The 57,671-nt window shown below is 72.3% G+C and carries 43 protein-coding genes and 1 pseudogene (2 of these 44 only partly in view); 26 read left to right on the top strand and 18 right to left on the bottom strand.

The window, feature by feature from the left end; all coding sequences use genetic code 11:
* The 6 genes and pseudogenes from ACF08W_RS07215 to ACF08W_RS07190 all read right to left on the bottom strand — a co-directional run.
* A protein-coding gene (locus ACF08W_RS07215) for an RHS repeat domain-containing protein (RefSeq protein WP_392278712.1) crosses the window boundary here: on the bottom strand, nucleotides 1-1,295 show its start. 2,926 nt of this gene lie to the left of the window's left edge; the window shows 1,295 of its 4,221 coding nt (coding positions 1-1,295); the start codon lies at nucleotides 1,293-1,295; its stop codon lies beyond the left edge, outside the window.
* The gene (locus ACF08W_RS07210) at nucleotides 1,292-3,592 is read right to left on the bottom strand and encodes a hypothetical protein (RefSeq protein ID WP_392278711.1); all 2,301 of its coding nucleotides are present in this window, start codon (nucleotides 3,590-3,592) and stop codon (nucleotides 1,292-1,294) included. Before ACF08W_RS07210 ends, ACF08W_RS07215 begins: the two co-directional genes overlap by 4 nt.
* 167 nt (nucleotides 3,593-3,759) lie before the next feature.
* Nucleotides 3,760-7,319 (bottom strand): annotated as a pseudogene (locus ACF08W_RS07205) (LamG-like jellyroll fold domain-containing protein).
* 625 nt (nucleotides 7,320-7,944) lie between these two features.
* The gene (locus tag ACF08W_RS07200) at nucleotides 7,945-8,973 is read right to left on the bottom strand and encodes an endonuclease/exonuclease/phosphatase family protein (RefSeq protein ID WP_352277672.1); all 1,029 of its coding nucleotides are present in this window, start codon (nucleotides 8,971-8,973) and stop codon (nucleotides 7,945-7,947) included.
* A gap of 202 nt (nucleotides 8,974-9,175) precedes the next feature.
* Nucleotides 9,176-9,826 (bottom strand): TetR/AcrR family transcriptional regulator, encoded by a 651-nt coding sequence (locus tag ACF08W_RS07195; protein WP_392278857.1) that lies wholly within the window; start codon nucleotides 9,824-9,826, stop codon nucleotides 9,176-9,178.
* A gap of 67 nt (nucleotides 9,827-9,893) precedes the next feature.
* Nucleotides 9,894-11,522 carry an MFS transporter gene (locus tag ACF08W_RS07190; protein ID WP_392278710.1) on the bottom strand — a complete coding sequence of 543 codons (1,629 nt, stop codon included), beginning with the start codon at nucleotides 11,520-11,522 and terminating at the stop codon, nucleotides 9,894-9,896.
* A gap of 193 nt (nucleotides 11,523-11,715) precedes the next feature.
* Here ACF08W_RS07190 and panB point away from each other — a divergent pair, with 193 nt between their 5' ends.
* From panB to ACF08W_RS07175, 3 genes are all read left to right on the top strand, one after another.
* Nucleotides 11,716-12,603 carry a 3-methyl-2-oxobutanoate hydroxymethyltransferase gene (gene panB / locus ACF08W_RS07185; RefSeq protein ID WP_352277674.1) on the top strand — a complete coding sequence of 296 codons (888 nt, stop codon included), beginning with the start codon at nucleotides 11,716-11,718 and terminating at the stop codon, nucleotides 12,601-12,603.
* A 156-nt stretch (nucleotides 12,604-12,759) separates the two neighbouring features.
* Nucleotides 12,760-13,782, top strand: a complete 1,023-nt coding sequence (locus tag ACF08W_RS07180) for an ATP-binding cassette domain-containing protein (RefSeq protein WP_385204970.1) — start codon at nucleotides 12,760-12,762, stop codon at nucleotides 13,780-13,782.
* Nucleotides 13,779-14,633 (top strand): ABC transporter permease, encoded by an 855-nt coding sequence (locus tag ACF08W_RS07175; protein WP_392278709.1) that lies wholly within the window; start codon nucleotides 13,779-13,781, stop codon nucleotides 14,631-14,633. Before ACF08W_RS07180 ends, ACF08W_RS07175 begins: the two co-directional genes overlap by 4 nt.
* Nucleotides 14,634-14,716: 83 nt before the next feature.
* Here ACF08W_RS07175 and ACF08W_RS07170 read toward each other — a convergent pair whose 3' ends face one another.
* Nucleotides 14,717-18,034 carry a BTAD domain-containing putative transcriptional regulator gene (locus tag ACF08W_RS07170; RefSeq protein WP_392278708.1) on the bottom strand — a complete coding sequence of 1,106 codons (3,318 nt, stop codon included), beginning with the start codon at nucleotides 18,032-18,034 and terminating at the stop codon, nucleotides 14,717-14,719.
* A gap of 205 nt (nucleotides 18,035-18,239) precedes the next feature.
* Between ACF08W_RS07170 and ACF08W_RS07165 the strand changes: the two genes are divergently transcribed.
* A complete protein-coding gene (locus ACF08W_RS07165) occupies nucleotides 18,240-19,046 on the top strand; it encodes a site-2 protease family protein (protein ID WP_392278707.1) in 807 nt (268 codons plus the stop codon).
* A 29-nt stretch (nucleotides 19,047-19,075) separates the two neighbouring features.
* On the opposite strand, the gene ACF08W_RS07160 is transcribed toward ACF08W_RS07165, so the two are convergent.
* The gene (locus tag ACF08W_RS07160; RefSeq protein ID WP_352277680.1) at nucleotides 19,076-19,249 is read right to left on the bottom strand and encodes a hypothetical protein; all 174 of its coding nucleotides are present in this window, start codon (nucleotides 19,247-19,249) and stop codon (nucleotides 19,076-19,078) included.
* Nucleotides 19,250-19,391: 142 nt separating this feature from the next.
* On the bottom strand, nucleotides 19,392-20,102 hold the full coding sequence (npdG, locus tag ACF08W_RS07155; protein WP_366297916.1) for an NADPH-dependent F420 reductase: 711 nt from the start codon (nucleotides 20,100-20,102) through the stop codon (nucleotides 19,392-19,394).
* 119 nt (nucleotides 20,103-20,221) lie between these two features.
* On the opposite strand from npdG, the gene ACF08W_RS07150 reads away from it, so the two are divergent.
* Both ACF08W_RS07150 and ACF08W_RS07145 read left to right on the top strand, forming a co-directional pair.
* Entirely contained in the window at nucleotides 20,222-20,824 is a 603-nt protein-coding gene (locus ACF08W_RS07150) for a hypothetical protein (RefSeq protein ID WP_385204958.1), read from the top strand.
* A 58-nt stretch (nucleotides 20,825-20,882) separates the two neighbouring features.
* A complete protein-coding gene (locus ACF08W_RS07145) occupies nucleotides 20,883-22,226 on the top strand; it encodes an MFS transporter (RefSeq protein WP_392278706.1) in 1,344 nt (447 codons plus the stop codon).
* A 10-nt stretch (nucleotides 22,227-22,236) separates the two neighbouring features.
* On the opposite strand, the gene ACF08W_RS07140 is transcribed toward ACF08W_RS07145, so the two are convergent.
* The gene (locus tag ACF08W_RS07140; RefSeq protein WP_385204952.1) at nucleotides 22,237-22,473 is read right to left on the bottom strand and encodes a hypothetical protein; all 237 of its coding nucleotides are present in this window, start codon (nucleotides 22,471-22,473) and stop codon (nucleotides 22,237-22,239) included.
* A gap of 58 nt (nucleotides 22,474-22,531) precedes the next feature.
* On the opposite strand from ACF08W_RS07140, the gene map reads away from it, so the two are divergent.
* The gene (map, locus tag ACF08W_RS07135; protein WP_385204949.1) at nucleotides 22,532-23,389 is read left to right on the top strand and encodes a type I methionyl aminopeptidase; all 858 of its coding nucleotides are present in this window, start codon (nucleotides 22,532-22,534) and stop codon (nucleotides 23,387-23,389) included.
* Between the two features lie 244 nt (nucleotides 23,390-23,633).
* Nucleotides 23,634-24,296 (top strand): heme oxygenase (biliverdin-producing), encoded by a 663-nt coding sequence (locus ACF08W_RS07130; protein WP_385204945.1) that lies wholly within the window; start codon nucleotides 23,634-23,636, stop codon nucleotides 24,294-24,296.
* 76 nt (nucleotides 24,297-24,372) lie between these two features.
* Here the strand turns inward: ACF08W_RS07130 and ACF08W_RS07125 are convergent, their stop codons facing one another.
* Together ACF08W_RS07125 and ACF08W_RS07120 are read right to left on the bottom strand one after the other, a co-directional pair.
* The gene (locus ACF08W_RS07125; protein ID WP_392278705.1) at nucleotides 24,373-25,950 is read right to left on the bottom strand and encodes an HtaA domain-containing protein; all 1,578 of its coding nucleotides are present in this window, start codon (nucleotides 25,948-25,950) and stop codon (nucleotides 24,373-24,375) included.
* A gap of 62 nt (nucleotides 25,951-26,012) precedes the next feature.
* On the bottom strand, nucleotides 26,013-27,437 hold the full coding sequence (locus ACF08W_RS07120; protein ID WP_392278856.1) for an HtaA domain-containing protein: 1,425 nt from the start codon (nucleotides 27,435-27,437) through the stop codon (nucleotides 26,013-26,015).
* Between the two features lie 132 nt (nucleotides 27,438-27,569).
* Between ACF08W_RS07120 and ACF08W_RS07115 the strand changes: the two genes are divergently transcribed.
* The 7 genes from ACF08W_RS07115 to ACF08W_RS07085 all read left to right on the top strand — a co-directional run bounded on the left by ACF08W_RS07115 (nucleotide 27,570) and on the right by ACF08W_RS07085 (nucleotide 35,123).
* A complete protein-coding gene (locus ACF08W_RS07115; protein ID WP_392278704.1) occupies nucleotides 27,570-28,649 on the top strand; it encodes a hemin ABC transporter substrate-binding protein in 1,080 nt (359 codons plus the stop codon).
* Entirely contained in the window at nucleotides 28,646-29,749 is a 1,104-nt protein-coding gene (locus ACF08W_RS07110; protein ID WP_392278703.1) for a FecCD family ABC transporter permease, read from the top strand. Before ACF08W_RS07115 ends, ACF08W_RS07110 begins: the two co-directional genes overlap by 4 nt.
* A complete protein-coding gene (locus tag ACF08W_RS07105; RefSeq protein ID WP_392278702.1) occupies nucleotides 29,746-30,603 on the top strand; it encodes a heme ABC transporter ATP-binding protein in 858 nt (285 codons plus the stop codon). The genes ACF08W_RS07110 and ACF08W_RS07105 overlap by 4 nt, the downstream gene beginning before the upstream one ends.
* Before the next feature lie 189 nt (nucleotides 30,604-30,792).
* Nucleotides 30,793-31,929, top strand: coding sequence for an iron uptake system protein EfeO (gene efeO / locus ACF08W_RS07100; RefSeq protein ID WP_385204930.1), 1,137 nt, complete (start codon nucleotides 30,793-30,795; stop codon nucleotides 31,927-31,929).
* A 22-nt stretch (nucleotides 31,930-31,951) separates the two neighbouring features.
* Nucleotides 31,952-33,238 carry an iron uptake transporter deferrochelatase/peroxidase subunit gene (efeB, locus tag ACF08W_RS07095; RefSeq protein WP_392278701.1) on the top strand — a complete coding sequence of 429 codons (1,287 nt, stop codon included), beginning with the start codon at nucleotides 31,952-31,954 and terminating at the stop codon, nucleotides 33,236-33,238.
* Nucleotides 33,239-33,268: 30 nt separating this feature from the next.
* Nucleotides 33,269-34,252 (top strand): iron uptake transporter permease EfeU, encoded by a 984-nt coding sequence (gene efeU, locus ACF08W_RS07090; RefSeq protein ID WP_392278700.1) that lies wholly within the window; start codon nucleotides 33,269-33,271, stop codon nucleotides 34,250-34,252.
* Nucleotides 34,185-35,123: a hypothetical protein gene (locus ACF08W_RS07085; RefSeq protein ID WP_392278855.1), complete on the top strand. Its 939-nt coding sequence runs from the start codon at nucleotides 34,185-34,187 to the stop codon at nucleotides 35,121-35,123. The genes efeU and ACF08W_RS07085 overlap by 68 nt, the downstream gene beginning before the upstream one ends.
* Nucleotides 35,124-35,277: 154 nt before the next feature.
* Here the strand turns inward: ACF08W_RS07085 and ACF08W_RS07080 are convergent, their stop codons facing one another.
* Complete coding sequence (locus tag ACF08W_RS07080) at nucleotides 35,278-36,024, bottom strand: bifunctional DNA primase/polymerase (protein WP_385204920.1); 747 nt, start codon at nucleotides 36,022-36,024, stop codon at nucleotides 35,278-35,280.
* A 323-nt stretch (nucleotides 36,025-36,347) separates the two neighbouring features.
* On the opposite strand from ACF08W_RS07080, the gene ddaH reads away from it, so the two are divergent.
* Nucleotides 36,348-37,163, top strand: coding sequence for a dimethylargininase (ddaH, locus tag ACF08W_RS07075; protein WP_392278699.1), 816 nt, complete (start codon nucleotides 36,348-36,350; stop codon nucleotides 37,161-37,163).
* A 65-nt stretch (nucleotides 37,164-37,228) separates the two neighbouring features.
* On the opposite strand, the gene ACF08W_RS07070 is transcribed toward ddaH, so the two are convergent.
* Nucleotides 37,229-38,227 (bottom strand): small ribosomal subunit Rsm22 family protein, encoded by a 999-nt coding sequence (locus ACF08W_RS07070; protein ID WP_385204914.1) that lies wholly within the window; start codon nucleotides 38,225-38,227, stop codon nucleotides 37,229-37,231.
* Between the two features lie 140 nt (nucleotides 38,228-38,367).
* Between ACF08W_RS07070 and ACF08W_RS07065 the strand changes: the two genes are divergently transcribed.
* From ACF08W_RS07065 to ACF08W_RS07050, 4 genes are all read left to right on the top strand, one after another.
* Nucleotides 38,368-39,669, top strand: coding sequence for a hypothetical protein (locus tag ACF08W_RS07065; protein WP_385204912.1), 1,302 nt, complete (start codon nucleotides 38,368-38,370; stop codon nucleotides 39,667-39,669).
* Nucleotides 39,670-39,788: 119 nt separating this feature from the next.
* The gene (locus ACF08W_RS07060; RefSeq protein ID WP_392278698.1) at nucleotides 39,789-40,730 is read left to right on the top strand and encodes an ABC transporter ATP-binding protein; all 942 of its coding nucleotides are present in this window, start codon (nucleotides 39,789-39,791) and stop codon (nucleotides 40,728-40,730) included.
* Nucleotides 40,727-42,142, top strand: coding sequence for an ABC transporter permease (locus ACF08W_RS07055; protein WP_385204907.1), 1,416 nt, complete (start codon nucleotides 40,727-40,729; stop codon nucleotides 42,140-42,142). The genes ACF08W_RS07060 and ACF08W_RS07055 overlap by 4 nt, the downstream gene beginning before the upstream one ends.
* 2 nt (nucleotides 42,143-42,144) lie before the next feature.
* Nucleotides 42,145-44,904, top strand: a complete 2,760-nt coding sequence (locus tag ACF08W_RS07050) for an alkaline phosphatase family protein (RefSeq protein ID WP_392278697.1) — start codon at nucleotides 42,145-42,147, stop codon at nucleotides 44,902-44,904.
* A gap of 82 nt (nucleotides 44,905-44,986) precedes the next feature.
* Here ACF08W_RS07050 and ACF08W_RS07045 read toward each other — a convergent pair whose 3' ends face one another.
* Both ACF08W_RS07045 and ACF08W_RS07040 read right to left on the bottom strand, forming a co-directional pair.
* The gene (locus tag ACF08W_RS07045; protein ID WP_352277711.1) at nucleotides 44,987-45,547 is read right to left on the bottom strand and encodes a cysteine hydrolase; all 561 of its coding nucleotides are present in this window, start codon (nucleotides 45,545-45,547) and stop codon (nucleotides 44,987-44,989) included.
* Nucleotides 45,548-45,662: 115 nt separating this feature from the next.
* On the bottom strand, nucleotides 45,663-46,991 hold the full coding sequence (locus tag ACF08W_RS07040) for a multidrug effflux MFS transporter (protein WP_385204900.1): 1,329 nt from the start codon (nucleotides 46,989-46,991) through the stop codon (nucleotides 45,663-45,665).
* Nucleotides 46,992-47,075: 84 nt separating this feature from the next.
* Between ACF08W_RS07040 and ACF08W_RS07035 the strand changes: the two genes are divergently transcribed.
* Entirely contained in the window at nucleotides 47,076-48,086 is a 1,011-nt protein-coding gene (locus ACF08W_RS07035; protein WP_385205210.1) for a Gfo/Idh/MocA family protein, read from the top strand.
* Here ACF08W_RS07035 and ACF08W_RS07030 read toward each other — a convergent pair.
* Entirely contained in the window at nucleotides 48,073-49,704 is a 1,632-nt protein-coding gene (locus ACF08W_RS07030; protein ID WP_392278696.1) for an alkaline phosphatase D family protein, read from the bottom strand. The genes ACF08W_RS07035 and ACF08W_RS07030 overlap by 14 nt on opposite strands.
* A gap of 166 nt (nucleotides 49,705-49,870) precedes the next feature.
* Between ACF08W_RS07030 and ACF08W_RS07025 the strand changes: the two genes are divergently transcribed.
* The 3 genes from ACF08W_RS07025 (at nucleotide 49,871) to ACF08W_RS07015 (ending at nucleotide 52,298) form a co-directional block, all read left to right on the top strand.
* Nucleotides 49,871-50,656, top strand: a complete 786-nt coding sequence (locus tag ACF08W_RS07025; RefSeq protein ID WP_392278695.1) for an SDR family oxidoreductase — start codon at nucleotides 49,871-49,873, stop codon at nucleotides 50,654-50,656.
* Nucleotides 50,657-50,763: 107 nt separating this feature from the next.
* Nucleotides 50,764-51,231 carry a lamin tail domain-containing protein gene (locus ACF08W_RS07020; RefSeq protein ID WP_392278694.1) on the top strand — a complete coding sequence of 156 codons (468 nt, stop codon included), beginning with the start codon at nucleotides 50,764-50,766 and terminating at the stop codon, nucleotides 51,229-51,231.
* A 164-nt stretch (nucleotides 51,232-51,395) separates the two neighbouring features.
* A complete protein-coding gene (locus tag ACF08W_RS07015; RefSeq protein ID WP_385204890.1) occupies nucleotides 51,396-52,298 on the top strand; it encodes a glycosyltransferase family 2 protein in 903 nt (300 codons plus the stop codon).
* A 107-nt stretch (nucleotides 52,299-52,405) separates the two neighbouring features.
* Here the strand turns inward: ACF08W_RS07015 and ACF08W_RS07010 are convergent, their stop codons facing one another.
* Nucleotides 52,406-53,263 (bottom strand): metallophosphoesterase, encoded by an 858-nt coding sequence (locus tag ACF08W_RS07010; protein WP_352277732.1) that lies wholly within the window; start codon nucleotides 53,261-53,263, stop codon nucleotides 52,406-52,408.
* Between the two features lie 181 nt (nucleotides 53,264-53,444).
* On the opposite strand from ACF08W_RS07010, the gene ACF08W_RS07005 reads away from it, so the two are divergent.
* Nucleotides 53,445-55,964, top strand: a complete 2,520-nt coding sequence (locus ACF08W_RS07005) for a SpoIIE family protein phosphatase (RefSeq protein WP_392278693.1) — start codon at nucleotides 53,445-53,447, stop codon at nucleotides 55,962-55,964.
* A gap of 114 nt (nucleotides 55,965-56,078) precedes the next feature.
* A protein-coding gene (locus ACF08W_RS07000) for a polysaccharide lyase 8 family protein (RefSeq protein WP_392278692.1) crosses the window boundary here: on the top strand, nucleotides 56,079-57,671 show its 5' portion. Its footprint extends 849 nt past the window's final position; the window shows 1,593 of its 2,442 coding nt (coding positions 1-1,593); the start codon lies at nucleotides 56,079-56,081; the stop codon falls past the right edge of the window.

The raw sequence follows: 57,671 nt of genomic DNA, 5'->3' as shown, positions 1-57,671 counted from the left end.
TGCGTGGGAGCCTCACCGTACTCGGCCCGGGTGTAGACACCTTGTGGCGTGGACGTCTTGTCGTAGATGTCGGCGTACGTCTCGTACGCCATGCCCCGGCTGTCGTAACGGGTGTCGGTCAGAAGCTGCCCGCCGAGCGGGGTCGGGGACTGCGCCTGAAGGGGCCGCAACAACGCGTCGTAGATCGTGTAGCTGGTGTTGTACGTCTCGCCATCGCCCTTGAGGGTCGACGTGGCCACGGATGACGGCTTCGTCCTGCTCAAGTGGTACGCGAAGGTGGAGTTGGGGCTCTGGCTTCCGCGCGTGCGGTTGGGGGCCCAGACCTCGGACAATCGCCCCAGCGCGTCATACGCCTGTTCCGTCTTGTTCGAGTTGGCGTCGTAGGTCCGTTCGGGAAGGCCGCGCCGCGGGTCGAGGAAGCTGACCACCTTGTGGGTCTTGGCATTGGTGAGGACCGTCTTGGTCAGTGGGCCGGAGTCCACGGGTGTGTACGCGGTGTCGGACACATGGTTCTGCGCGTCCGTGACGGTCCTCGGCCGGCCGAGGGTGTCGTAGGTCGTCGCGGCGGTCCTCTGCCAGCCGGTGGGGTTGCGTTCGCCGCCGGTCGCCGCGGCCGGGTAGCCGGTGGCACGGCCCTTCCAGGTGATGGAGCCCTTGGTCGGTTTCTGGTCCGGTGACCAGCTGGTCGCGTCGGCCGTGTCGTAGACCGTCGCGGTGTCGGACAGCACGTCACCGCGTGTGTCGCTGTTCGCGGGAAGGCCGAGCGCGGTCTCGGTGGTGGTGCAGGGCTTGGCCACCGTGCGGGTCCGGGAGACGAGCCCGGTCAGCCCCAAGGCGTCGTTGCGGGCGTACCAGTAGCGGGTGCAGGTCTCGTCGCCCGACGCGGAGGTGTCTCCGAGGTCGGTGGTGGTCCTGGTCATGCCGTAGTCGTCGAAGGAACTGGTGGTACTCGTGGAGCGCCAGGTCTTCGGCACGGTGAGGTACGTGTAGTTCGTCGACTCCGCGGTACGGACATAGCGGGCCACGTGGTCGCCCGCACTCGGTACGGTCTGGCGGGCGGTCTCCTTGGACCACGGGACGTTCATGGTGGCGGAGATGGCGGTGGCACCGTCGTAGGTGACACTCTGCCTCAGCTGGCCGGCGTACTGGTCGGTGTCCTTGATGTCCGGGATGCCGAGCGCCGGAGCGGCGAGGGCGGAAACCGTGACGGCGCGAGTGGTGCCGTCCTTCTGCTTGTCGCCGTCCATGCCCTGCAGGTACACCGAAACGGTCTTGGACCGCGTGGCGGTCTTCACCCCGGTGTAGGTGGTGACCTGGCGGTACCACGCCAGTCGGACCAGGTCCGCTCGGCCTTGGGCGTGAGCGGCTCGTCGCTGTAGTGCCAGGCGGCACCGCTGTACACGTACTCGTTCTCGACCAAGTCGTTGTTACCCGCGGGGTCGGCGACGGTGACGGCGAGGACCCGGTACTTCTGGAACCAGTCGACCGACGCCTCCGAGGCACCGTTGATGTGCCAGTACTGCGGGTAGCAGGAGCGGGTGTTGGTGTCCTCGGCCGACCCGACGACCTGGCCGCGTGTGCATTCGGGGCTCGACAGGGTCACCTCGGTGATCGCCCCGGTCTCGGACGTGATCGTCAGCAGACGGGGCCTGGTCAGCGGCAGGATGTTGTCGGTCCCGTCCACCCGGTTCGGCCGCATCTGGTAGGTGAAGGACACGGGGTCGAGCGCGATGGCGGTACCGGTCAGGCCGGTGCGTTTGATCGACTTCAGGGTCAGGACCTGGTCGGACGAGTCTCCGATGTCCCCGCCGTCCATGTACTCCTGCGTGAAGTCCCAGGAGTCCACCGGCTCGTACTTCTGCGCGGCGGCCGACCAGGAGAAGGAGCTGACACCGGTCAGTCGCTTTCGGGAGAAGAACGAGGGGCCCTCCGCCAGACAGTCGTCGGCGTCCTTGGCGCAGATGGCGTCAAAGGGAACATCCGGCCAGTTCTCGGCGGTGTCCTTGTTCAGACTGGAACAGTCCGACGCGGTGCAGCGCTCGGCGTAGTCGAGCGTGACCTTGGCATCCGCGTCGTCGGTGAACAGCGCGCCCTTGCGCAGTCCGTACTTGATCTCCTTCAGGTACCCCCCGCGGACGTAGGGCGTGTCCGCCTTGGTCGCCTTGCTCTTCTTGTAGTTGTTCGATTCCTTCGCGTACCAGTACGTGGCGGCGTTGCCGTACGTGTCAACCGCGTAGTCCAGGTTCCACCGCCATGCCTGGGTGACCGCCCGGTCCTCGAACCCACTGCCCTTGTCGTATCCGGGCTCACCGCTGTCGTCGCCGTACACGGGCACGGTCCAGGTGGAGTTGGTGCGTTGGTCGGCCGCCCCGTCGAGCTTGTCGAGGCCGAACACGTACGTCGTACCGTCGCCCTTGACCACCGTCCAGTACTCGCCGTTGTCATCCCCGTTGTCCGCGCCGGTGGACCGCGTCACCTGGGACGCGTCGTCCCCTTCGAGCCGCCACTTGCCGGATGTGTCGTCCTTGACCAGGCGGGACGCCGTGCCGTTCAGCACCAGACGCGCGTTGTCGTACTTCCAGCACAGTTCGGAGACGTCGTCGTGCCCGTCGTCGTCGCAGCTGCCGTACGAGCGCTCGATGTAGGACTCGGTCACCGAGAATCCTTCACCGACCGAGGTGCCCTGGTTGTTCGTCGTCGCCGTCCGCCCGTCGACACTTCCCGAGTCGTACGTGAGGGCCAGGGACGGGGCAGGGCCTGCGGCCGCGGGCGGCAGGTCGAATCCGTACGACCAGCCGAAGGCACCCGAGCTCGCGCCCGCCTGCCACGAGGAGGACTCCGACAGTCCGGTGGCGCTGAAGTCCCCACTGCCCTTGGGGGACTCGCCTGCCCCGGCCGACGCGGCGGTGAGGGCGAGAACCTGCGTCCCCGCGGCAAGGGCGACCTGCGCGGTGACCGTGCGCTTCTTCGTGTCGTTCCGCGAGTCCAGCGGGGTCTGCTTACGGCATTCCGCGTTTTCCGGAGTTGTCAGCGCGCAGTCCGGCAACCGCACCAGACGCAGCCGCCCCGACCAACCACCACCGACTGCGGAGGCGAAGGAGTCGTAGCCGACGCTCACGTCCGCCCTGCCCCGCCGGTCCGCCTGGGCCGTGAGGGCCACACCGATGATCCCGAGTCCGTCAGTGGCGCTCCGGTCCAGAGTGGTCACCGTGACATCGCCGGTCCCGGGCGCGCCGCTCTTCGACCGGGAAGGGGCGACGGCCAGTGGCAGACCGCCCGGCTTCGCCTCGGTCCGGCCCGTGGGTTCGAGGGCGAGTTTCGCGGTACCTGGACCGGGCCAGGTGACTTGCTGTTCCTTTCTCGCCCTCCTTGCCTGGTCGGCGTTGGCCTCACGGCTCTTCGCCACATGCGCCCGTGCTGCTCGCGCCCCCGGAGTGGTGACCCTGTGGACCTTGCTCGCCCGCTGTTCGGGCAGTTCGGGACGGCCCAGGCCACCGGACTGCGCCGCGGCCACCGGAGTCAGGCCCAGGGGCACTGTCAGCGCCAGGGCCAGGGAGACCATCAGAAGCCGGCTCTCCGGGCGTTTGACCACCCTCAGCCACCTGCGTGACGTGCCTATGCCAAACGCCATGATTGTTCGTCCCCACCCAAAAGAAGTCGTGTCCGAGAAGAGATCCGCCGTCGCGGCATCTCCCGGGGGAAATGGCCGCCTGAAACCGGGGGCGGCGTGGTGACGCCGCGACCGCCCCCCCGGTCCCGCTAATCGCCTGTCAGTGCTTCGGCCTGTTCCTGACCGGCCACCGCACCGGCCCAGATCCGTACATCGGCGATGCGACTCGGCAGGAAGTACTTCCATGCACCACCGTTGAGGCCCTTGCCTATCGCGAACTCGCCCGAGCCGGGCGTAGCGGTGAACGACTTCGGCTCGCCGTTGAGTACGTAGCCCACCCGGAGCGAAACTGCCGCGTCCTGCGCGTCGAAGATGCCCGTCAGCCGTACGGGCGAGTCGACGGCCGCCTCCTCGTCGGAGACCACCGAGACGGACGTACCGTCCGCGTTCAGCCGCCCGAAGCGCCAGAACCCCACGGGCACCTGCCGCTCCTCCTGCGTCTCGTCGTCCAGCACGGTCTTGTGGCCGGTGACCTCGAACCACAGCCCCCAGGACGAACCGTCGGCGGTCCGCTGGCCGAGGACCTGCCCGACGTACCCGACCGGTTTCGCGGCCAGCTTCGCCTCGTCCAGGGACACCAGAGTGGTCACCGTGAACGACCCCGTGGCGTCGACCAGCGGGACGGCCGCCGTGGCGGCATCGTCCACACCGTCCAGAACCAGTTCCTCGCCATCCAGTGAGGCACCACCGCTCAGGGTCAGGTCCCTGCCATAACCGGAACCGTCGGGAACGGTGGTCGCGCTGCCCGCCCCCGGGAACCACTCCGCGACCAGCTCGGTACCCGCGAAACCGTCCGAGATCTTCAGCCGCGCCTCGTCCGCGATCTCTTCGGCGGTCAGGGCCCGCTGCCAGACCGCCACCTCGTCGATGCTGCCCGGGAAGTAGTACTGGTAGTTGTCGGCCCACTTGTACCGGCCGATCTGGAGAGAGCCGGGCGACTGCCAGGCCCCCGAAGCCGTGATGCCGCCCTGCAGAACACCATTCACGTAGAACGCCAGTTCCTGGGTGACCGGGTCGTAGGTGCCCGTCAGATGCGTCCACACACCAACGACCGCCGGATTCTTCGACCAGACCCCGTAATAAGCCTTGCCCGTGGCCTCGTCCTTCTCCTTCACACCGAAGAACCAGTTACCCGTGTCGCGCGAGTAGTCGAGAATGAACGGTGAATAGTGGGCGCCGTCCTGGGAGGCGACGATCCCCACGCTCGACGTCCGGTCGAGCCGCGCCCGCGCCGAGACCGTGTACGCGGACCGGGTCTCCAGCACGGAACCACTGGTCGCCGCGTACCCGGACGTTCCGTTGAGCGCCAGGCCTCTGTCCGTGACCGGCGTGTCCAGCGGAACACCCGACGCGTCGTGGGTGATGACCCCACGGCGGCCACGCTCGTCGCGCACCGCCCCTCCGGCAAGCACCGCGTCGTCGCCGCCGTCCGCCGTGGCGACATCCTTCGCAACACCGTCCGCCTCGTCGAAGTGCCACCGCCCGACCGGCCCCTCGCCCGCCGCGACGAGGAAGTCCACCAGGTTCTGCGCACCCCAGCGACCCACCGTGTCCTTCGCCCTGACATACAGCCGGAACGTCCCCGACTTCGACGGTGTGATCGTCTCCTTGACCGACGCCCCCACACGCTCCGCCGACCACGAAGCATCCTGTGTGAGGCGGTACTGGTAGGCCGTGTTCGTGTCACCCGTCGCCGCGGAGAAAGTGAACGTGTCCTTCACCCCGGGACCACCCGCCGGCGCGCACGCGTTGGTGGTGCACTCCGTGTACGTGGTGCCGAAAGTGATCTTCGGGGCCTTCGGAGCGGTCGGATCGACCTTGAAGTAGCACCAACCGGTCGTCGAGGCGTTCGACGGCCCCGGCAGCTGGCTCTTACCCCCGTTGTAGTACGACCGCGTCCACGACCGGTACCGGTACAGCGTCCCCTCGGCAAGAGCCGGGGCCGATGCCGAGACCTTCACGTTGTCACCGACGTATCCGGTGGTCGGACGTTCCATCTCGGCGAACGCGTTCGCCCACGTCCCGTCGGCTGCCTTCTTGTCCACATCCATCGCGACCCTCAGCTGCGCCTCCTTCTCACCACCGGAAGCCGTCTGAGGCGTGGACGTCAACGTCGGTGTCGGGTCGGACACGATCGCCGGATCCGACTCCTTCGTCTCACAGACCGTGCCGGAACCGGTCACCAGCCCGATCCCTGTCGGCTTGGCCGGCAGTCCGACGTAGTCCACCGCGAGCACTGCGTCATTCTTGAACCGCTTCCACGCCGAGGTGTCCTCCTCATCGTGCGCCTTGAGCATCAGCGTCAGCCGGGAGAACTTCCCGGCCGCGAAGTCGCGCACGGTCGGCGTCAGGTTCTCGTCGGGCTCGGCCGGATTGTCCTTGAACTCGATGGGCGCGTCCGGCGAATCCGGATCGCACAACGACCCCCGCCCGGCGGACACGTTCTGGTCCCCCATCAGGTCCAGGTGCTTCGGACGCGACGCCCACGTCGTGGCTGAGGAGATGTTGTTCGTACGGACCAGATCCACCCATCGCGGATCGCACTGGAACGCCCACGGCTCCGTCACCCGGAATGTCACGCCCAGCACCTGCTTGCCCTTCAGGTTCGCCGGGGAGAACTCGAAGTACAGCCGCTGCTTGTATCCCGGACCGCAGTAGTAGCCGTTCCAGGTCCCGCACTTGCCGATACCGCGGCCTCTGTTGTCGTCGTCATTGCTCCACCCGTAGGACTCGTACCCGTCCGACCGCAGCAGCGTCCGCTCCGACTCCCCCCACGTCACGGGAGGGTCGATGAACAGAGGAAACGCCGCCTTGTCCGTCTTCGCCAGCATGTCGGCATCCGGAACGACGACCAGAGCATCCTTCGCGATCTCCACACCGACGCGGGAGACGTTGTCCCCCTGCCCCGGCTCGATGCCCGTGCCCGACGACACCGCCTCCGAGGCGTCACCCGCCACGGCCGGACCGACACCACCAGCCCGTGCGGCACCGCCCCTGGGCGACACGGACGGGGCGGCCACCACCCCAGCCGAGTCCCACATCCGCGCGGGTGGCGCCCGGAAGACCGTCTGCCCGTCGCCGTCCACCGCGGTCAGGTTCCCCGCCGGCCCCCTACGGACCTCAAGCCCCCTCGTCTTCAGCCCGAACGACAGCTTCTTCAGCTCCGGCGCCGTAGCCGCCTCGGGCGACTTCACCACCAGCACCTGCTGAAAACTCTCCACCGTCGCTGTCACCCTCAGATCCACGCCCGGCAGCACGTCCCCGTAGACCGCGCTCGGACCATCGATCCGGGGCACCGGAAGCTTCGTCGGCCAGTCCAGCTCCAGCGACCGCCCCCGGTCCGAGATCTCGACCAGCGGATCATCGCCACCGGCGGAGAACGACATCCCCACCGCGGCCGCCCTCGGGCCCACCGAACCGTCCGCGCGACGCTCCAGCGTCGCGTCCGGGGCCTGCCACCACCACCCGGCTTCGCGACCCGGACCGGAACCACCGATTGCTCCAGCGTGAAGGTGAACCCGTCCGGATTAGCGAACACCGTCGACCGTTCCGAACGCTCACCAAGCACTTCGACCCGGGTCCCCGAAGCCTGCGCCTCCGCCAGGGCCCTCGCACCCTCGTTCAGCTCGGGGGCGTCCGACGCAGCCATGGTCGCGTGCCCCTCCGTCGCCGGCAGGACCAGAAGCGACAGCGCGGCAACCGCCGCCAGCCCACCCAGGCGCCATCTTCGGACATGTCGAGACCTTGCACCAAACTCCACGAGCCCCCACCCCAGAGTCACACAACCGACACAAACGAAGGCGGAGTCAACGGCAAGCGGACTCGCGGCGTCAATAGAGAGGGGTCACGATCGATACCGCCAACTCGAGCCCCACTCTCGCGAATTGATCTGAATTCCCGGAATACAATCCATTCGATGGATCCGTCCATAGATCACCGTGCGTAGACAACCTCCGGCGCCGACCAAGTACCTCCCCACAGCAAGACGCCCCAATTCGACCGGGTCACCACGGGAAACCGGAAGCAAACCAATCGGTTTGCTTCCGGTCCGTCACCCTCACCACACCGACACCAGGTGACGCATGTCACGCCCCCGCGCGTGGAAGATTCCTGTCAGTCACATTCGCCGAAGCGCCATATCAAGGACAAAAGGTGTCCGACGTACGGCACGGCAGCGGATCTGGTCGGACCACATCGTGCCGGGAGGCGTCACAGGAGCAGACCGTGCGGTCTCGTTCGGTGGTCGCCGAGGTCAGCCCGCTCGGGTCGAGGGGTCAGAGCTTCACGCGGGCCGCGAGCGGGAGGTGGTCGCTCTCGGTCCGCTCCAGCGTCCAGGACGACACCGGTTCGACGTCCCGTACGAGGATCTGGTCGATCCGGGCCATCGGGAACGAGGCCGGCCAGCTGAAGCCGAAGCCGTTGCCCGCGGCGCCCTGGGTGGAGCGCAGTTGGGAGGTGACCGCCGTCAGGGCGCGGTCGTTCATCGTGCCGTTGAGGTCGCCGAGGACGATCACCCGGTCGAGGCGTTCGTCGGCGATGGCCTCGCCCAGGGCGTCCGCGCTGTCGTCGCGCTGGTTGGCGGTGAACCCGGCGTGCAGCTTGACGCGGACGGACGGCAGGTGGGCCACGTAGACGGCGACCTCGCCCTTCGGGGTGGTGACCGTGGAGCGCATCGCGCGGGTCCAGCCCATCTTGATGTCGACCGGCCGGGTGGCGTGCATCGGGTACTTGCTCCAGAGGCCGACGGTGCCCTGGACCGAGTGGTGCGGGTAGCTGTCGGCGAGGGCCTTCTGGTACGCGGCGACCTTGCCGGTGGGCAGCTCCTCCAGGGCGATGACGTCGGCGCCGGAGGCCGCGACCTTGCGGGCGGTGGCCGCGGGGTCGGGGTTGTCGGCGTTGACGTTGTGGGTGGCGACGGTGAGGTCGCCGCCGGTGCCCGTCTTGTCGGTGAGCAGCCCGCCGAAGGCGTTGAGCCAGACCACGGCCGGCAGCAGCAGGGCGACCAGGGCGGTGGCCGAGCGGCGCACCAGGGCCAGGACCAGCAACAGCGGGACGAGGAGCCCGAACCAGGGCAGGAAGGTCTCGGAGAGGCTGCCCAGGTTGCCGATGGCGTTGGGGATCTTGGAGTGGAAGGCCAGCACCAGGGTGAGGAGGACGGAGCAGCAGGCGAGGACGATGCCGCGCCGCCAGATGCCGGGGTCGCCGGTCAGTCTCGCGCGCAGTCCACTCGGCCCGGAGCCCGGTCCGGCGTGCTCCGGATCCGTGCGGTCGTTCCCGGTGTCCGCTCCGTACGCCTGCACCATCGCTGTCCTCACTGCTGCCCTTGCCGTGCGTGTCGCCGCGCCCTCGACCCTAGGCGATGGGCAGCGTGTTTCCGGTCGTCCGCGACGGCCGTACTGCCACCAGGACGAACGGTGGGGGCCGGTGGGTTCCTGCCGGGACGGGTCCGGCGGGTGCTGTGACAGAACAAGGACATCCGGGCCATTCCGCTTCGGCCCGGGCGCGTCAGCGGGGGTCGGCCGGGTGCGGGGCGGGTCCTTCGGCCGGGCGGGGCGCCAGTCCGTCCACCAGGGCCCGGACGATCCGGTCGGCGAGGTCCTCGGGCAGCGGCGCGTCGGGGCGGTGGACGGTGCGTACGAGCATGGGGCCGAGGAACAGATCGCCCATCAGTTCCACGTCCAGGTCGGCGCGGAGTTCGCCCGCCTCGACCGCGCGCCGGACGGCGGCCGTCATGGCGGCGCGGCGGGGGCCGATGACGTTGCGGTGGTACTCGTCCCAGAGCCGGGGGTGGCTCTTCATCTGCGCGAACACGTTGTGCAGCAGGGCCGAGGAGCGGTGGGCCAGGCCGCGCCCGCGGATCGACTCCAGGAGCAGGCGCAGGTCGGCGAGGCCCGCTGTGCCGGAGACGGCGGGCTCCGGGGGTTCGATGTCGCGCAGGACGTCGACGAAGAGCTCCTCCTTGCCGCTCCACCGCCGGTAGATCGTCGCCTTGCCGACCCCGGCGGTGCGGGCTATCCGTTCGATGGAGAGGCCGCCCAGCGGTTCGCCCGCCTCCAGCAGCGCGGCGACGGCGTCCAGGATGGCCCGCTCGGCGGCCGCGCTGCGGGGCCGGCCGCGGCGCGGTTCTGCTTCCGGTTCCGCTTCCGCCTCCGCCACCGCGCCTGCCCGCGAGGAGTGGTCCCGGTCCTGCGTACCCGCCCGTACCCGCACGTCGTTCCGCCTCTCACCGCACCGCCCGGCCGCCCGGCCGATTGTCGCCGACGGGGTCGGTGGCCCCGTCCACCGCCCCCGGTCCGGACGGCGCCGCCCGCTTCCCGGGCAGGAACAGCAGGACGACCAGGGCGCCCAGCAGGGCCACGGTGGCCGATCCCGCGGCGGTGACGTGCATGGCCTTCAGGAACGCGTCGTCGGCGGAGGCGGCCAGGGAGGCGCCCGCCGGGCCCATCCGGTCCGCGATGCCGAGGGTGGCCTCGATCGACTCCCCCGCCGCGTCCCGGGCGGCGGGCGGGACGGCTCCGAGGTGGTCCTCGATGCCGTGCCGGTAGACGGCGGAGAGCACCGAGCCGAGCACGGCGACGCCGAGCGCCCCGCCGACCTGCCGGAAGGTGTTGTTGATCGCCGAGCCGGAACCGGCCTTCTCCCGGGGCAGCGACTGCATCACCGAGACGGTGACCGGGGTCATCACATGGGCCATGCCCGTGCCCTGGACGAAGAAGAGCAGGCACAGCACCCAGACCGGTGTGGTCGCGTCGAACAGGATGAACGACGACAGCCCGACGGCGACCAGCAGCATGCCCCCGGTGCAGGTGGCGCGGGCGCCGAAGCGGTCCACGAGCAGCCGGGCCCGGGGCGCGAAGATCATCTGGGAGGCGGCCAGTGGCAGCAGCATCACACCGGCCTGCAGCGCGCTCCAGCCGCGCACGCTCTGCATGTAGAACGCGGAGAAGAAGGTCACCCCCATCAGCGCGAAGAAGATCAGCGCGATGGCGGCGACGGCCGCGGCGAAGGCCGGGTCCTTGAAGTACCCGATGTCGAGGGCGGGGTGGCTGCTGCGCTTCTCGTACCGGACGAATCCGGCGAGCACGAGCAGACCGCCGATGCTCGACGCCAGAACCACCGGGTCTGCGAAGTCGCCGAGCTGGCCGCCGCGGATGATGCCGTACACCAGCAGCACCAGGCCGACGATGGAGAGCAGTACGCCCAGGGGGTCGGTCCGGCCCGGGTTCGGGTCCTTGGAGTCGGGTACCAGCAGCGCCATCGCGATCAGGGCCACGATCACCACCGGCACGTTGACCAGGAAGATCGAGCCCCACCAGAAGTGTTCGAGCAGGAGCCCGCCGGTGATCGGGCCGATCGCGATGGCGACGCCGACGCTGCCCGCCCATACCCCGATGGCGCGGGGCTGCTCCTCGCGCTCGAAGACGTTCATCAGGACGGCGAGGGTGGCCGGCATCACGAACGCGGCGCCGAAGCCCATCAGGGCGCGCCAGGTGATCAGCTGGGCGGGCGAGCCGGACATGGCGGCCAGTGCGGAGCCGGCGCCGAAGAGCAGGATGCCGAAGAGCAGCACCTTCTTGCGGCCGATGCGGTCGCCGAGCAGGCCCGCGGTGAACAGGAGGCCGGCGAAGACCAGCGTGTAGGCGTTGATCGCCCACTCCAGCTGGCTCTGGGTGGCGCCGAGGCCGGAGGGCGCGGGGCTGGCGATGGTCTTGACCGCGACGTTCAGGATCGAGTTGTCCAGCACGACGATGAGCAGGCTGAACATCAGGACGACGAGGATCGCCCAGCGACGGCGGTGGACCGCCTCCGGTACGCGGGGCGCGGCGGCGCGGGCACCTGACGGCATCGACATGTCAGGAGCGTAGCCGATTTCCGATACGAGACCGTCTCGTATTGGAAAGTCTTGACCCGGTGCCGGGGCGGCTTGGACACCGGGACACCGCCGTACGGACACCCACTTCACGGGACCCGGCACGGGATGCCACCATGGAACCGGTCCGGGGACGCCGTCAGGGCGCCTCGAGATGACGAAGGAGCCGTTCGCCATGTCGCTTCAGGCTGCGCGAAACCAGTCCGTACCCTCTTCCGCGGGAGCCCCCGCCGACAGCAGCAAGGCGCTGTACGGAGGAAAGAGCACCCGCCGTATCACCGTCCACGACATCACCGCCGCCACCGCGCGCGGCGAGAAGTGGCCGATGCTCACCGCCTACGACGCGATGACCGCGTCCGTCTTCGACGAGGCCGGCATCCCGGTCATGCTCGTCGGCGACTCCATGGGCAACTGCCATCTCGGTTACGAGACCACCGTGCCGGTCACGATGGACGAGATCGCGATCCTCTCGGCCGCCGTCGTCCGGGGCACCCGGCGTGCCCTGATCGTCGCCGACCTGCCCTTCGGCTCGTACCAGGAGGGCCCCGTCCAGGCCCTGCGCAACGCCACCCGGCTGATCAAGGACTCGGGGGTCGGTGCGGTCAAGCTGGAGGGCGGCGAGCGGAGCCACGAGCAGATCCGGCTGCTGGTCGAGGCGGGCATCCCGGTGATGGCCCACATCGGCCTGACCCCGCAGTCCGTCAACGCGATGGGCTACCGGGTGCAGGGCCGCGGCGAGGAGGCCGCCCAGCAGTTGCTGCGGGACGCGAAGGCGGTGCAGGACGCGGGGGCGTTCGCCGTCGTGCTGGAGCTCGTACCGGCCGAACTGGCCGCCGAGGTCACCCGCACCCTGCACATCCCGACCGTCGGCATCGGCGCCGGTCCGGACACCGACGCGCAGGTGCTGGTCTACACCGACATGGTCGGGCTGACCGGCGGCAAGGTGCCGCGCTTCACCAAGCAGTACGCGAACCTGCGCCAGGTGCTGGGCGACGCGGCGAAGGAGTTCGCCGAGGAGGTCGTGGGCGGGGCGTTCCCGGCCGCGGAGCACACCTTCCACTAGTCCGCGTATCCGTTCAGTTCGCGTATCCGTTTCCGCCGGGACGTGTGCCCGGCGGAAACCGGTAGACCACTGCCCGCACCACCGACAGCCCGCCGACATCCCCCATCGGCGGGCTGTCGGCCCGCTGTCGGCGGCTTGTCGGTGGCGGCTGGTCCCATGGTGGGCATGACGCGAATCGACAAGAACCCCAGGAGCGGCGTGAACGCCGTGGAGGTCCGGGGTCTGGTCAAGCACTACGGCTCGACCAAGGCTCTGGACGGTGTGGACCTCGACGTCCGGGAAGGCACCGTCCTCGGTGTCCTCGGCCCCAACGGAGCCGGCAAGACCACGCTCGTGCGCTGCCTGTCCACGCTGATCGTCCCGGACGCCGGGCACGCCGTGGTGGCGGGGTACGACGTGGTGAAGCAGCCCCGGCAGCTGCGCCGGACGATCGGGCTGACCGGGCAGTACGCCTCGGTCGACGAGAAGCTCTCCGGCTGGGAGAACCTCTACATGATCGGGCGGCTGCTCGATCTGTCCCGCAAGGACGCGCGGGCCAGGGCGGACGAGCTGCTGGAGCGCTTCTCGCTCACCGACGCGGCGAAGAAGGCCGCCATGGACTACTCCGGCGGCATGCGGCGCCGGCTCGACCTGGCCGCCTCGATGATCGGCAACCCGGCCGTCCTCTACCTGGACGAGCCGACGACCGGCCTGGACCCCCGGACCCGCAACGAGGTCTGGGACGAGGTGCAGCGGATGGTCGCGGAGGGCGCGACCGTGCTGCTGACCACGCAGTACATGGAGGAGGCCGAGCAGCTCGCCAACGAGCTGACGGTCATCGACAAGGGCCGCATCATCGCCCGGGGCGGCGTCGACGAGCTGAAGGCGAAGGTCGGCGGCCGCACCCTCCAGATCCGCCCCTCGGACCCGGCGCAGCTGCCCGCGATGGCGCAGGCGATCCGGGAGGCCTCGCTCGACGGGGTGGCGGGCGCGCAGGCCGTCCCGGACGAGGGGCTGCTGTACGTGCCGATCCTCAGCGACGAGCAGCTGACCGCCGTCATCGGGCTGCTCGGCACCCGGGGCTTCCCGCTGGCGCACGTCGCCACCGCGCTGCCCAGCCTGGACGAGGTGTTCCTGGCCATCACCGGCGAGAAGTCCTCTTCCGCCGCCGAGACGATCCCCGAGGAGGTCGCGGCATGAGCACGGCGACTCTGACCCCCACGCCCGCGTCCACCGGTTCCGCCCGGCCCAGGGAGGTCCGGGACGAGGGCCGGATCGGGCTGCGGAGCAATCTGCGCCACATCGGGGCGCTGGTGCGGCGCAATCTGCTCCAGATCAAGAAGGATCCGGAGTCGATGTTCGACGCGCTGCTGATGCCCGTCATCTTCACGCTGCTGTTCGTGTACGTCTTCGGCGGCTCGGTCGGCGGCAGCATGGGCGGCGGCCGGCAGGAGTACCTGAACTACCTGATCCCCGGCCTGATGGCGATGATGGGCATGAACATCGCCATGGCGGTCGGCACCGGGGTCAACGACGACTTCCGCAAGGGCGTCATGGACCGGTTCCGGACGATGCCGATAGCCCGTTCCTCGGTGCTCATCGCGAAGATCGTGGTGGAGCTGGGCCGGATGATGGTGGCCACGCTGATCCTGCTGGGCATGGGCTTCGCCCTCGGCATGAAGCTCCAGGAGTCGGTGCTCGGGCTGGTCGGGGCGATCGCGCTGTCGGCCGCGTTCGGCGCCGCCATCATGTGGATCTTCATCCTGCTCGGGCTGACCATGAAGACGTCGCAGGCCGTCCAGGGGATGGGGATGCTGGTCCTGATGCCGCTCCAGTTCGGTTCCTCGATCTTCGCCCCGACGCAGACGATGCCGGGCTGGCTGCGGGCGTTCACCGAGTACAACCCGCTGTCCAACCTGGCCGACGCGGCGCGCGGGCTGATGATGGGCGGCCCCGTCGCCCACGCGGTCCTGGTGACGCTCGGCTGGACCGTGGTGCTCACCGCGGTGATCGCGCCGCTGGCGGTCTCCAAGTTCCGCAAGAAGTCCTGACGTACGGGGTTCCGCAGGGAGTCCTGACGTACGGGTTCCGCAAGGAGTCCTGACGTACGGGTGACGGGTCCGGCCCGCGCGGCTCAGGCCCGGTACGGCTCCAGCAGGGCGGTGGCCTCCTCCAGGGAGAGGCCGCCGCCCTCGGCGTACGCGCGCGCGTAGGCGTCCGGGCCGAGCACGGCGCGGGCCTGCTCCTCGGCCAGCTCCCGATCCTGCCGCTCCGACAGCGTCGGCACGTGCCCGCGGGGCAGCAGCTCCTTGCCGGCGCCCAGCAGCCGGGCCGCCGCCACCGCGCGGGTCTCGCCGCCGAGCCCGGCCAGCGAGCGGGCGATGGTCACCAGATGGACGACGCTCATCTGGGGGGCCATCAGCTGCGACAGCCGGTCGGTCGACCTGTCCAGCGCGGTCAGGGCGCGGGGCAGGGCGTCGGCGTACCGGCCGTCCTGGTTGTCCAGCCAGGCCGAGACGCCGATCACGAGCCCCTCGAAGAGAGCCATCGCGTCGGCGTGGAACTCCCGGTTCAGCACGGCCAGTTGTTCGCGCGCCTCGTCGGTACGCCCGTCGCGGCCCAGCCACATGGCCAGGTGGAGCCGGGCGAAGGACATCACCTCGTGCCCCTCTTCGAGCACCTCGCGCAGGATCGCCTCGCCCTCGGCGCCGCGCCCCATCTCGGTGACCACGGCGGCGTACCGGGTGCGCAGGACGGCCACCTGGGTCTGGGCGCCCAGTTGCTCGGCACAGTCGATGGCGGCCGTGAAGTCCGCGGCGGCGCGGGCATAGTCGCCGTGCCGCTCGTTGGCCTCGCCGCGCGCCGAGAGCGCCTCGGCCGCACCCCAGTCGTCACCGATCCGGCGGAAGATCTCCAGGCTCTCGTCGGCGTCCTCCCGGGCCTCGCCGGACCACTCGGGCCGGTTGGCCAGGACGTTGGCCCGCATCTGGAGGGCGGCGCCGAGCTCCCACTCGTAGCCGTACGCCCGGCACGCGTCGACCCAGGCGTCCAGCAGTCCGCGGAGTTTGCCGGTCTCGCCGACGAGCATGACCGCGAAGAACCAGAGCGAGGCCGGGCCCCGGCAGGTCTGCGGCTGGCCGGGCCGGTAGGTGTCGGCGATGATCCGCAGCCGGGCCATGCCCTTCTCGTCGGTCCACCGCTCCATGGCGTGGTCCATGCTGACCAGCCGGAGCATGGCGTTCTGGCGCCGGGCCTCCTGGAGCAGTTCGGGCCGCATCGGCGGCGGGGCGTCGATGCAGCGTTCGGCCAGGTCGGGGGCGGCTTCGGCGGGTCCGGCGAAGGGGTCGGGGCCCAGGGCCGCGACCGCGTCGGCCCACTGGAGGGCCTCGGACCGCACATCGCGCATCTGCCAGTACCAGCAGAGCGAGAGCACCATGCTGAGCGCCTCCTGCTCGTCGCCGGTGGCGACGGCGTGGCGCAGCGCGGTCCGGATGTTCTCGTACTCGCGCTGGAGGAGCGCGATCGCGTCCCGCTGGCGGGGGCCGCGCAGCTCGGGGTCGGTGGTACGGGCCAGCTCGCGGTAGAAGACCTGGTGGCGGCGGACCACGGGGGCCCGTTCGGCGGCCTCGTCGAGCCGTTCGGCGGCGTACTCGCCGACGGTCTCCAGCAGCCGGTAGCGCATCTCGCCGTCCTCGGCGGGGGCGGCGACGACCAGCGACTTGTCGACGAGCGAGCCGAGCAGCGCGGCGATCTCCGGTTCCTGGGCCGGGCCGTCCGCGCAGACCGCCTCGGCGGCGGTGAGGGTGCAGCCGCCCGCGAAGACGGAGAGGCGGCGCAGGACGGCGCGTTCGGGCCCGTCCAGGAGGTCCCAGGACCAGTCGACGACGGCGCGCAGGGTCTGCTGGCGGGGCAGGACTGTGCGGGCGCCGCTGGTGAGGAGGCGGAAGCGGTCGTCGAGCCGGTCGGCGATCTGGCGCGGGGTGAGCATCCGCAGCCGGGCGGCGGCGAGTTCGATGGCGAGCGGCATTCCGTCGAGGCGCCGGCAGATCTCCGCGGCGGCGGCCCCGGTCTCCGCGTCGGCGTCGGTACGGAAGCCGGGCCGGGCGGCGGCGCCGCGTTCGGCGAACAGACGGAGCGCCATCGGGTCGGGCAGCGATTCGACGGGGCGGACGAACTCGCCCGGTACGCCGAGGGGTTCGCGGCTGGTGGCGAGGACGGTGAGGTGCGGGCAGTGGGCGAGGAGGTGGTCGGCGAGGGCGGCGGCGGCCCCGATCAGGTGCTCGCAGTTGTCCAGGAGCAGCAGCATGCGGCGCCGGGAGCAGTGTTCGGTGAGCCGGGCCAGGGCGTCGCCCGCACCGCCCTCGACGGCCCGGAACTCCCCGGCACCGGCGCCGCGCAGCACGGTCTCACGGGCGCCGAGCGCGGTCAGCACGGCCTCCGGGACGGCCTCGGGGTCGTCGACGGGGGCGAGTTCGGCCAGCCAGACGCCATCGGGCCAGGAGGCGGCGACGGATTCGGCGGCCTCCTGGGAGAGCCGGGTCTTGCCCGCGCCACCGGGGCCCAGGAGGGTGACCAGCCGGGCGTGCGCCAGGTCCTCGCGCAGGGCCTCGATCTCCTCCTGGCGTCCGACGAAGCTGGTGAGCCGGGCCCGGAGGTTGCCCTGCGGCGCGGCGGCCGGGGCGGGCCCGGGGGCCGGGGTGGCGGGGCCGGGGGTCCGGGCGGGTGGTGCGGGGTCCTGGTGGAGCAGTTCGGTGTGCAGGGCGCGCAGCTCGGGGCCGGGGTCGGTGCCGAGGCGGTCGGCGAGCCCGGTGCGCACCTCGTCGTAGGCGGCCAGGGCCTGGGCGGTGCGGCCCGCGTCGCGCAGGGCCCGCAGCCGCAGCGCCTGGAGGGGTTCGTCGATCGGGTGCTCGGCGCAGAGGGCGACCAGTTCGGGCAGGGCGTCGTCGGCGCGGCCGAGCGCGAGGAGGGCGCGCAGCCGGGTGCGGCGGGCGTCCAGTCGGCGGGCCTCCCAGCGGGCGGCGGGGCCGGTGCGGTCGGGCAGGTCGGCCAGGACCGGGCCGGTCCACAGGGCGAGCGCCTGGTCGAGGAGGGCCGCCGCGTCCGCCGCGTCGCCCCGTTCCAGGGCCCGTGTGCCCTCCCCGGCGAGCCGCTCGAAGCGGTGCAGGTCGACGGCGTCCGGCCCGGCGGTCAGCCGGTAGCCGCCGGCCCCGGAGGCGACCGCGTCATGGCCGACGGCGCGCCGGAGCCGGCCGACGAGCGCCTGGAGCGCGCCCACCGCGTCGGCGGGCGGTTCGCCGTCCCACACCTCGTCGACGAGGACGGCGGCGGGGACCGTGCGGCCGGGGCGCAGCGCGAGGACGGTGAGCAGGGCACGCAGCCGGGCTCCGCCGAGGGGGACGGCCGTGCCGTCGTCGTGGAGTGCCCGGGTCGTTCCGAGGATGCAGTAGCGCACCGGCCTATTCTCCGCGACCGGAACCGGTACGGGCACACACGTCCGACTGTTCCCCTGTCCGATACTCCGCGTGCGGTGCTCCGGCTGGGTTCGTCATGCCCCCACCCTTTCCGGATCCACCGCCCGGACGCGAGACGTTCATGGCGTGTCGGCGGTACGGTCGCCGTCCGGTCCCCCGTGCCCACCCCTCCCCCTGGAGTCGCCGATGCCCCCCGCAGCAGCCCGCAGCGACCGGCGGATCAGTCCGGTCTTCCTCGGGATCGCCGCCGTGACGGCGGTGGCCGGCTGGGCGGTGTGGGCCGGTGCCGGATACCCGTACGGCCTCGCGGCCTTCGTCTTCGTCACGGGAGCCTGGGTCGTCTCGCTCTGTCTGCACGAGTACGCGCACGCCCGGACCGCCCTGCACAGCGGGGACGTCTCGGTCGCCGCCAAGGGCTATCTCACCCTCAATCCGCTCGCCTACACGCACGCCCTGCTCAGCATCGTGCTGCCGGTGCTGTTCGTGATCCTGGGCGGCATCGGTCTGCCCGGCGGCGCCGTCTTCATCGAGCGGGGCCGGATCCACGGGAGGTGGAAGCACAGCCTGGTCTCGGTGGCGGGGCCGCTGACCAACGTGCTGTTCGCGGTGGTGTGCACGGCGCCGTTCTGGCTGGACGCGCTGAGCGGGGTGCCCGCCGAGTTCCGGTACGCGCTGGCCTTCCTGGCCCTGCTCCAGGTGACCGCCGCGATCCTGAACCTGCTGCCGGTGCCCGGCCTGGACGGCTACGGGGTGATCGAGCCCTGGCTGCCGCACGGGGTGCGGCGCGCGGTGGCGCCGTACGCGCCGTACGGGCTGCTCGTGGTCTTCGCCGTGCTGTGGATCCCGGGGATCAACCAGGCGTTCTTCGACGGGGTCCGGGGGCTGCTGGAGTCGCTCGGCGTGCACGGGCTGGACACGGAGTGCGGACGGGCCGCCTACCGCTTCTGGGAGCACTGGGACGCCGAGTACCCGGTCTGCCGCGCCGGCCGGTGACCGGCGGCGGGTGACCGGCGGCGGGTGCCTCACCCGGTGGTGCGCGCACGCTCCTTGCGCAGGTAGAACCACGCCATGTTCGAGGAGAGCCCGGCCAGCAGCACCCAGACGATGCCCAGCAGGCTGCCCTGCACGAACGAGATCACGGCCGCGACGACCGCCAGGACGCAGACGGCGATGGCGTAGAGAGCGAGTCGGGGCATGGGGGCGGCTCCTGTCGGGGGTGGTGCTCGGTCCCGTCCAGTGTCCCCCATGCCCCTTTCCGTCCGCCGGAGGGTGGCCCCGGAGCGGGTCCGGGCGGGTGCGGGGCCGGGGCGTACCGGCCCCGGGGCCTGCGGGACCGGCTCAGACGTCGGTGGTCCGCAGACCGGCGTGCGCCTTGTAGCGCCGGTTGACCGAGATCAGGTTGGCGACCAGCGACTCGACCTGGTGGGCGTTGCGCAGCCGCCCGGCGAAGACGCCCCGCATGCCGGGAATCCGGCCGGCCAGGGCCTGGACGGTGTCGGTGTCGGCACGGGCCTCGCCCAGGACCAGCACGTCGGTGTCGATCTCCTCGATCGACTCGTCCTGGAGCAGCACCGCGGAGAGGTGGTGGAAGGCGGCGGTGACCCGGGAGTCGGGGAGCAGGGCGGCGGCCTGTTCGGCGGCGCTGCCCTCCTCGGGCTTGAGCGCGTAGGCGCCCTTCTTGTCGAAACCGAGCGGGTTGACGCAGTCGACGACGAGCTTGCCCGCCAGCTCCTCGCGCAGCGACTCCAGGGTCTTGGCGTGGCCGTCCCACGGCACGGCGACGATCACGATGTCGCTGCGACGGGCGCACTCGGCGTTGTCCGCGCCCTCCACGCCGTGGCCGATCTCCTCGGCGGCGGTCCGGGCGCGGTCGGCGGCCCGGGAGCCGACGACCACCCGCTGTCCGGCGCGGGCGAACCGGTAGGCGAGGCCGCGCCCCTGGGGGCCGGTGCCGCCGAGCACGCCGACGGTCAGCCCGGAGACGTCGGGAAGGTCCCAGGGGTCCTTGGCGGGCGGCTTGGCCGCCTGGTCATTGCTCTTCGTAGTCATGGCTCCGACATTACTGCTTGTCACGTGAACGGACCCGCTGTCACCCGGAGGTCCCCTTTCGAGTGGTCCGCCGAGGTTCCGCGGCGCGGGGCCCGGTCACCGGGGGAACATGCCGGGCCATGGATGCCGTACGCGTCGCCCTGCTCCGTGAAGTGCTCGCCGGGACCGAGTGGCCCACCGCCACCCGGCGGTTCGCCGGGACCCTGCGCTCCTCGGTCGTCCCGCACGGCGGCGGTCTGCTGCTGGTGGGGACGGAGGCGTACGAGCCGTGGCACCTGGCGGCCCATCTGACCGACGAGTCCACCTGGTCGGGGCTGCCCGAGCTGGCCCCCACCCTGGTGCGCCACCGGGTGGAGCCGGGCGGCCCGGCGCATCTGTCGGTCGGTCCGGGCCGGATCGAGACGGCCGGGCGGGGCGAGACGCTACTGCTGGTGGCCCCCGGGCAGGCCGGTGCCGGGCTGCTGGAGCGGGTGCACGGCGCGCGGCGCGCCGGGGCCACGGTGCTCTCGCTGAACGGCGGCGATCCGGAGGTGCTCGGCCTGGCCCACGAGGCGCTCACCGTGACCGACGCCGACGACATCGACCTGGACACCGTGCAGCACCTGGTGAGCGCGGCGGCCGGGGAGAACGGCGCCCCCGCCCCGCGCGGCCGCCACGGCTTCCGGGACCGGCTGTCCCGGCTCGCCGACCGGCTGACCGCCCCGCCGCCCGCCCGCTGGTGACACCGGCCCGCGGAAATTCCGTTGCGGTGACGGCGAGGGGCTCGGAGCATGGCCCTCCGTGACCTCTGCTCCATCCCCGGCCGCCCGGCTGGCCTCGCTCCTCCCCGACCTCTCGCCGCTGCGCTCCTCCGCCGACTTCCGGCTGCTGTGGGTCCAGGGCCTGGTGACGTACTTCGGCAGCTTCATGGCGATGATCGCGCTGCCGCTCCAGATCAAGGAACTGACCGGCTCCCCGCTGGCCGTCGGCGCGATGGGCGCGGTGGAGCTCGTACCGCTGGTGGTCTTCGGCCTGTACGGCGGGGCGCTGGCGGACGCGGTGGACCGCCGCAAGGTGATCCTGGCGACGGAGGCGGGGCTGGGGCTGCTCGCCCTGATCCTCCTGGTCAACGCGGCGCTGCCGACCCCGCTGCTCTGGCCGCTGTACGTGGTCGCGGCCGGGGTCTCCGCGCTCTCCGGGCTCCAGCGGCCCGCGCTGGACTCCCTGATGGCCCGGATCGTGCCGCACGAGCAGCAGACCGCGGCCGCCGCGCTGAACTCGCTGCGCTGGCAGTTCGGCGCGATCACCGGCCCGGCGGTGGCCGGGCTGGTGGTCGCCTACGCCGGTCACGCCACCGCGTACACCGTCACGGTGGCCACCTTCGCCGTCTCCGTGGTGCTGTGCCTGCGGCTGACGCCCGCGCCGCCCGTCCAGGAGAACACCAAGCCGTCGCTGCGCGGCATCGTGGAGGGCGCCCGGTACGCCTGGAGCCGGCCGGTGCTGCTGGGGACGTACGCGATCGACATGGCGGCGATGTTCTTCGCCTTCCCGAACGCGGTCTTCCCCTTCCTCGCCGACGAGCTGCACGCCGACTGGTCGCTGGGGCTGATGTACGCCGCCGGCTCGGTCGGGTCGCTGGTGCTGGGCCTGACCAGCGGCTGGACCTCCCGGGTGCGGCGGCACGGGCTGTTCGTGGTGTTCGGGGCCGCCGTCTGGGGGCTGGCGATCGCCGGGGCCGGGTGGTTCGGCAACGTGTGGCTGGTGCTGGTCTGCCTGGCGGTGGCGGGCGCGGGCGACATGCTCAGCGGGCTCGGCCGCTCCACGATCTGGAACCAGACCATCCCGGAGGAGCTGCGGGGACGGCTGGCGGGCATCGAGGTGCTCTCGTACAGCGTCGGCCCGCAACTGGGTCAGGTGCGGGCCGGCGCGATGGCGGGCTGGACGGGGACCAGGGCGGCGGTCTGGAGCGGGGGCGTGGCCTGCGTGGCCTCGGTCGCGCTGCTCTCCGCCCTGCTCCCCAAGCTGCTCACCTACGACTCCGAGACCGACGAGGACGCGCTGCGCAGGCGGCGGGCCAAGGAGGCCGGGGCGACGGAGACGGCGGCCCCGGCCCCGGCCCCGGAGGCCGGTCTCTCCGGGGCGTGAGCCCCGGCGCTCACCCCTCCCGGTCGGGCGGGGTGTCCGTGTCCCGGTCGTGCCACTTGGGGTCGTTCTCCCACTCCAGGTTGCGTTCCCGGGCGGTGTCCATGGCGTGCCGGGCCTCCTCGGGGGAGGTGTACGGGCCGAAGCGGTTCTTGGCCGGGCACTCGGGGCCCTCCTCGACCTTGTGATGCTCCAGGCAGTAGTACCACTCGCCCGGTTTGCCCACCGTGCGCTTCTTGAACAGGGCCATCGGGGCCTCCTTCCCTCGGGGCCATGCTGCCCCAAGCGCGCTGGTTAGACTCGCTGACATGTCTGGCCAGTCGCTGCTCGCACCCGGGGAGATCTCTCCCATCCGCACCGTGCCCGGAAAGATCCGGCGCCCCGAATACGTGGGCAAGCCGGCCCCGACCCCGTACACCGGCCCCGAGGTCCAGGACGCCGACACCGTCGAGCGCATGCGGATCGCGGGCCGGATCGCCGCCCAGGCGATGGCCGAGGCCGCGAAGCACATCACCCCCGGCGTCACCACCGACGAACTCGACCGGGTCGCCCACGAGTTCATGTGCGACCACGGCGCCTACCCCTCGACGCTCGGCTACCGCGGCTTCCCCAAGTCGCTGTGCACCTCGCTCAACGAGGTGATCTGCCACGGCATCCCGGACTCCACGGTGCTGCGCGACGGCGACATCGTGAACCTCGACGTGACGGCATACATCCACGGTGTGCACGGCGACAACAACGCCACGTACCTCTGCGGCGAGGTGGACGAGGAGTCCCGGCTGCTCGTGGAGCGCACCGAGGAGTCGCTGAACCGGGCGATCAAGGCGGTCCGGCCGGGCCGCCAGATCAACGTCATCGGGCGCGTCATCGAGTCGTACGCCAAGCGCTTCGGCTACGGCGTGGTGCGGGACTTCACCGGGCACGGGATCAACTCCTCGTTCCACTCCGGCCTGATCGTCCCGCACTACGACAGCCCGCACGCCACCACCGTGATGAAGCCCGGGATGACGTTCACCATCGAGCCGATGCTCACGCTCGGCAGCCACGACTACGACATGTGGGACGACGGCTGGACCGTGGTGACGAAGGACCGCAGGCGCACCGCCCAGTTCGAGCACACCCTGGTGGTGACGGAGACGGGCGCCGAGATCCTGACCCTCCCGTAGTCCGGTCCGTCCACCGGAACCGAAGCGGCCGTCCCCCCGGGGCGGCCGCTTTCGCGTGTGTGCGGTGCGTTCTTGCCGACAGACTGTCAGTAGTTTTACCGACACTTCGTCGGCAAGCTGTTGACTTAGGTAAACCTAAGTAGCAGGATCGAACGTGTCGCCGACTCCGCCGTGACGGGCGGGAGCTGGCGTTTTATCCGCGTTTTCCCGGACGTACTGTCCCTCTCGGCCCCGGAGGCCCGCCTTGGACGCAACCGCCGCCACCCCCTTCTCGACGCTCATCCGTACCGCGTCGCACCAGCAGCACACCGAGGCGGAGTCCTCGGCCTTCATGGGTGACCTGCTGGGCGGCCGTCTGGGTGTGGACGCGTACACCCGCTACACCGAGCAGCTGTGGTTCGTGTACCGGGCGCTGGAGGAGGGGGCGCGGGAGCTGGCCGACGACCCGGTCGCCGGTCCCTTCATCCGCCCCGAGCTGATGCGCACCGCCGAGCTGGAGCGCGATCTGGCCCATCTGCGCGGCGCGGACTGGCGCGAGGGGCTGGAGCCGCTGCCCGCCACGGCCGCGTACGCCGCCCGGGTCGCCGAGTGCGCCCGGGACTGGCCGGCCGGTTACGTCGCGCACCACTACACCCGCTACCTCGGCGACCTCTCCGGCGGCCAGATCATCCGCGACCGGGCGGAGCGGACCTGGGGCTTCGCGCGCAAGGGCGACGGGGTGCGGTTCTACGTCTTCGAGGGCATAGCCAACCCCGCCTCCTTCAAGCGGGACTACCGCGAGCTGCTGGACGCGGTGGAGGTGGACGACCTGGAGAAGCAGCGGATCGTGGACGAGTGCCGGCGCGCGTTCGCGCTGAACACCGCGGTCTTCCGGGAGCTGGGCGAGGAGTTCCCGCTCAGCGCGTAGGACCGCGCGTCGGGGTCGGAAAGGGGCGGGGCCGGTACGAGGTACCGGCCCCGCCCCTTTCCGTGTCCGCGGGCGGTCAGGCGGTACGGCGGCGACGGGCCACGGCCACCGCCCCGGCACCGGCCGCCACGACCACGCCCGAGGCGGCGATCAGGGCGCCGGCCGGGACGTCGGAGCCGGTGGCGGCGAGCGAGCCCGCCCCGTCGACCGAACCGCCCACCGAACCGCCGCCGACCGAGCCGCCCGCGAGTCCGCCGGTGGAACCGGAGCCGCCGGTGGCCGAATCGCCGCCCGTCGAGCCGGATCCGCCGGTGGCGCCCGGGAGTTCGGCGTCCTTGTCGAGGGCGACCGCGACGGTGAGGGCGTCGAGCTTCTCGCCGGCCCCGTACATGCCGCCGAACGCCTTGGTGCCGTCGGCGGTGAGCGTCGCCGGGACGGCGGTGAGCGTCACCACGCCGTCCTTCGCGGCCAACGTGCCCGCCGGGAGCGTGAGGTCGGCGACGGTCAGGCCGGTGTACGTGGAGACCTTCTTGGTTGTGCGGTCCTTGGTGGTGACGTCCGCGACCAGGGTGCCGCTGGTGCCGTTCACCCGGATCTCCATGCCGGTGAGGGAGAGGTCGAGGGTGTACGCGCCGTTCTCCTCGTGGCCCAGGAAGCGGACCGTGCCGTCGAACGCGGCGTTCAGGGTCTGCTTCTCCGCGTCGAAGCGGCCGGTGGCGTCGGGGAAGCGGTAGCCGCCGCCGGTGGCGGTGGCGCCGCCCGCCGTCTCGACCTTGCCGTGGGCGATCGGGCCGGTGACGTAGGTACGGAAGGACTTCTTGACCCCCCAGTCCAGGGTGCCGTCGAGGATCTCGCCCCGGGCGGCGGCCGGCTTGTCGGTGGTGGGCCTGTCGGTGGGCTTCTCCGTGCCGGGCTTCCCGGTGTCCGTGGGGGACGGGGAGGCGGGGGCGGTCGGTCCGGTGGTGGGCTTCCCGGTCGGCTCCGTGGTGGGCTTGTCGGTGGGCTCGGTGGTCGGAGGCGCGACCGCCTTCACGGAGAGGGTGGCCGGGTCGAGCGCGTCGCCCTCCTTGTACTGGCCGTTGAACGCCTCGGAGCCCGCCTTGGTGAGCGTCGCCGGGATGTCCGCGAAGACCATCGTGCCGCCCTCGCCCCGGCCGGGCTTGACCGACGAGAGGTCGAGATCGGCGAAGTCCACGTCGTCCTCGGTGCCCTCGGGCGTGGTGACGTCGACGGTGATGGTGCCGCCCGTCCGGGTGGTGGCCAGCTTCACGTCGGAGATCGTGATGTCGAGGACACCGCCGTGGGCGGAGAAGTTGACCCCGCCGGCGAAGGCGGTGTCGGTGCCGTGGGTGGTCGTGTCGTAGCTGCCCCTGCCGCCGGAGAAGGTGAACACCCCGTTGTCGGGCGCCTGGACGGCACCGTCCCGGACGGTGATCCTCCCGCCGGAGAACGGCGAGGCGAGGTACGTGCGGAAGGACTCCTTGACGCCCCACTTCAGGGTGCCGTCCGTCAGCTCCATCGTCGGCGCGGCGGCGGACGCCCGGGCACCGGAGGTGGTGTCGGCGAGCGCGGGAAGGGCGAAGACGGTGGCGCCGAGCGCGGCCGCGGTGGCGACCGCGGCGGTACGGGCTGTGCGGCGGCGGGTTGCTGCCATGGTCGTGGATCTCCTCGGGGAGGGAAGGAAAGGGGGATGAGGGAAGGGGGATGAACGGGGGGTTACTGGTCGTCGGTCCGCGTGGTGCGGTGACGGCGGATCAGGAGGAACGTGCCGGCCGCGGCCACGAGGACGGTCGCGCCGCCGGCGGCGAGGTACGCGCCGGTGCGGGAGTCGGTGCTCGCGGCGGCCCGCCCGGCGGCGGGAGCGGCGGGGGTGGTGGACGCGGTGGCGGCGGGGTCCGGCGACGGGTCGCTGCCCAGGTCGGGCAGGGCGGGCAGTTCGGCCCCGGCGTCGACGGCGACGGCCAGCGAGACCGGGTCCATCGCGGTGCCCGCCCGGTAGAGGGCGCCGAAGGTCTTCGCGCCGCCGCTGGTGAGGGTGGCCGGGGCCTCGGTGAGGACGGCGAGCCCGTTCTTCGGCGCGAGGTCCTTCGCGGGGAAGGTGACGAGCGGGACGGCCCGGCGCCGTTCGCCGTCGCTGCGGACGTCGGCCAGGAGCGTGCCCCGGCCCGCCTCGATCCGGACGGCGACCGCCGAGAGCTCCAGGTCGAGCCCGTCGGCGGCGGTGAAGCGGACACTGCCCGCGAACTCGGCGTCCAGGGTGCGCTTCGCCGGGTCGTACGTGCCCGTTCCGCGCGGGAAGCGGAAGAGCGCCCCGCCGTCCCGGGCCCCGTCGGCGAGGGTCCACTTCCCCTTGCCGACCGGGCCGGTGACGTACTCGCGGAAGGTGCGGCGCACGCCCCAGTCGACGGCGGCGTCCTCGAAGCGCCCGGCGGCCTTCTTCGTGGACTTCTCCGGCTTCGGCGTCGAACCCGCCTTCTTCCCGGGGGACTTGGTGGCGGCGGGCTGTCCGGCCGGGGCGACGGTGTCCACGGAGAGGCTGACCGGGTCGAGCGGGGTGCCCGCCGGGTAGTAGCCCGCGAACGCCGTCGCGCCCTGGGCAGTCAGGGTCGCCGGGACGCCCCGCAGGACGACCGGGGTGGAGCCGCCGCGCATGTCGATCCCGGACAGGCCGAGCGTCGCGAGCGGCACCTGGGCGGTCGAGGTGACCCGGCCGCTGCCCCGGTCCTTGCTGACCATGTCCGCGAACAGGGTGCCCGCGCCGCCCGCGATCCGGACGGAGGGGCGGCTGATGGTGAGGTCCAGTTCATGGCCGCCGCCGGACTTCGGGTGACCCAGGAAGCGCACCCCGCCGGCGAAGCGCGCGGTGAACGCGCCGGTGTCCGGGGCGTACGAGCCGGTGGCGGAGTGGAAGCGGAACTGGCTGCCGCCGGCCGTGGCGGCGCCGCCAATCAGGCTCCAGCTGCCGTTGGCGATGGGTCCGGTCACATAGCTCTGGAAGGAGGACTTGACGGCCCAGTCCAGCCTGCCGCCCTGCACCGTACGGGCCGTCGCCGCCTGTGCGGCGGTGGCCGGGAGCACGGCGCCCAGCACCGTCAGCAGCAGCGTGACGGCAAGTGTGCGGGCAGGTCTGGGCGACAGCATGGAACCCCTCCGGGACATGGAAATTAAGGTAAGGCTAACCTAAGCTAAGCAGGTCATCCGGAGGAACCCCTTCCGCAGCACTTGCTGACAGACCATGACGAACTGCCCCGCACGAGAACAGGACGGTGCCCCGTGCGCTTCTCCCCGGACTTCGCCCCGCCGGGCCGACGGACCCCACGGACCCCGGCCCGCGGCCGGCTCGGCGCCCCGGCCGCCGGGCTCGCCCTGGCCCTCGCCCTGACCGGCTGCGCGGGCGCCACCACCGGCGGCACGGACGGCGCGGCCCCGGCAGCCACCGGGGCGGCGGCCACCGCCGACCGGGTCGAGCCGCTGGCCGCCACCCCGCGGCCGAAGCTGCCCGCCACGGTGAGGTCGGCGGACGGCGCCCGGACCACCGTCACCTCGGCGGACCGGATCGTCCCGCTGAGCGGCGGGCTGAGCGAGATCGTCTTCACCCTGGGCCTCGGGCCGAAGGTGGTGGCCCGGGACATCACCGCCACCTTCGAACAGGCCGCGAAGCTCCCGGTGGTGACCCGCGCCCATGACGTGTCGGCGGAGAGCGTGCTGTCGCTGCGGCCGACCGTGGTGCTCGCCGAGACCACCACCGGCCCGGCGGAGGCCGTCGAGCAGATCCGGGAGGCCGGTATCCCGCTCGTCGTCGTCAAGCCCGCCGAACAACTCTCCGACGTGGGCCGCCGGATCGAGGCCGTGGCCGCCGCCCTGGGCGTCCCGGACGCGGGCGCCGAACTGGACGCGCGGACCGCCTCGCGCATCGACGCCGTACGCACGTCCGTACCCGCCCCGGCCGACGGGCGGAAGAAGCCCCGCGTCGCCTTCCTCTATCTGCGCGGCTCCGCCTCCGTCCATCTGCTGGGCGGCCGGGAGTCCGGCGCGAGTTCGCTCATCGAGGCGGCGGGCGGGATCGACGCGGGCAAGGCCTCCGGACTGACGAAGGACTTCACCGCGATCACCAGCGAGGCCCTGGCGAAGGCCGCCCCCGACGTCTTCCTGGTGATGCGCAAGGGGCTCGAATCGGTGGGCGGCGTCGACGGGCTGCTGAAGCTCCCCGGAATCGCCGAGACGCCCGCCGGCCTCGACCGGCGGATCGTCGCCGTCGACGACGGGGTGCTGCTGAACTACGGGCCGCGCACGGACCGGGTGCTGGCCGAACTGGTCGCGAAGCTCCACCCGGAGAGCGGGGCGGAAGGATGACCACCGCCTCCCCGCCGCTCCCCCGCGCCGACGCCCCGGGGACACCCGGGACGCCCGCGCCGCGAGGGCCCCGGCGCTCCTCGTCCTTCCTCCTGACCGCCGGGCTGCTCGCCGCCCTCCTGGTGTGCTGCCTGGTCTCCGCCGGGACCGGGGCGTACGGCATCCCGCTCGGCGACGTACTCGGCTCCGTGCAGCACCGGCTGGGCCTCGGCGGGGCCGCGCTCGACCGGGTCGGCGAGAGCGTCCTGTGGAACGTACGGCTGCCGAGGGTCGTCCTCGCCCTGCTGGTCGGGGCGTCGCTGGGCTGCGCGGGCGCCCTGATGCAGGGGGTGTTCGGCAATCCGCTGGCCGAGCCCGGGGTGATCGGGATCTCCTCCGGCGCGGCGGTCGGCGCGGTCGGGTCGATCGCCCTCGGGCTGACCTTCCTCGGCAACTGGACCGTGACCGTCTGCGCGTTCGCCGCCGGGCTGGTGACCGTCCTGCTGGTGTACGCGCTCTCCCGCTCGGGCGGGCGGACCGAGGTGGTGACGCTGATCCTCACCGGGATCGCGGTCAACGCCTTCGCCGGGGCGCTGATCGGGCTGTTCGTCTTCTTCGCCGACAACGCGCAGATCTCCCAGATCACCTTCTGGCAGCTGGGCTCGCTGGCCCAGGCGACCTGGCCCAAGGTGCTCGCCGTGCTGCCGTGCGCGCTGCTCGGGCTGTTCGTCGCGCCGTTCCACGCCCGGCGGCTGGACCTCCTCGCGCTCGGTGAGCGGCCCGCCCGCCACCTGGGGGTCGACGTCGAGCGGCTCCGGGTGGTGCTGGTGCTGGTGGTGGCGCTGCTGACCGCCGCCGCGGTGGCGGTCGCCGGGATCATCACGTTCGTGGGACTGCTGGTGCCGCATCTGCTGCGGATGGCGAACGGCCCCGGGCACCGCTTCCTGCTCCCCGGCAGCGCGCTCGGCGGCGCCCTGGTGCTGGTGGCGGGCGACCTGGCGGCCCGTACCGTCGCCGCCCCCGCCGAGCTGCCGCTCGGTGTGCTGACCGCGCTCATCGGCAGCCCGTTCTTCTTCTGGCTGCTGCGCAGGACCCGTCGCAAGCAAGGTGGTTGGGCATGACGTCACCGAGGAACACCTGGGCCGCCCGGATGCCGTTCCGGGTACGGGAGCGGCGGCTGCCCGCCCCCTTCGCCCCCGGCGCCACCGTCGCCGAGGCCCGTGGGCTGGGGGTGGCGCTGGGGCGGCGGCCCGTGCTGGACGGGGTCGACCTGGCCGCGCGCGCGGGCGAGGTGCTGGCGCTGGTGGGGCCCAACGGGGCCGGGAAGTCGACCCTGTTGGCGGCGCTGGCCGCCGATCTGCCCGCCGGGCGGGGCGAGGTCCTGGTCGACGGGCGCCCGGCCGGTGCGTGGTCGGCCGCCGAACTGGCGCTGCGCCGGGCGGTGCTGCCGCAGTCGGCGACGCTGTCGTTCCCGTTCCCGGTGGCGGACGTGGTCCGGATGGGTCGGGCGCCCTGGGCCGGTACGGAGCGGGCGGACGAGGACGGGCCGGCGGTCGCCGGGGCGATGGCGGCGACCGAGGTCACCGCGTTCGCGGAACGCCCCTTCTCCGCGCTCTCCGGCGGCGAGCGGGCCCGGGTCGCGCTGGCCCGGGTGCTGGCGCAGCGCGCCCCGCTGCTGCTGCTCGACGAGCCGACCGCCGCGCTCGACCTGCGCCACCAGGAACTGGTGCTGAGGATCTGCCGGGAGCGGGCCGCCGCGGGCGACGCGGTCGTGGTCGTCCTGCACGACCTGGGGCTCGCGGCGGCGTACGCGGACCGGGTCGCGGTGCTGCACGGCGGGCGGATCGCGGCGGCCGGACCGCCGGCCGGAGTCTTCACCGGCGCGCTGCTCGGCGAGGTCTACCGGCAGCCGGTCGAGGTGTTCCCGCACCCGCGGACCGGGGTGCCGCTGGTCGTACCGGACCGAGGCGCTTGACCTTCGCTTTACCGTCCCGTGAGCCCTTCATGGGCCACCCGTGATCGACCCGTTCCCGCACCCCCGGGATGAGAGCTGAATCACTGCACGAGTGGGTACGGCTCAGGTAAGCCTCGGTTAAGTTAGGTCCGCCTCACTTGTCTTTGTCCGTTGTTCTCCCGCTTCTCTTCGTCCCCTTGTGGAGCCCGCATGCGAGCCGTTCGTTTCTCCGTCGTCACCGCTGCCGCCACGGTGGCCGCCCTGACCGCCGTCACGGGATGCGCGCAGAAGAGCGACGGCAAGGGCGACAAGGCCCTTGAGGTCATCGCGAAGGACGACTCCTGCGAGGTGTCGAAGAAGGAGCTGCCGGCCGGTCACATCGAGCTGGCCGTGCAGAACAAGGGCTCCAAGGTCACCGAGGTCTACGTCCTGTTCCCGGACGACCGCATCGTCGCCGAGCGCGAGAACATCGGCCCCGGCACCAAGGCCACCATCACCGCCGAGATCAAGGCCGGTTCGTACGAGATCGCCTGCAAGCCCGGCATGAAGGGCCACGGCATCCGGCAGAAGCTGGAGATCACCGGCGGGACCGCCGCCAAGCGCAGCCCCGAGATGGACAAGGCCGTCGCCGAGTACCGCACCTATGTGCAGGCGCAGGCCGACGAGACGCTGCCGAAGGCCAAGAAGTTCACCGACGCCGTCGCCGCCGGCGACATCGAGGCCGCGAAGAAGCTCTACGCCGACTCCCGGCTCGGCTGGGAGCGTACCGAGCCGGTCGCCGAGTCCTTCGGTGACATCGACCCGAAGGTCGACATCCGCGAGGACGGCCTGGAGGACGGCCAGAAGTGGACCGGCTGGCACCGCCTGGAGAAGGCGCTGTGGCAGGAGAAGAAGCTGGGCGCCGAGGAGAAGGCGCTCGCCCCGGCCCTCTACAAGGACCTGCTGGACTGGCAGAAGCGCGTCGGCACCGCCGACATCACCCCGACCTCGATGGCCAACGGCGCCAAGGAGCTGCTGGACGAGGTCGCCACCGGCAAGGTCACCGGTGAGGAGGAGCGCTACAGCCACACCGACCTGGTCGACTTCAAGGGCAACGTCGAGGGCGCCGAGAAGTCCTACCAGCTCCTGCGGCCGATCGCGGTGAAGAACGACGCGGCGCTGACCACCACCCTGGACAAGCGCTTCGCCGAGCTGAACACGCTGCTCGACAAGTACCGCGAGGACAAGAACTCCTACGCGTTCGTCAGCTACGACAAGGTCGGCAAGGCGGACCGCAAGGCGCTGTCGGACGCGGTCAACGCCCTGGCCGAGCCGCTCTCCCGGCTCGCCGCCGCGGTGACGAAGTAACGGAATCCGGAGGGCTCTGGTCATGTCCGAACAGACACAGTCCGACGCCGCCGCCGAACCGGCCCCGGAGCCGGCCGCCCGCACCGCCCCGTCCCGCCGCGCCCTGCTCGGCTGGGGCGGCGCGGGGCTCGCGCTGGGTGCCGTCGCGGCCGGTGGCGCGGTCGCCGCGGTGCGCGACGGCGACGACGCGGTTCCGGCCGCGGACAGCGGCTCGGCGGTGCCGTTCCACGGGGCGCACCAGGCCGGGATCGCCACCGCCGTGCAGGACCGGCTGCACTTCGCCGCGTTCGACGTGACGACCAAGGACCGCGCCGAGCTGGTCGCGCTGCTCAAGGAGTGGACGCGGGCGGCGGAGCGGATGACCGCCGGGCACGCGGTGGGCGACGGGGCGTACGGCGGTCTCGCCGAGGCCCCGCCGGACGACACGGGCGAGGCGCTGGGGCTCAAGCCGTCCCGGCTGACGCTCACCATCGGCTTCGGCCCCTCGCTCTTCGCCAAGGGCCGGTTCGGCCTGGAGGACAGGCGGCCCGACGCGCTGGTGGACCTGCCGAAGTTCCCCGGGGACAACCTGGACCCGGCCCGCAGCGGCGGCGACCTGTGCGTCCAGGCGTGCGCGGACGACCCGCAGGTCGCGGTGCACGCCATCCGCAACCTGGCCAGGATCGCCATGGGCCGGGCCGCGATCCGCTGGTCCCAGCTGGGCTTCGGCAAGACGTCCTCGACGACCCCGGACGCCCAGACCCCGCGCAACATGTTCGGTTTCAAGGACGGCACCCGGAACGTCTCCGGCACCGACACAGCCGCCCTGGACCACCATGTGTGGGCCGACGGCAAGGGCGGCGCGGAGTGGATGGCCGGGGGTTCGTACCTGGTGGCCCGCCGCATCCGGATGCACATCGAGACCTGGGACCGCACCTCGCTCCAGGAGCAGGAGGACGTCTTCGGCCGCGACAAGGGCGAGGGCGCCCCGGCCGGGAAGTCCAAGGAGCACGACGAGCCGTTCCTGAAGGCCATGAAGCCGACGGCGCACGTACGGCTCGCCCACCCGAGCAGCAACGACGGGGTGATGATCCTGCGCCGCGGCTACTCGTTCACCGACGGCACGGACGGCCTCGGCCGGCTCGACGCCGGGCTGTTCTTCCTCGCGTACCAGCGCGACACCCGCAAGGCGTTCATCCCGCTCCAGCGGCGCCTGGCGGCACACGACGCACTCAACGAGTACATCCAGCACGTGGGTTCGGCGCACTTCGCCGTCCCGCCGGGCGTCCGCGACAAGGACGACTGGTGGGGCCGGGCGCTGTTCTCGTAACGGGACTCGGGACAGAAGGAGAACCGAAACGTGTTCAGCAATTTCCTGATCGGCCTGCGCGAGGGTCTTGAGGCCAGCCTGGTCGTCTGCATCCTCATCGCCTATCTGGTGAAGACCGGCAACAAGGACAGGCTGGTACCGATCTGGATCGGTGTCGCCATCGCCGTCGTCGTCAGCCTGGCGTTCGGCGCCGGGCTCGAATTCGGCTCGCAGGAGATGACGTTCAAGGCGCAGGAGGCGCTCGGCGGTTCGCTGTCGATCGTCTCGGTCGGTCTGGTCACCTGGATGGTCTTCTGGATGCGGCGCACCGCGCGCCATCTGAGGACGGAGCTCCACGGCAAGCTGGACGCGGCGCTCGCGATGGGCACCGGCGCGCTGGTGGCCACGGCTCTTCTCGCGGTGGGCCGGGAGGGGCTGGAGACCTCGCTGTTCGTGTGGCGTGCGGTGCACGCGGCGGACGACGGCTGGCATCCGATGATCGGCGCCCTCCTCGGTATCGCCGCGGCGGTCGTGCTCGGCTGGCTCTTCTACCGGGGCGCCCTGAAGATCAACCTGTCGAAGTTCTTCACCTGGACCGGCGGCATGCTGGTCGTCGTCGCCGCCGGGGTCCTCGCCTACGGCGTCCACGACCTCCAGGAGGCGGAGTTCATCGGCGGCCTGCACAACCAGGCGTTCGACATCAGCGGCGCGATCCCGCCGGACAGCTGGTACGGCACCCTCCTCAAGGGCACGTTCAACTTCCAGCCCGACCCGACCGTCCTTCAGGTCACGGTGTGGGCGCTGTATCTGATCCCCACCCTCGCGCTGTTCCTCGCCCCGGTAGGGTTCGGACGGGCAGGGGCCCCTTCCGGAGGGGCGACGGATCAGAAGGCGCGGAAAGCAACGGATGAGAAGTCTGAGACCGGTTCGGCTGGCGACGGGGCTCGCGGCGGCGACGGTGCTGTCGATGACGGCGAGCGGTTGCGTGACGGTGCACGGCGAGCTGGCAGTGGTGCCAGCGGCAACCAGGGCTGAGGCCGCGCAGGCCCTGAAGGACTTCACCGCCGCGTACAACGCGGCGGACAAGGCCTACGACCCGGCCCTCGACGAGGACCGGGTCACCGGCTCGCTCGGGGCGATCAACCAGGCCGGGCTGAAGGCGCGGCGGAAGAGCCACCCGGACGGCAACCCGGACCACCGGCCGCTGGTGCTGTCCGACGCCACCTACCTCATCCCGAAGAAGGCGGGCTGGCCGCGCTGGTTCCTCGCGGACACCGACTCCGACCGCGACCAGGACAGCGGGAAGCTCGACACCCGCTGGCTGATCGTCTTCGTCAAGTCCGGTCCCGGGGACGGCTGGAAGGCCGCCTATCTGTCGGTGGTCGCCCCCGACCAGTTGCCCGCCCTCGCCAGGAACGGTGACGGCACGGCCCGGCCGGTGGCCGCGGACAGTGCCGCGACGGCCGTCGCGCCGAAGGACCTGAGCGCCCAGTACACGGAGTACCTCCAGAAGGGCAGCCCGGACGTCTTCGCGCCGGGCTCCGCCACCTCGGGCTGGCGGGAGACGCGCCGCACCACGCGGCAGGCCGGCTTCTCGTACCAGTACATCGACCAGCCGCTGGACAACGGCGCCTTCGCGCCGCTCGGGCTGGAGACGGAGGACGGCGGGGCGCTGGTCTTCTTCAGCAGCAAGCACTTCGAGCGGCAGACCGCCGCGGAGGGGATGCGCCCGCCGCTCAACGCGGACGTGGAGGCGCTGCTGACCGGTGAGGTGCGCTCGACCCTCACCAAGGAGCGGATCTCCAGCGAACTGGTGTACGTCCCGAAGAAGGGCTCGTCGCAGGGGGGCGGCAAGGTCGTCGTCCTGAACCGGCTGCCGGGTCTGACGGCGGCGAAGGGGTCCTGACGGCCGCGGGCGGCGCTCGACGGGCCCGGCCCGGACGCGCCGCGCCGGGCCACCGCCCTCCTCGGGGACCCCGTACTCGGGAATCCCGTACTCGGGAACTCAGGACATCAGCACTCAGGAACTCAGCACTTCGGAAAAACGGCAATTCTAGGGTTCAACGACTGAGCGGCCAGGCCACCGCGTCATGGTCCAGTTCGCTCTGGTCGGCCTCGTCGGCGTACCGCGCGCAGGCGTCGGTGAGGGTCTCAAGCAGGGTCAGCGGGTCGGGCAGCGGATGCTCCGGCCCGCGCACCCAGGCCACGTCCAGCTCGCCGGGGAGCCGGGCGGGCGGCAGCAGTACGTAGCTGCCCCGGCAGTGCCAGCGCATCCCCGGGTGCTCGTCCATCGTCTCGGGGTGGCAGTCCAGCTCGCACGGCCACCATTCGTCCTCGTCCTCCGGTGTGCCCCGGGTGGCGGTGAAGAAGAGCATCCGGTCGTCCCCGGACCGGGCGACGGGGCCGACCTCGATCCCCGCGGCGAGGAGCCGCTCCAGCGCCCGGCCGCCCGCGGACAGCGGCACGTCGAGGACGTCGTGGATCATGCCGGTCGCGGTGATGAAGTTGGCCTGCGGCTGGCTGCGGGCCCAGCGCTCGATCTGTGCCCGGTCGGTGGTGGACTGCGTCTGCCAGGCGAAGGAGAGGGGGTGCCGGGCGGGGGTGGGACAGCCGATGCGTTCGCAGGAACATCGGTACCCGACCGGGTGGGCGGCCGGCGCGATCGGCATTCCGGCTTCGGCGACGGCGAGGAGCAGCGCCTCCCGGGCGGTGTCGTCGACCCCGCTCTGCTGGGGTCTGGGCCGACGGCGAAGCCATTGGGAAAGTTTGCTCTCTGAGCCGCGATAACGGCCGAAATCGGCGCCCATCTATCCCCTTACCTCAAGTTTGCCCACGCCCATGGTCCCACCATCCTGCGCTCCAGGTGGCCGGAGTTCGGAAGCGGGGTACGGATGACCGGACGATGATCTTGGCCATATGCCCGCACTTGTCACGAAATGATGGATACGGGTCCACGCGTAGGCCCGTACAGGACGGGGCCCGGGGCGCCCCGCACCGCCGTTCCCCGGGCGGACGGAACCACCCGATCGGATCACTGTTCGCGGCCGCCCGCAGAGCGGACCATGGGCACACGCACCGATCCGTGCGCCGCCCCCGGCAGGCGATCCCTGCCATTCGTGAGGAGCTGTCCTTGCCTCGTGAAGCCACACCCCGCCGCTACCTGATGTGCGCGCCCACGCACTTCAGGGTGACGTACTCCATCAATCCGTGGATGGACCCCAGCAAGCCGGTGGACCTGGCGCTGGCCCGGACCCAGTGGGAGGACCTGCGCGACCGGTACCGCGCCCTCGGGCACACCGTGGAGCTGCTCGACCCGCGTCCGGACCTGCCCGACATGGTGTTCGCCGCCAACGGCGCCACCGTCGTCGACGGCCGGGTGCTGGGCGCCCGCTTCGCGTACCGGGAGCGGTACGAGGAGGCGGGTGCCCACCGCGACTGGTTCCGGGCCCACGGCTTCACCGAGATCCGCGAACCGGACCACGTGAACGAGGGCGAGGGCGATTTCGCGGTCACCGCCTCGTACGTCCTGGCCGGGCGGGGCTTCCGGTCCAGCCCGCTCTCGCACGGGGAGGCGCAGGAGTTCTTCGGCCGGCCGGTGATCGGGCTCGATCTGGTCGACCCGCGCTACTACCACCTGGACACGGCGCTGTCGGTGCTCGACGAGGCGGGCGACGAGGTCATGTACTACCCGGGCGCCTTCTCCCCGGGCAGCCGGGCCGTGCTGGCCCGGCTCTTCCCCGACGCGCTGATCGCCCGGGAGGCGGACGCCGCCGCGCTCGGGCTGAACGCGGTGAGCGACGGGCTCCACGTGCTGCTGCCGCAGGGGGCGACGGGGCTCTTCGACCCGCTGCGGGCGCGGGGCTTCGAGCCGCTGCCGATGGACCTGGGCGAGCTGCTGAAGGGTGGCGGCAGCGTGAAGTGCTGCACGCAGGAGCTGCGGGGCTGAACGCCTGCCGGGTGGCCTTCGGCCGGTCGGAGGCCACCCGACGGGTCCGGGCTGTACCGGGCCGCTCAGTCCTCGTCGCCGGGCGGCGGCCACGCGTCGCCCCACGCGGTGTCCCGGGCGGCCCGGTACAGCCCGCCGTGGCGCTTGGTGACGGTCTCGCGCCGCAGCCCCTCCTCGCGGGTGCACAGGTCGAGCAGGACCTGGCCCTTGCGGATCTGGGGCTTGCGGGTGACGCGGGCCGGGGCGGGGGCGACCGGGAAGCGGGTCGCCACGACGTAGCCGAACTTCTCGTCCTCGTACGGCAGGGAGCCGCCCTTGACCCGGCGGTGCAGCGAGGAGCGGCTGACCCGGGCCGCGAAGTGGCACCAGTCGGTGCCCGGCTCGATGGGGCAGGTCCCGCTGTGCGGGCAGGGGGCGGCGACGGTCAGCCCGGCGGCGGTCAGCCGGTCGCGGGCCTCGATGACACGGGCGTAGCCGTCCGGGGTGCCGGGTTCGACGATCACCACGGCTTGGGCGGCGGCCGCGGCGGCGTCGACGAGGGCGGTGCGGGCGGCCGGGGTCAGCTCCTTGAGCACGTAGGAGACGGTGACCAGGTCGGCGGGGGCCAGGTCGAGGCCGGCGTCGATCCGGGCCCGGCGCCATTCGGCCCCGTGCAGCGCGGGGACGCCGGAGAGCCCGGCCAGCTCGCGGCCGAGGGCGAGGGCGGGCTCCGCCCAGTCCAGCACGGTCGTCCGCGGCCCGTCCCAGGCCCCGGCCACGGCCCAGGTCGCGGCGCCGGTGCCGCCGCCCACGTCGGTGTGGGTGGCGGGCACCCAGTCGGGGGCGGCGGCCCGGAACGCGGCGAGGGCGGACCGTACCGCCTCGAAGGTGGCGGGCATGCGGTACGCGGCGTACGCGGCGACATCGGAGCGGTCGCGGAGCACCGGGGCGTCGGTCGGGGTGGTCCCCCGGTAGTTGGCGATGAGCCGGTCGACGGCCTGGGCGGCCTGCTTGGGCGGCAGTCCGTCGAGCAGTCCGGCCAGCGCCGCACGCAACGTTTCCGCGAGAGGAGGGGTGGCGTTCACCGGCGAATTGTAGGCAAAGAAGACGCACCCGCGACCGCCGCGCTATCCGCGTAGAACCGTGTGGAATCCGAACTGCCGAGAAAGGTGCCCGAGTTGCTACGCTGACCGCCGCGAGGTCGGGATGCCCACCGAGGGAAACCATGAGACAGAAGATCGTGCGCCTGGTTCTGGCCGGCGGAGTGCTCGTACTTGTCCCGCTCCTGCTGCTCGCCACCTGTGGCAGCGGCGCGAAGAGCACGAAGGAACCGGAGAAGCGGGCCAAGGAGGAACCGGCCGGGGTGACCCAGCTCACCGTGCCGGCCGCGTACTCCACCGAGCACGGCTGGGAGCTCATCGGGACGTCGCCCGACTACGCGATATCCCGGACCACCGGCGGTCTGGCGTATCTGGTGCGGGTCTCGGAGGGTACGTACCAGCTCCAGACGATCGACCCGAAGACCGGCCGGCGGGGCTGGCACGGTGAGAGCTGGCGGCCGCCGTCGCCCAAGAAGTTCCCGAGGCTGCTGTCGGTCACCGTCGACGACCACGAGTACTTCGTCACCTGGGCGTACGGGAAGGTCGGCGAGAACGCGCTGACCCCGGCCGACACGATCGTGTCGCTGGACGTGTACGACGTGGAGGACGGCTCCCGGCGCCGGGTCGAGGTGCCCTGGAACTCGGTCCCGACGGTCTCGACGACCGGCCCCGGCATCCTCGTCAGCGACGGCCGCACCAACAGTGCGGTGGTCGACCCGACGAGCGGCCGGATCACGAAGGTGAACCCGTCCTCGCTGAAGTACCCGAAGGGCTGCGGGACCTGCAAGCAGCTCACCGAGGTCCGCGGGCTCACCACGAAGGGCCTGCTGGTCAGCGGCTCCAAGGAGTTCTGGGTGCAGGGCGGCTGGTTCAGCCGGAACGTCGCGCCCAAGGGCACGGACCGGACCAGTGGCGTCCCCACCTCGTTCCTGCCGGGGCTGATCCTCGCGAAGTGGCAGTTGGCGAAGGGCGCGAAGCTGGCCGCCACCCACGACATGTGGGCGGTGCACGACGCGGAGACGGGCAAGCTGCTGGCCTCGACGCAGTGCAGCAAGCCCGCGATCAAGCCGGGGCAGTACCCGCAGCTCGTCTCGGCGCCCTCGGGTTCGTACCTGGTGGCCGGGCCGCTCGCCTTCGACCTGACCACGAAGCGGGGGTTCTGCTTCGAGGGCGCCGACGGAACCAAGCCGCTGACGCTGGCCTCGGTGAACGACGAGGGCACCGCGTACGGCGCCTCCAGCGTGCGCAACGCGGCGGACGTGCTGGCCGGTGAGGGCGCACCGGTCGCGGTGGCGGTCCGCAGCGGTTCGACGGGGGCGCTGCCGTCGAACGTGCTGGTGCCGGGCATGGAGACCTCGGACGGCGTCGGCCTGTTCCGCTGGACGGACGAGAAGGACCGGCCGCATCTGATCGGCTACCCGCGCTAGAAGGAGCCTGGTTGGCGGGCCGCGCCGAACGGAGTCTGTTCAGCCACCGTTCAACTCGCGGTGCACCACCGGGCGGTGGCCTCCTCCTAGGGTCTTGGAGTCTTCGAAGGGAGGACTCCATGGACCGGCCTCTCGCGATCCGGGCGCACGGGATCACCAAGTCGTTCGGCGACGTCGTCGCACTCGACCACATCGACCTGGAGGTGGGGCGGGGGCGGATCCACGGCCTGGCCGGGCCGAACGGGGCGGGCAAGACGACCCTGCTCGGGCTCCTGCTGGGCCTGGCCACGGCCGACGGCGGCCGTCTGGAGATCCTGGGCACACCGGTGGAGCGGGCCCTCGCCACGCCGCGCGGGGTCGCCGGGTTCGTGGACGGGCCCGGCCTGTACCCCTCGCTCACCGCCCGGCAGAACCTCGCCGCGCTGGCCGCGCTGGGCGGCCACGACGCCTCACCGGCCGCGGTCGGCGAGGCGCTCGACGAGGTCGGACTCACCGAGGTCGCCGACGACCGCACCAGCGGCTTCTCGCTCGGGATGCGCCAGCGGCTCGGGCTGGCCGCCGCGCTGCTCGGCCGGCCCCGGCTGCTCGTGCTCGACGAGCCGTCCAACGGTCTCGACCCGGCCGGCAAGCAGCATGTGCACGGTGTGCTGAACCGGCTGGCGGAGCAGGGCACCGGCATCGTGCTCTCCAGCCACCGCATGGACGACCTGGAGGCGCTCTGCTCCGAGGTCACCATCCTCGCCACCGGACGGGTCGTCTTCTCCGGGCCGCTGGACGAACTGGCCGACCGGGGGCGCGCGTTGGACTACCGGCTGCTGACCTCGGACCCGGAGGCCGCGCGCCGGCTGGCCGAGGACACCGCCGGTGTCCGGGTCGTGGGCGCCACGGGCGTCCGGCCCGACGCCCGGACGCTCGTCGTGCACGCCCCGGTGCCCGCCCTCGACGCCCTGGTGGACCGGCTGGTGCGGGCGGGCGTCGCCCTGCGCGAGCTCACCCCGGTGGTGTCGCCGCTGGAGGCCGCGTTCCTGGCCCTCACCGAACCCCGGGAGGCGGTCCGATGACCACGTCCGCACCCGCGTCCGCGTCCTCCTCCTCGTCCTCGGCCCCTTCTTCGGCACGGTCCGGGGCCGGGGCGGAGGGCGGGCCGGAGGAGCGCCGCGTACCGCTGTTCCGGGTCTTCCGCTTCGAGCTGGTCAAGGTCGTCTCGCAGTGGCGGACCCGGCTGCTGCTCCTCGTCTGCTGGATCGCGCCGGGGCTCTTCGTCGCCGCGGTGAGCCGGCAGAGCACGCTGCCCTCGGACACGCTCTTCGGCCGCTGGATGCTCGCCACGGGATGGGCCGGGCCCCTGGTGGTCCTCGGCTTCGCGGGTGTCTGGGCGCTCCCGCTGCTGACGTCGGTGGTCGCCGGTGACGTGTTCGCCGCCGAGGACCGGCTCGGCACCTGGCGGCATCTGCTGGTGGCGGTCGGCTCGCCCCGGCGGATCTTCGCGGCGAAGGCGCTGGCCAGTCTCGTCGTCCTGCTGCTGCTGGTGGCCGGGCTGGCCTGTTCCAGCGCGGCCGGCGGGCTGCTGGCGGTCGGCCACCGGCCGCTGGTCGGCCTCGACGGCAGTCTGCTGGCGCCGGGGGACGCCGCCGGCCGGACCCTGCTCGCCTGGCTGTGCGCCCTCGCCCCGACCCTGGCGCTCGCGGCGATCGGCCTGCTCGGCTCCGTAGCGCTGGGCCGCTCCCCGATGGGACTGCTGCTGCCCGCGCTGGTCGCGCTGGTGATGCAGCTCGCCCAGATGCTGCCGCTCCCGGTGGGCGTTCGCCTCGCCCTGCCCGGTTACGCCTTCATCTCCTGGAACGGCCTCTTCACCGGTCCGGCGCAGACCCGCCCGCTCCTGATCGGGGTCGTGGTCGCCCTGGTGTGGGCGGTGGTCGCGACGGCCCTGGCGTACGCGCTGTTCCTGCGGCGTGACTTCACCAACCCGGCCGACGACGTCCCGGGGCGGCGTGCCGTGGCCCTCGGGGTCCTGCCCCTGGCCGCGCTGCTGGTGGTGACGGCCGTGGCCGTGCCGGCGGCGACCGGGGCGACGGGCTCCGGGATCGACCGGGCGAAGGTGCAGCGCTCCGTCGCCACCGCCTTCGCCCACCTCTACCGGCTGCAGACCGAGCAGCTCAACCGCCCCGACGTCACCGAGGAGCGGTTGAGGGCCACCGCGGCGTGCGAGAAGGGCGGCAGCGGCGCCGACCCGCAGGGGGCGGGCAACGACTGGCGCTGCGTCGTCTCCTGGCACCTTCCCGGCGTCGAGGCCGCGGGCACGGCCGTCTACCAGCTCGACGTCACCGCAGACGGGCGGTTCGTCGCCGACGGCGACGGGCCGAAGGAAGTGAACGGCTACTTCCTGGTGCGGACCCCGGCCGGGGACGCGCCGAACCCGCTCTGGCAGTTCGACGGCGGCGTCGAACTGCTTCCCGCAACCCCGAAGGGATGACTATGCAGGTCACACGCCGAAGGCGGGCGCAGAGAGACCGGGCGGGAGCGCGGCTCGGACGCCTCGTCCGCCGGGCCCCGGTGATCACGGCGGGCGTCACGGCCGCCGCCGTCGCCGCAGCGGGTGTCGCGTTCGCCCGCACCGACCAGTTCGGCACGGACCGGGTCGGCGAGACGACCGCCCGGGGACAGGTCGTCTCCAGCGACCAGTACATCGCGCCGTACGGCGAGCGCCTGGTCGTGAACAACGGCAAGATCATGTCGTCCTCCGTCAGCCCGGACGGCAGCCACCTCGCGGCCTCGGTCGCCGACGGCGGCGCGGCGCTGGCCATCATGGACCTGAAGAACTGGAAGGTTCAGCAGGTCGTCGGCGCCTCCGCCGCCTCGCAGCCGCGCATCGGCGGCAACGACGTGGGCCAGGAGGGCCCCACGTACTCCCCCGACGGCACCCAGCTCTGGCTGGGCCAGAACGACGGCTACACCCGGTTCACGGTGGGCGCGGACGGCGGTGTCGGCAACCCGGTCGTCGTCAAGATCCCGGCGGACGGGGCGAAGCACGCGCTCGTGGGCGAGGCCGTGTTCTCCCCCGACGGGTCCACCGTGTACGCGGCGGTCAACGGCCAGAACCGGGTGGTCGCCATCGACGCGGCCTCCGGCGCGATCCGGCGGAGCTGGCCCGTCGGCAACGCTCCACGTGACATGCTCATGATCGGATCCAAGCTCTATGTGAGCAACGAGGGCGGCCGCCCGGCGAAGCCCGGCGACACCACGCTCAACTCGTACAACACCCAGGTCCCGGCCGACCCGGTGACCGCGGCCACCACGAGCGGCACGGTCAGCGTCATCGACCTGGCCGCCCCGGAGGCCGCCGTCGGGAGCATCCGCGTCGGCCTGCACCCGACCGCCCTGTACGCGAAGAACGGCGCCCTGTTCGTCACCAACACCGCCACCAACGACGTGTCGGTCGTCGACCTCCGCAGGGGCGAGGTCGTGCAGACCATCGCGACGCAGCCGTGGCCGGAGGCGTCGGTGGGCTACGAGCCCGACGCGGTGACCCTCACCGACGACGGCCGTCTGCTGGTGGCGCTGGGCCGGGCCAACGCGATCGCCGTCTACCGGTACACCTCCCCGCAGGAGCCGGTGAGCTACGTCGGTCTGCTGCCGACGGACTACTTCCCGGCGGAGATCGCCACGGTCGGCAAGGAGATCGTGGTCTCCAACACCCGGGGCGTCGACGCCCGCCGCCCCAACAACCCCGCCGGGCACGGCACCCACGACACGACGTCGAGCCTCCAGCGCTTCACACTGCCCTCCGACCGTGTGATCAAGGCGCGGACCCGGAAGGTCTTCGAGCAGAACGGCTGGAGCGACGGCTCGGTCGAACTGGTCCGGGGCAAGGGCCGCGGCAGGGCCAGAGCCGTACCGGTCCCGGCGCGGATCGGCGACCCCTCGACGATCAAGTACGTCTTCCTCCTCGTCAAGGAGAACCGGACCTACGACCAGCTCTTCGGCGACCTGCCGCAGGGCAACGGCGACCCGGCGCTGGCGGAGTTCGGTGAGAACGTCACGCCGAACCAGCACGCGATGGCCCGGCAGTTCGGGCTCTACGACAACGCGTACGACATCGGCACCAACTCCGCCGAGGGCCACAACTGGCTGATGCAGGCGGACAACCCGGAGTACACGGAGTCCACGGCCGGTGCGTACAAGCGGAGCTACGACACGGAGGACGACGCCCTCGGGCACCAGCGGACCGGGTTCCTGTGGACCGGGGCGCAGGCGGCGGGCAGGACCGTGCGGAACTTCGGCGAGTTCCAGAGCTTCCTGACCAAGCCGCCGGACGCCACCTGGCAGAACCTGTACTGCGACGCCCGGAACATGGCGGCGACCGGCCAGGACACCGCCTACCCGCTCCGCTCGTCCTCGCCGATCCCGTCGCTCAACGACGTGTCGGTGCCCGGCTACCCGATGTTCGACACCAGCGTCCCGGACGTCTACCGGCACCAGATCTGGCAGCGCGACTTCGAGAAGAACGGTCCGGCGAACCTGAACATGTTCTGGCTCTCCAGCGACCACACCGGCGGGCCGGCGAACGCCCCGGCCCAGGTCGCGGACAACGACCTGGCCACCGGCCGGATCGTGGACCGGATCTCGCACAGCAAGTACTGGAAGAACTCGGCGATCTTCATCCTGGAGGACGACTCCCAGGCCGGTCTCGACCACGTCGACGGCCACCGCGCACCGATCCAGATCATCAGTCCCTGGGCCCGGCACGGCGTCGTCGACAGCCGCTTCTACTCCCAGATCACGGTGATCCGGACCATCGAGCAGATCCTCGGGATCCACCCGATGAACCAGAAGGACAGCGCGGCCACCCCGATGCGGACCGCGTTCACGAAGAAGGCCGACCTCACCCCGTTCACGGCACTGCCCAACCGGACCCCGCTCACCGACGGTCTGAAGACCCCGCCGTCGTGCGGCGTGGACACCCCGGCGGCGCAGAACCCGCGCGCGGCGGCCGTACCGTCCGCGAAGGTCCCCGCCGCCAAGCGGTCGGTCGCGGCGGCGTGGGACGCCTGGAAGTCCGGCCAGCGGCTGACCGGGCCCGGCGCCCGGGCCGACGCCGCGAACCCGGCGCAGATGAACCACTTCACGTGGTACCAGTCGCACGAGTGGAAGAAGCCGTACCCCGGTGAGGACCGGATCCTCACGCCGAAGGAGGTGCCGGGCGCCTACCTCCCGGCGGCGGAGTCCGACGGCTGACCCCGCCCCGCCCGGCCCACCGGCCCCGGCTCCGGCCCCTCGCGGGCTCGGGGTCGGGGCCGTCCCGTCCACGGGCCGGCGGCTACCGGGGGGCGACCGCCGCGAGCCAGTCGTCGACGGTGAGGACGTCCGCCCACTGCGGGAAGAGCCGTTCGACCAGGAACCGGTGCGTCTCCGGGTCCAGGTCCAAGCAGCCGTCGGACAGGACGGTGAGGCCGAAGTCGAGGTCGTTCGCCTGGCACAGGGTGTACAGGACCACGGCGCTGGTGGCGATCCCGGCGAGGACGAGGCTGTCGATGCCCCGCGCCCTGAGCACCATCTCCAGGTCGCTGCCCGCGAACGCGCTCGCCCGCCGCTTGGTGACCACGACGTCGCCCGGCAGGGGCGCGATCGCGGGGTGGATCCCGGTGCCCGGCGCGCCCTCGACGTGGAGGCCGTTGCGCGCGACGGCGGCGAGCGCCCTGTTGTGCGTACCGACCTCGGGGAAGCCGGGGCGGAGCGCGATGACCACGTAGATCACGGGAATGCCGGCGGCCCGGGCCCCGTCGATCGCCCTGCGGACGCGCGGCAGGTATCCGGTTCCGTCGTCGGCGATGTCCACGACGTCCTGCTGGACGTCCATCACGAGAAGGGCGCTGCTCATATCGGCTCCGGGGGACGCGTACGGATGAGGCCGGGCCGGAACTTCCCGCGCACATGCGGGAGTTCCGGCCCGGCCTCGACCTTAGGGCGTGTCTGTGGCGCCCCGGAATACGGGGTCAGAGGCGCTCCAGTCCGTCCGCCCGCTGCTGCCACGGGCGGCACAGCCCGAGGAAGGCCGCCATCGCGCCCACTCCGCACACCAGCTGGACCACGGCCATCGGAACGGCCGTGTCCTCACCGGCGATGCCGACGAGCGGCGAGGCGACGGCGCCGATCAGGAACGACGAGGTGCCCAGCAGCGCGGAGGCGGAGCCCGCGGCGTGCTTGGTCCGCATCAGGGCCTGGGCGTTGGTGTTGGGTGTCGCGAGCCCCATCGCCGCCATCATCACGAACAGCCCGGACGCGACCGGGACCAGGCCGACGTCGCCGAAGACCCCGGTGGTCATCAGCAGTAGCGCGGTCGCGGCCAGCACGATGACGGTGAGGCCGACGGTGAGCACCTTGTCCAGGCTGAACCGGCCGACCAGCAGCTTTCCGTTGATCTGGCCCACGACGACCATGCCGACCGAGTTGACGCCGAAGAGCAGGCTGAAGGTCTGCGGCGACGCCCCGTAGATCTCCTGCACGACGAACGGCGAGGCGCTGATGTAGGAGAAGAGGACGGCGAAGGCGAGGCTGCCCGCGATGGTGTAGCCGGTGAAGACCCGGTCGGCCAGGAGCCCGCGCATGGTCCGCAGCGCTTCGCCGATCCCGCCGGTGTGCCGCTCCCCCGGGGGCAGGGTCTCGTGCAGCCACTTCCAGACCACCAGGGTGAGCACCAGGCCGACGACGGTGAGGACGGCGAAGACCCCCCGCCAGTCGGTGAACCGGAGCACCTGCCCGCCGATCAGCGGGGCGACGACCGGGGCGGCCCCGGAGATCAGCATCAGGGTGGAGAAGAACCTGGCCATCGCCACGCCGTCGTACAGGTCGCGGACGACCGCGCGGGCGATGACGATGCCCGCCGCACCGGCCAGGCCCTGGAGGGTGCGGAAGGCGATGAGGAGACCGGCGGTGGGGGCGAGGACGCAGATCGCGGTGGCGACGACGTAGACGATCATGCCGAGGAGCAGCGGGGTGCGGCGGCCCCAGCGGTCGCTCATCGGGCCGACGACGACCTGTCCGAGCGCCATGCCGGTGAGGCAGGCGGTGAGGGTGAGCTGGACGGTCGAGGCGGGGGCGCTCAGGGACTCGGTGACCTCGGGGAGGGCGGGGAGGTACATGTCCATGGAGAGCGGCGGCAGCGCGGTGAGGCCGCCGAGGACCAGGGTGACCAGGAGCCCGGTGCGCCGGGTCGTCCCGGCGGCGGCCCCGGTCGGGGCGGGGGTGCCGGAGGCCGCGGGGCCTTCGGCGGTCGGTATGTGTGGGTTTTCCGGCTGGGTCCGGCTCGCGCCGTGCTCCGGCATGCTCATCTCCATGTCGTTGAATCCGCATCTATGCTCTCAGCTCAGCCGGACTGGTCGAACCTCTGGGGAGTGGGCATGACAGGCGTGAGCGGTGCTGTGCGGTGGGGTGTGCTGGCGACCGGCGGGATAGCCGCGACGTTCGCCGAGGATCTCCGGTCCATGCCGGACATGGAGGTGGTCGCGGTCGCGTCCCGGACCGACGCCTCGGCGCGCGCCTTCGCGGACCGGTTCGGGATCCCCCGGGCGTACGGCGACTGGGCCGCGCTGGCCGCCGACGAGGAGGTGGACGTGGTGTACGTGGCCACGCCGCACTCGGCGCACCGGGAGGCGGCCGGGCTCTGCCTGGAGGCGGGGAAGCCCGTGCTGTGCGAGAAGGCGTTCACGCTGAACGCCCGGGAGGCGCGGGAGCTGGTGGGGATCGCCCGGGAGCGCGGGGTGTTCCTGATGGAGGCGATGTGGACGTACTGCAACCCGGTGGTCCGGCGGATGACGGAGCTGGTGCGGGACGGGGCGATCGGCGAGATCCGCACCGTGCAGGCGGATTTCGGGATCTCCGGCCCGTTCGGCCCCGGCCACCGGCTGCGCGACCCGGCGCTGGGCGGCGGCGCGCTGCTGGACCTCGGGGTCTACCCGGTCTCGTTCGCGCAGTTGCTGCTGGGTGAGCCGGACCGGGTGCGGGCCGACGCGGTGCTGTCGCCGGAGGGCGTCGATCTGCACACCTCGATGCTGCTGGGCTGGTCCGGTGCGGGGGGCGCCACGGCGCTGCTGAACTGCTCGATCGTCGCGGACACCCCGCAGACCGCCTCGGTCACCGGCACCGCGGGCCGGATCGAGTTCCCGCGCGGCTTCTTCTACCCGGAGCGGTTCGTGCTGCACCGGGAGGGCCACGAGCCGGAGGAGTTCACCGCCCCGGCCGGCACCGCGCTGCGCGGGATGCAGTTCGAGCAGGCCGAGGTGGCGCGGGCGCTGCGGGCGGGCGAGACGGAGTCGCCGCTGGTGCCGCTGGACGGCTCGCTCGCCGTGATGCGGACGCTCGACGCGGTACGGGACCGCATCGGCGTCCGCTACCCGGCGGACGAGGTCACGCCGGGGTGAGGCCCTGGTTGCCGACCTCGGTGACGAAGGAGGCGGCCGTCGCGAGGGGCGCGCCGGGCGTGGTGACGGCCGGGACGGTACGGAAGTCGGCGCGCGCCGCCTCCCGGCCGAGGGTGACGACGGCGTAGCCGCGCCGGCCGTTGAAGAACTTCATGTGCGGGTTGGCCCGCATCTGGTTGTTCCAGCTGCCGGGCCGGTCCGAGCCGTCCTTGCCGCTGGTGATGGAGGTGGCGACGATCTCGGTGCCGACGGTGCGGGAGTCGGGGTCGTCGAAGTCGCGCTTCAGGTCGAAGCCGTAGCCGACGTGCACATCGCCGGTGAGCACCATCAGGTTGGCGACCCCGGCCTCCTCGGCGCCCCTGAGGACGCGGGCGCGGGAGGCGGGGTAGCCGTCCCAGGCGTCCATGGAGACTTTGAAGGCGTCGGTGGGCACGTCGCGCCGCTGGGCGAGGACGACCTGCTGGGGCACGACGTTCCAGGTGGCCCGGGAGGTGCGCCAGCCGTTGATCAGCCAGCGTTCCTGGGTGGTGCCGGTCATGGTGCGTGCCGGGTCCTCGGACTCCGGTCCGGGCCGCTGCCAGCCGTCGCCGTACGCCTGGTCGCTGCGGTACTGGCGGGTGTCGAGGATGTCGAACTGGGCGAGCCGGCCGAACCGGAGGCGCCGGTAGAGCCGCATGTCGGGGCCGGTGGGGCGCTGCGGGGCGCGCAGTGGCTGGTTCTCCCAGTAGGCGCGGTAGGCGGCGGCGCGGCGCAGCAGGAACTCGGCGGGCGGGACGTCGTTCTCGGGGGTCCCGCCCGCGTAGTTGTTCTCGGTCTCGTGGTCGTCCCAGGTGACGACGAAGGGGTGTGCGGCGTGGGCGGCGATCAGGTCGGGGTCGGACTTGTAGAGGCCGTACCGCAGCCGGTAGTCCTCCAGCGTCAGGGTCTCCCGGTCGAAGTGGGCGGGGAGCCGCCGGTCGGTGTAGCCGCGGGCGCCGCCGGTGGCGTTGACGGCGTACTCGTAGAGGTAGTCGCCGAGGTGGAAGACGACGTCGACGTCCTCCCGGGCGAGGTGGCGGTACGCGGTGAAGTGGCCGTCGTGGTACGCCTGGCAGGAGACGGCGGCCAGGCTGAGCGCGCTGTTGCGGGCCCCGGGGGCGGGGGCGGTGCGGGTCCGGCCGACGGGGCTGGTCCAGTTCCCGGCGCGGAAGCGGTAGTGGAGGACCCGGCCGGCGTCGAGGCCCTTGACCTCGACGTGGACGCTGTGGTCGAACTCCGGGTGGGCGGTGGCGGTTCCGCGCCGGACGACGTGGCGGAAGCGCTCGTCGCGGGCGAGCTCCCAGCCGACCTGGACCCGGGCCCGGGGCATGCCGCTGCCGGGCTCGTAGGGGCGGGGCGCGAGCCGGGTCCACAGCAGGACCGAGTCGGGCAGCGGGTCGCCGGAGGCGACGCCGAGGGTGAACGGATCGTCGGTGAGTCTCCGGCCGTCCAGTTCGGCGGCGCTCGCGGCGCCGGCGGTCGGCAGGTTGACCGAGAAGGCCAGCGCGGCGGCGGCCCCGGTGACGGTGAGGAAGCGGCGGCGCCCGACGTGTTCGGCGGCCCGGCGGAGCTCCCGCCGGTGGTCGGATGTGTCTGTCATCTGTCCCTCCCTGTCCGGTGGTGTACAGGGCCAGCCCATCGGTCCCGCACATCGGGCGGTTGTCGTGCTCGCGTCGCCCGGACGTCGGCCGGATGAGGAATGGGAGGGCGGGCACGGAGCGGCGCGGCCCGTACGGAGGGCGAGGGGAGGCGTACGCTGCGGCGTCATGAGCAACAGAATGTCGAACTCCGGTACGGACGCGGCCCCGAGGACCGCCGTGGTGACGGGTGCGGGTTCCGGGATCGGCCGCGCGGTGGCGCTCGCCCTGACCGGGGCCGGCTGGTCGGTGGCGCTGGCCGGGCGGCGCCCCGGACCGCTCGCCGAGACCGCCGAACTGGCCGGTGCGGACGCCCGGGTGATCACGGTGCCGGCCGATGTGTCCCGGCCCGAGGACGTGGACGCGCTCTTCTCCTCGGTACGGGAGTGCTTCGGCCGCCTGGACCTGCTCTTCAACAACGCCGGTACGTTCGGGCCGCGTTCGGTCCCGGTGGAGGAGCTGTCGGCGGCGGACTGGCGCGCGGTGGTGGACGTGAACGTGACGGGCGCGTTCCTGTGCGCGCAGGCGGCGTACCGGCTGATGAAGGACCAGGACCCGCAGGGCGGCCGGATCATCAACAACGGCTCGATCTCCGCCCACGCGCCACGCCCGCACTCGGTCGCGTACACCACGACCAAGCACGCCATGACGGGGCTGACGAAGTCGCTCTCCCTGGACGGGCGTCCGTACCGGATCGCCTGCGGGCAGATCGACATCGGCAACGCGAGCACGGACATGACGGAGCAGATGCGGACCGGCATCCTCCAGGCCCACGGCGGACTCGCCGTCGAGCCGGTGATGGCGGTGGCGGACGTGGCCCGGACGGTGCTCCACATGGCGGAGCTGCCGCTGGAGGCCAACATCCAGTTCGCGACGGTCCTGGCGACGGCGATGCCGTACGTGGGCCGGGGCTGACCGGAGCGCGGGGGAAGGCCGGATTCCGGCCTACGGGCGTACCGACCCGGCGCGCGCTGCCCTTATGCTGACACTCCTTCACCGTTACTTCACAGAAGGAACACCGCATGCGCATACGCTCCACGGCCCCGCTCGCGCTGGCCGCCGTCACCGCCCTGGCCGGATCGCTGCTCCTGGCGGCCCCCGCGTCGGCCACCAAGCACGCGGGCGGGCTGCACCTCGGCAAGATCCAGTACGACAGCCCCGGCAAGGACGACCGCAGCAACACCTCGCTGAACGCCGAGTGGGTGGACATCCACAACAACGGCAGGACGAAGCTCCAGCTCAAGGGCTACAAGCTCAAGGACAACACCGGCTACACCTACACCTTCGGCAGCCGCACGGTCGCCGCGGGCAAGACCGTCCGGGTCCACACCGGCAAGGGCAAGAACACCACCGCCCACGTGTACTGGAACCGCGGTTCGTACGTGTGGAACAACACCGGCGACAAGGCCCGGCTCATCAAGCCGAGCGGCAAGCTCCTCGACTCCTGCTCCTGGACGAAGGCGAACAAGGGCACCAAGAACTGCCACTGATCCGCCGCGAAGACCGGCCGGGCACCCGCGCCCGGCCGGTGACCGCCACCCGCGCCGGCCCGTACCCAGGGTCCGTGTCGGTACGGCGACGGGTGGCCGAACAACGGGCGACCATCTCCTGGGACTACGATCGCGACACCGCAGCGAGACCAGGAGTACCGACCGTGTCCGAACCGCGCATCGCCGTTTCCGTCGTCACCATGGGCGACCGTCCGCAGCAGGTCGAGGCCCTGCTGCGCTCGGTGGCCGGGCAGGACGTCCGTCCCGCCCGGCTCGTCGTCGTGGGCAACGGCACCTCCCTCCCCGACTTCGCCGCGTTCCCCGGCCTGTCGGACCTCTCCGGCGGGGTGACGGTGATCGAGCTGCCGGAGAACCTGGGCTGCCCCGGCGGCCGCAACGTCGCCCTCGCCAGGCTCGCGGAGCTCGGCGACGTGGACGTGGTCATCGAGCTCGACGACGACGGACTCCTCGTCGACGACGGGGTGTTCCGCAAGGTCCGGGACATGTTCGCCGCCGATCCCCGGCTCGGTGTCATCGGCTTCCGGATCGCCGACGAGCACGGCGAGACCCAGCGCCGCCACGTCCCCCGGCTCCGGGCCGGCGACCCGATGCGGGGCGGACCGGTCACCGCCTTCCTCGGCGGCGGCCACGCCTTCTCGATGAAGATGCTCGCCGAAACCGGGCACTGGCCCGCGGAGTTCTTCTTCACGCACGAGGAGACGGACCTGTCCTGGCGGGCGCTGGACGCCGGCTGGAAGATCCTCTACGAGCCCGATCTGCTGCTCCAGCACCCCAAGACGTCCCCGGCCCGGCACGCCGTCTACTACCGGATGACGGCCCGCAACCGGGTCTGGCTGGCCCGCCGCCACCTGCCCCTCCCGCTGGTCCCGGCCTACCTGGGCACCTGGACCCTGCTCACGCTGGCCCGCACCCGCTCGGCGTCCGGGCTGCGCGCCTGGGCCGGCGGCTTCGCGGAGGGCGTCCGCACCCCGTGCGGGCGGCGGCGGCCGATGCGCTGGCGCACGGTGTGGCGGATGACGAAGCTGGGGCGCCCCCCGGTCATCTGACCCACCGGCAGTCGGCGCCGACGCACCGGCTCCCTGGTCGCCCGGTCACGGGGTCACCCAGCCCGGTCATCCGGCCCCGCCCCCGCCGGGCGGGCCGGCCGGTCGCGTCAACTGCCGTCGTACGGAAGGATCCGGCGCAGCAGCCCCCTGGGATGGCCGCGTTTGCGCCATTCCCTCGGGTAGCCGATGGAGACCTCCTCGAAGCGCACGCCGTCGTACCAGGTGGTGCGCGGGATGTGCAGATGGCCGTAGACCACCGCCGCCGTGTTGAAGCGGCGGTGCCAGTCGGCGGTGAGCGTGGTGCCGCACCACTGGGCGAACTCCGGGTACCACAGGACGTCGGTCGGCTCGCGCACCAGCGGCCAGTGCCCGGCGATCACCAGCGGAACGCTCGGGTCGTGGGCCGCCAGCCGCCGCTCCGTCTCCGCCACCCTGGCCCGGCACCACTCCTCGCGGCTCGGGTACGGGTCGGGGTGGAGCGTGTACTCGTCGGTGCACACCACGCCGGTCCGGCGCGCGTACGCCAGGGACTCCTCCTTGGTCGTGGTGCCCGGCGCCCGGAAGCTGTAGTCGTACAGCAGGAAGACGGGTGCCACCGCCGCCGGGCCGCCGGGCCCGCGCCACACCGGGTACGGGTCCTCCGGGGTGTCCACCCCGAGCCCCCGGCACACCTCGACCAGATGCTCGTACCGCTCCCGGCCCCGCAGCCGGACCGGATCGCGCGGGGTCGTCCACAGCTCGTGGTTCCCCGGCGTCCAGATCACCCGGGCGAACCGGTCCGCGAGCAGCCGCAGCGACCGTTCCACGTCGTCGGGCTGCTCCGCGACATCACCGGCGACGATCAGCCAGTCCTCGTCCGAGCCCGGTCTCAGGGCTTCCAGGACGGGTCGGTTGTCCGCCACCGCGGCGTGCAGATCGCTCACCGCCAGCAGTGCCCCGCGGCTTGCCCCGGTATGTTCGGACATGCAGAACCTTCCCGCCGGTCGACTGGTCGACATACTGCCCCACCCGGCTGCGGTACGGGCCCCGAGTGGCGAAAGCCCGGCCGCCGGAACTGGCGGCGGCGGTGGGCGGAGGGATGATGGAGACGTCCGCGGACGCGGCACGGGACCGTCGGCGATGCCGGGAGAGGGAGCTGAGCGACAGGTGTACGGCAAGACCCTCCCGGGCGCGCCCGGGTACGGCGGGCTCCCCTTCGCGGACAGCGCCGCCGGAGCGCTGCTGGACGCGGACGGGCTGGTCGTCGGCTGGACACCCGCGGCGGCGGAGCTGTTCGGGCTGACGGCCGAGGAGGTCTGCGGCCGCCCCGCCGTGGAACTCCTCGCGGACCCGGCCTCCAGGCCCCCGACGCCCGAGGGGCACCGGGACGCCGCCTGGTCCGGCGAGACCGTGGTGCGCACCGGCCGGGGCGGGCCCATGAGCATCGTCTTCCACGCGCTGCCCCTCGCGGACACCGACGGGACGGCCCGGTACTTCGTGCTCTGGGCCCCGGTCGGGACGGTGGACCGGTGGCGGCAGGACCAGGCGTTCACCCGGGAGCTCTTCCTCCAGGACCGGCTGGGGCTCGCCGTGTTCGACGCGGAGCTGCGGCTGATGCGGACCAACACCCATCTACTGCCGTACACCGGCCTCGCGCCCGACCTGCGCGGCAAGCGGCTGGCGGACTTCCTGGAGCCCGAGGGCGCGGCGGCGATCGACGCGCTGCTGTGCGAGGTGCTGCGGACGGGCCGTCCGCTGATCCTGGCGGAGGAGACCGTACGGACCATCGAGGACCCGGCAGGCGGGGCGGTGATGGCCATCTCCGCCTTCCGGCTCCAGGCGCCGGACGGGGAGGTCTTCGGGGTCACCGCGCTGTTCACCGACGTCACCGAGCAGCGCCGCTCCGACGAGCGCCTGGCGATCCTGCACCGGGCCACCGCGGCGGTCGGACGCTCGCTGTCGGTGGCCGGGACCGGTGAGGAGCTGGCCGACGTGCTGGTGCCTGAGCTGGCCGACCTCGCGGTGGTGGAGATCGCCGAGGCGGTGTTCACGGGCGAGGAGCCGGCGCCGGGCGAGGACGGGCTGCTGCCGCTGCTCCGGACGGCGGTGGCCGGGGCGCTTCCCGCCGGGGCGCCTTCCGCCGGACCACTTCCCGAGGACCGGGAGTCCCTGGGGGTTCCGGCGGACGCGGGTGCCTCCATGGTGGACGCCGCTCCCGCGACGGACGACGGTGCGGCGGTGCGGGCCGATCCGCGCTGCGCCCCGGTGGTGAACCGTTCCCCCGCGTCGATGACCGTCCCGCTGCGGGCCCGGGGCAGCTTCCTGGGGCGGGTGACGGTACGGAACGGCGCCGGGCGGCCCGCGTACGCCCTGGCCGACCTGGATCTGCTGAACGAGATCGCCGGGCGCGCCGCCCTCGCCCTGGACAACGCCCGCCGCTACACCCGGGAGCACCGGGCCGCCGTGGGACTCCAGCGGAGCCTGCTGCCGCCCGCGCAGGCGGAGACCGTCGCCGTGACCACGTCCGGTTTCTATCTGCCCGCCGACACCGCCACCGGCGTCGGCGGCGACTGGTTCGACGTGATCCCGCTGTCCTCGGCCCGGGTCGCCCTGGTCGCCGGGGACGTGGTCGGGCACGGCCTGGGCGCCACCGCCACCATGGGGCGGCTCCGTACCGCCGTGCGCACCCTCGCCGATCTCGACCTGGAGCCGGACGAGCTGATGGTCCACCTCGACGACCTGGTCTCCCAGCTCCGCGACGAGCCGGGCGACGGAACCGTGGGAGAGGACGACGGGGAGGCCGGGGCGGGCGGAGCGAGCGGGCCCGACGCCGGGGCCGCACGGTCGGCCCCGTTCACCCGTACGGACGAGAGCAGGGCGGAATTCGGCCACCGGGCCGCCGATCCGGTCGGCGCGACCTGCCTGTACGCGGTCTACGACCCGGTCTCCCGGCGCTGCGCGATGGTCTCCGCCGGGCACCCGCCGCCCGCCGTCGCCGCCCCGGACGGCACCGTCTCGTACGTACCGCTGAACCCCGGACCGCCGCTGGGCGTCAACGGACTGCCGTTCGAGACGACCGAGATCGAGCTGGAGCCCGGCAGCCTCCTCGCGCTCTACACCGACGGGCTGATCGAGGGCCGGGACAGCGACGTGGACGCGGGCATGGCCGAGCTCCGCGACCGTCTGGCCCGCCCCGGCGCCGCCACCGCGCCGCTGCGGGAGCTGGGCCGGGAGATCATCGCCGCCCGTCCCCCGCACCAGCTCGCCGACGACGTCACCCTGCTGCTCGCCCGTACCCACGCGGTTCCGGCCGGGAACACCGCCGCCTGGCCGGTGGAGGCCGATCCGGTCGCCGTCGCCCGGGTCCGCCAGGACGCCGCCCGCCAACTGCGCGCCTGGGGGCTGGAGGAGCTGGTCTTCACCACCGAGCTGGTCCTCAGCGAACTGGTCACCAACGCCATCCGGCACGCGGGCGGCCCGGTCGAGGTGCGGCTGATCCGCGCGAAGCAGCTGACCTGCGAGGTCTCCGACCCGAGCGCCACCCAGCCCCGGATGCGCCGGGCCCTGCTCACCGACGAGGGAGGCCGCGGCCTGTATCTCGTCGCCCAGCTCACCACCCGCTGGGGCAGCCGCTACACCCGGCGCGGCAAGACGATCTGGGCCGAGCAGCCGATCCCGGACGCGTAGCCGGGCTCCGGGCCCGTGCCCGCGCACCTCTTGAGGGCCCTGTCGCCCCCATGCTAGAAAACGCTTACTACGGCGCCGTTCCACGCATTGGCTCACACTCCCCCCGGAGCTTCGATGACATCTGCCTGGTCCCGTCGCACCCTGCTGGCCGTGGGCGGTGGTACGGCGCTCGCGCTGAGCCTGCCCTCCCCCGCGTCCGCCGCCACCTCCCTCACCAGAGCCACCACGGTCACCTCGGCCACGCCGTCCGCCGCCGGTGACGACGCGTTCGCCGCGCTGCGCGCGAAGTGGCGCGAGCTCTATCTGGGCACCGGGTTCAGCCCGACCGCCGAGCCGTTCCGCACCAAGCTCGCCGAGCTCGGCGCCCAGGCCGCCGCCCACCGCGCCGCGATGACGCCCGCCACCGGCTCGCTCTGGCCCGACCTGGTCTACCTGGACCCCGATCCGGACACCGACACCGAGTCCTTCGGCTTCTCCGCCAACATGAACACCAGCTACAACCGGCTGCGCACCATGGCGGAGGCGTACTCCCAGCCCGGCACCGGGCTCACCGGCGACACCGCCGTGCGCGACGCGGTGATCACCGGCCTCGACCACCTCCACGCCGAGGTCTTCAACCCGTCGACCGCCCGTTACGGGAACTGGTGGAACTGGCAGATCGGCGCACCGCAGGCCCTGCTGGACACCTGCGTACTCCTCCACGACGCGCTGACGGACGATCGGCGGGCGGCGTACTGCGCGGCGGTCGACCACTTCCTGCCGGACTCGGCCGTCGGTTCGTACACCGGCACCAGCACCGGCGCCAACCGGGTCGACCTGTGCCGGGGGATCATCCTGCGCGGCATCGTCGGCGCCAACGCCGCCAAGATCGCGCTGGCCGTCGCGGCGCTCTCGCCGGTCTTCCCCTACGTCACCAAGGGCGACGGCTTCTACCCGGACGGCTCCTTCGTCCAGCACACGTCCATCCCGTACATCGGCGGCTACGGCGCGGTGCTCAACGACGGGCTCGGCCGGCTCTTCGCCCTGCTGCGCGGGTCGGCCTGGGAGATCACCGACCCGGGCAGCCGGCAGTTCCTCGACACCATCGAGGCGGCCATCGCCCCGTTCGTGTACGACGGGCTGATGATGGACAACGTCTCGGGGCGGGGCGTCACCCGCGCCGGCACCAGCGACCACACCCGCGCGCACGGGGTCATGGCCTCCATCGTGCTGCTGGGCCTGGGCGCCGAGCCCGAGGAGAACGCCCGCTGGCGGGCGATGGTCAAGGGCTGGCTGGTCCGCGACCACTACGCCCCCGCGCTCGCGGCCGGATCGCTGAGCCTGGTCAACACCGCGCGGCTGCAGGCCCTGTTGGACGACGCGGGCGTCGCTCCCGCCCCCGAGCCGTCCGCGCACCGCGTCTTCCACTACATGGACCGGGTCACCCACCGCCGCCGCGGCTGGGGCGCCGGGCTCTCCATGGCCTCGGCCCGGATCGCCCACTACGAGTTCGGCAACGGCGAGAACAAGCGCGGCTGGCACACCGGAGCGGGCTGGCTCCAGTGGTGGGGCTCGGAGAGCGGCCAGGACCAGTACTCCGACGCGTACTGGCCGACCGTCGACCCGTACCGGCTGCCCGGCACCACCGTCTCCCGGAAAAAGCTGGCCGACGGGCAGGGCGGTGCCTGGGCCAACCCGACGCCGGCGACCCGCTGGGTGGGCGGCACC

It is taken from the genome of Streptomyces sp. NPDC015144, assembly GCF_043079735.1.
In the GTDB taxonomy this organism is placed as follows: domain Bacteria; phylum Actinomycetota; class Actinomycetes; order Streptomycetales; family Streptomycetaceae; genus Streptomyces.
This window is presented reverse-complemented; position numbering and strand designations above follow the sequence as displayed.

Excerpts from the sequence above, each read along its gene's own strand:
- ACF08W_RS07105 (WP_392278702.1), top strand. The coding sequence starts at position 29,746 with ATGACGTCACCGAGGAACACCTGGGCCGCCCGGATGCCGTTCCGGGTA.
- ACF08W_RS07110 (WP_392278703.1), top strand. The coding sequence starts at position 28,646 with ATGACCACCGCCTCCCCGCCGCTCCCCCGCGCCGACGCCCCGGGGACA.
- ACF08W_RS07025 (WP_392278695.1), top strand. The coding sequence starts at position 49,871 with ATGAGCAACAGAATGTCGAACTCCGGTACGGACGCGGCCCCGAGGACC.
- ACF08W_RS07175 (WP_392278709.1), top strand. The coding sequence starts at position 13,779 with ATGAGCACGGCGACTCTGACCCCCACGCCCGCGTCCACCGGTTCCGCC.
- ACF08W_RS07120 (WP_392278856.1), bottom strand. The coding sequence starts at position 27,437 with ATGCTGTCGCCCAGACCTGCCCGCACACTTGCCGTCACGCTGCTGCTG.
- ACF08W_RS07180 (WP_385204970.1), top strand. The coding sequence starts at position 12,760 with ATGGTGGGCATGACGCGAATCGACAAGAACCCCAGGAGCGGCGTGAAC.
- npdG (WP_366297916.1), bottom strand. The coding sequence starts at position 20,102 with ATGACTACGAAGAGCAATGACCAGGCGGCCAAGCCGCCCGCCAAGGAC.
- ACF08W_RS07140 (WP_385204952.1), bottom strand. The coding sequence starts at position 22,473 with ATGGCCCTGTTCAAGAAGCGCACGGTGGGCAAACCGGGCGAGTGGTAC.
- panB (WP_352277674.1), top strand. The coding sequence starts at position 11,716 with ATGTCGCTTCAGGCTGCGCGAAACCAGTCCGTACCCTCTTCCGCGGGA.
- ACF08W_RS07040 (WP_385204900.1), bottom strand. The coding sequence starts at position 46,991 with ATGCCGGAGCACGGCGCGAGCCGGACCCAGCCGGAAAACCCACACATA.
- ACF08W_RS07050 (WP_392278697.1), top strand. The coding sequence starts at position 42,145 with ATGCAGGTCACACGCCGAAGGCGGGCGCAGAGAGACCGGGCGGGAGCG.
- map (WP_385204949.1), top strand. The coding sequence starts at position 22,532 with ATGTCTGGCCAGTCGCTGCTCGCACCCGGGGAGATCTCTCCCATCCGC.
- ACF08W_RS07160 (WP_352277680.1), bottom strand. The coding sequence starts at position 19,249 with ATGCCCCGACTCGCTCTCTACGCCATCGCCGTCTGCGTCCTGGCGGTC.
- ACF08W_RS07085 (WP_392278855.1), top strand. The coding sequence starts at position 34,185 with ATGACGGCGAGCGGTTGCGTGACGGTGCACGGCGAGCTGGCAGTGGTG.
- ACF08W_RS07020 (WP_392278694.1), top strand. The coding sequence starts at position 50,764 with ATGCGCATACGCTCCACGGCCCCGCTCGCGCTGGCCGCCGTCACCGCC.
- ACF08W_RS07125 (WP_392278705.1), bottom strand. The coding sequence starts at position 25,950 with ATGGCAGCAACCCGCCGCCGCACAGCCCGTACCGCCGCGGTCGCCACC.
- ACF08W_RS07165 (WP_392278707.1), top strand. The coding sequence starts at position 18,240 with ATGCCCCCCGCAGCAGCCCGCAGCGACCGGCGGATCAGTCCGGTCTTC.
- ACF08W_RS07055 (WP_385204907.1), top strand. The coding sequence starts at position 40,727 with ATGACCACGTCCGCACCCGCGTCCGCGTCCTCCTCCTCGTCCTCGGCC.
- ACF08W_RS07065 (WP_385204912.1), top strand. The coding sequence starts at position 38,368 with ATGAGACAGAAGATCGTGCGCCTGGTTCTGGCCGGCGGAGTGCTCGTA.
- ACF08W_RS07060 (WP_392278698.1), top strand. The coding sequence starts at position 39,789 with ATGGACCGGCCTCTCGCGATCCGGGCGCACGGGATCACCAAGTCGTTC.
- efeB (WP_392278701.1), top strand. The coding sequence starts at position 31,952 with ATGTCCGAACAGACACAGTCCGACGCCGCCGCCGAACCGGCCCCGGAG.
- ACF08W_RS07200 (WP_352277672.1), bottom strand. The coding sequence starts at position 8,973 with ATGGTGCAGGCGTACGGAGCGGACACCGGGAACGACCGCACGGATCCG.
- ACF08W_RS07030 (WP_392278696.1), bottom strand. The coding sequence starts at position 49,704 with ATGACAGACACATCCGACCACCGGCGGGAGCTCCGCCGGGCCGCCGAA.
- ACF08W_RS07150 (WP_385204958.1), top strand. The coding sequence starts at position 20,222 with ATGGATGCCGTACGCGTCGCCCTGCTCCGTGAAGTGCTCGCCGGGACC.
- ACF08W_RS07010 (WP_352277732.1), bottom strand. The coding sequence starts at position 53,263 with ATGTCCGAACATACCGGGGCAAGCCGCGGGGCACTGCTGGCGGTGAGC.
- ACF08W_RS07045 (WP_352277711.1), bottom strand. The coding sequence starts at position 45,547 with ATGAGCAGCGCCCTTCTCGTGATGGACGTCCAGCAGGACGTCGTGGAC.
- efeO (WP_385204930.1), top strand. The coding sequence starts at position 30,793 with ATGCGAGCCGTTCGTTTCTCCGTCGTCACCGCTGCCGCCACGGTGGCC.
- ACF08W_RS07190 (WP_392278710.1), bottom strand. The coding sequence starts at position 11,522 with ATGTCGATGCCGTCAGGTGCCCGCGCCGCCGCGCCCCGCGTACCGGAG.
- ACF08W_RS07080 (WP_385204920.1), bottom strand. The coding sequence starts at position 36,024 with ATGGGCGCCGATTTCGGCCGTTATCGCGGCTCAGAGAGCAAACTTTCC.